Consider the following 57671-nt stretch of genomic DNA (forward strand, 5'->3'; position numbering starts at 1 on the left):
GGGAACAGTAGTGAAGCCCTTTAGGGTTCCCCTGAGGTGCAGTATAGTTTGGAACAATACTAATAAGTCTAATAGCAATTTTGCATAAGGCTTTACCAACCTCGAAGAAAAGAAAGCTCTTCATAACCTATTGAAAATTTAAGGTTTATGAAGAGTTTTTTATCGGTTTTTTTAAAAATGCAAAACGGTTGGGAAAATTTCAAGAAAAACCTTTATTTTCAATAGGTTAAAGGCTATAATGGAAACAGAGAATGGCTTAAGCACAGTGATTGAACCTTAACATTAGATGTATTTAAATGGAGTGGTAAGCTCTTAGCCGAGTTAGCAGCTCTTAATTGAACCTTAACATTAGATGTATTTAAATGCAGCGAAGCTCCGTATGGGAGAACGTTCAACGACTATTGAACCTTAACATTAGATGTATTTAAATTAGGCCTGTTCTTCGGTAGGAGCGACTACTACCGCATTGAACCTTAATATTAGATGTATTTAAATGAGATTCTTAAAGATGAATAACATAAGCATTATGCATTGAACCTTAACATTAGATGTATTTAAATTGATCTAATTATAAGAAGGAGGAGGATTAGATGGAAATTGAACCTTAACATTAGATGTATTTAAATAGTGATCTACCTATAGATTGCATTTTTTGTTGGTCATTGAACCTTAACATTAGATGTATTTAAATCCTAGTATGTTGAATTTAATAGATTCCTTTTAAAAAATTGAACCTTAACATAAGATGTATTTAAATNNGTTGAACCTTAACATAGTATGTATTTAAATATGCTTTTAAAATAGGTTCTGTAGCAAAATTATACGTTGAACCTTAACATAAGATATATTTAACACCCTTGCTAGAAATATTTCCTCTAGCAGCAGTAATTTAATTAACATAACTTTAAATTTTCAGTTTTTTATTTATGATATAGTTTTAAGAAAGTTAAAAATTGCATATGCTATTAAAGAAAATAAAGGGATATCTTATACATTTGTAGAATATATCAAAAAAATTATTGAAACTATTTTATTTAAGCATAAAATATAATAGAAAAAGCCTATATTAATATTAAAAAACTTTGGAGGATAATTTATGATAGTTACGACAACAAATGCAATTGAAGGGAAAAGAATATTAGAGTACAAAGGAATAGTTTTTGGTGAGGTAATCTCAGGGGTTAACTTTATTAAAGATTTCAAAGCAGGGTTAACTAACTTCTTTGGAGGACGTTCAGGATCTTATGAAGGTGAGTTAATTGAAGCAAGGGAAGCTGCATTAAAACAATTAGAAGAAAGAGCTATGGCAATAGGCGGCAATGCAGTTATTGGAGTAGGTGTAGATTATGAAGTGCTAGGTCAAGGTGGCACCATGCTTATGGTAACAGTTTCAGGCACTGCAGTTTTAGTTGATTAAAAATAATTTTTATATAATAAATGACATTAGGATTTTGCATTGCAAAGTCCTTTTATATTAGGGGGGATATACTATGACATGGCCAACACATATAGTATCTGTTGGAGCTATGGTGCAAGATGGAAAGGGAAATGTTTTACTGGTTAAATCAAACCATAGGAAAATTTGGGAGTTTCCAGGCGGCCAAGTAGAATTAGGGGAAAATCTTGAAGAAGCAGTAATAAGAGAAATTAAAGAAGAAAGTGGAGCAGATGTTACAGTAAAATCTTTAGCAGCATTATATTCAAGTGTTAAGCAAACCATTTGGTATGATGGTGTTACTAAAGTGCCGCCTAAATTAAATCTTGACTTTATTTGCGACTATATAGGTGGAGAACTAACAACATCAGATGAAACAAGTGAAGTAATTTGGTGCCCTCGTGAAAAAGCTTTAGATATGATAACTCATCCTATATTTAAAATGAGGATGGAAAATTTACTTAATTTTTCAGGCGAAATATACTATAGTGCTTATTCATCAAAACCATATCAACAACACTATAATAGATACTTATAAAATATAAATCTATCCACTTACAAACGGAAGTTATCAATTGGTAAATGGATAGATTATATAAAGAATGTCTACAGAATTTATATGTAGACATTTTTTATTTTTCTTTAATATTGAGTAGATAAGAATAAAGAAGCTTGATATAATATATTTTTTAGAATATTTATGAAGGAGTTATTAGATGAAATATTATTTAGCACCAATGGAAGGAATTACAGGGTACATATATAGAAATTCTTATGAGAAGTTTTTTCATAATATTGATAAGTATTTTACACCTTTTATTGTTCCAAATAGAAAAGCAAGTCTTAAAACTAAAGAACTAAGAGATGTTTTACCGGAAAATAATAAAGGAATGAACATAGTTCCACAAATACTTACTAACGATTCAAAAGGTTTTATTAACACTGCTAGAAAGTTACAACAATTAGGTTATAATGAGATTAATTTGAATTTAGGCTGCCCTTCTGGAACTGTTGTTTCAAAAAATAGGGGGTCAGGATTTTTAGCCAAAAGAGAAGAACTTGATATATTTTTAGATGACATATTTAAAATAAATGATATGAAAATTTCCATAAAAACTAGAATAGGAAAGGACAGCCCAGAAGAATTTTATGAGTTAATAAAAATTTATAATAAATATCCTATAGAAGAGTTAATTATACATCCTAGAACACAAAAAGATTTTTATGGAAATAAACCTAATTTAGAGGCATTTAAGGATGCTCTATCCTTAAGTGTTAATCCTATATGTTATAATGGTGATATTTTTACTAATAGTGATTATAGTAGGTTAATAAAAGCTTTTCCAGAAATAAAAACCGTAATGATAGGAAGAGGAATACTAGCCAATCCAGGATTAATTGGCGAGATAAAAAATGATACTAATATAGATAAAGAAGTATTAAAAGAATTTCATGATGAAATCCTAAATAAATATATAGAATTATTTAATGAAGATAGAAATGCACTATTTAGAATGAAAGAACTTTGGGGATATATGATCTGCGTATTTTCAGATAATAAAAAATATGTTAAGAAAATAAAGAAGGCCCAAGAGGTAAACAATTATAATGAAGCTGTTTTAAGTTTATTTAGAGAGCAGGAAATTATAAAAGGGAGTGGACTATTTAGTAACTAATATTAAAATTTAAGAAGGCACAATTTAAGGTTTTGCTATCAGAGTTATGCCCTAGTATAGCATAATATCTCATTGGCATTTTGCTATATATTATATAATATTAATATAACATATATCGAGGAGGTTTAATTGTACATGAAAAATATATTAACGCAAGAAAATATGGATAAATTAAAAGAAGAATTAGAATATAGAATGACTAAAAAAAGAGCTGAAATAGCAAAGGAAAAATTAGAAGCAGCTGCTCATGGTGATAGGTCAGAAAACGCAGAATACAAAGAAGCCTGCGCAAACTATAGAGAAAATGATAATAGAATTCAATATTTGTTAACTATGATTTCAACTGCAAGTGTAATAGATGACCAAAATCAAGATAAGTCAGTATTAGGGATCAATAGTAAAGCTAAAATTAAGTTTATAGAAGACGAATTTGAAACAGATATATCACTAGTAACTACTATGGATGCAGACCCAGAAAAGATGCTTATAAGCGTAGAATCAGATTTAGGAAAAGCATTAATGGACAAAAAAGTTGGAGATGTAGCTGAAATTGATGCTCCAGGTGAGAAATATACAGTAGAAGTATTAGAAATTGTATAGTAGGAAATAAGAGCTTTGTCAAAAATCATGGAAAACATAAAAAAATAAGGTTATAAAATAATTGCATTGGGATAAACTAATGCAATTATTTTTTTGCATATAAATAAGAAAAAATTATTAAAATAAAAACGAGATTATATTATAAGAATATAACTAAAATTGGAAGCAATATAATGAGCTGAACCTGAGCATAGGATGTATTTAAATTATGTAAAGCTTTCACTATATCCTAGATACTTTCGTTGAGCCATAACATATAATATATTTTTATATCAATATTCATATCAATATAAAATCACATCTAAATCTAACGTTAAATTTCCATTTTCAAAATTAATTATTATCTTTTCATTGAAATATAATATTTTTTTCTAATAATTTACATATATGGCACTTGTCTTTGTTAAGTATTTTTTACAAGCTAACTATAATAAGGGCGAGTCTATTTTTTTATGAATAGTTAGTTTTAGAATATTAAAAAGACATATTGTAATAATTGTTATTTTTTTACTATTAAAAAAAGGTATAGTTGTAGACAGTGTTATTTAAAAAACAAAACTTTAAATTATGTATAAAGCATTAACAAAAGTATATAAAATGCTATAATAAAACATGGAACGACACCAAAATAATGCAAAAAATTACATATAATCCTAGGAGGGCTTTTTATGAAAAAAACTTTATGTAAGATTTTAGCTATACTAATCACAGGATCTGTAATGATCACTGGTTGTAGTAGCAAAAATCAAGAGGGTGTAAAGGAAGATCAAAAACAGGAGGTTAAAAAAGGAGGAGTTGTTAAACAAGCTCTTTCAGTAGCACCAGAAGGTGTGTTTATGCCAGCGTTTTTTACTTTTAATTATGATGGAACTATTAATACTATGATCTACGAAGGATTACTTTCTTTAAATGAGAACTTAGATATTGAACCATCACTTGCTGAATCTTATGAACTATCAGAGGATAAAAAAACTATAACTTTTAAAATAAGAGAAGGAGTAAAATGGCATGATGGAACGGCTTTTACAGCTGATGATGTAAAATTTACTTTTGATTTAGCTTGTAATCCTAAGTATAATGGGCCTTATACAATGTATGTTGAGAATATAAAAGGCTATGATGACTTTAAATCAGGTAAAACTCAAGAGCTTGAAGGTGTTAAAAAAATAGATGATAAAACTGTGGAAATAACAACTAATGAAGTATATTCTTCAGGTTTAATTAATTTTGGTTATATGATAAAAATAGTGCCAAAACATATCTGGGATAAGGGAGACGTAGAAGCTATACAAAAAGATACTAATTTAATAAGAAATCCAATAGGAACAGGAGCCTTTAAGCTAGAAAACTTTACACCAGATCAAAGTGTTGAGCTTGCTGCTAATGATGGTTATTGGGATGGAAGACCTAATATAGATAAATATATATTTAAATTAGTTAGTGCAGAAACTGTTGATGCCCAATTAGCTAACAATGAAATCGATATTACTGGTCTGGGAGACCTTGATGAGGAAGAAGCAGAAAATTATAAAAAGCAAGGATTTACTTTAGAAGAGATAACAAATAATGCATATCAATATATTGGATTAAACTTAAGTAAGCCTGAGTTTAGTGATAAAAAAGTAAGACAAGCATTTGCCTATGCTATAAATCGTGAATCTATTGTAAAAGATGTTTTAAATGGTCATGGAGAAGTTGCAAACAATCCATTTCCACCAAATAACTGGGCTCATCCAAGTGGATTAAAAGAGTATAAGTATGATTCTAAGAAGGCTATAGAGCTTTTAGAAGAGTGTGGATGGGAATATAAAGAAGAAGAAAAGAAAATGTATTATGATGGTAAACCATTTAAATTTACTTTAAAGTATACTTCTGGAGATGAATCAAAAAATAAGTACGCACTAATATTACAGCAAAACTTTAAAGATATTGGTATAGAATTAGAACTTAAGCCTATGGAGTTTGCAACAATGACTTCTGATGTTAAAAAAGGAGATTTTGATGCATTCGTAATGGGAACAGCTAACTTTTATGATGGAGATTTATCAGCAAATTATCTTTCAACATCAACTCCACCAAATGGTTATAACTATTCAGGATTTAAAAGTGAAAAAGTTGATGAACTTATAAAGGAATCTTCAAAACATATGACTAAGGATGAGAGAAAACCTATACTCAATGAAATAGCTTTAGAGTTAAATGAGGAATTACCAGTTATATATGTTTATCATTGGAACAGTTTAATGGTTATAAATCCTAAGATTAAAAACTTTAAAAATGCACAACCAACATATTATCAATTTGTGAAGGATTGGTATATAGAGGATGAAGATACAAAATAGTATTTTAAAATAAAAACTAAGTTGCCTTGCTAAGAGAAACTTTTCTATTAGGAAGGCAATTGTGTTTTACGATGAGAGTAAATTAAGAATTCAGAGGTTGTTTAAAGATGAAAAAATATTTTTTAAAAAGGATTCTAACAATGATTCCAGTGTTTATTGGATTGTCTATAATTATATTTGTCTTAATAAATACTGCGCCTGGAGATCCTTATATGAATATAGTGGAGGGACAAATCAGTATTTCAGCTTCAGATACAGAAACTGCCCTAAATGCCATAGGATACTATGATCCTGTACATTTAAAGTATATAAAGTGGATGGGGAAAATATTAAAAGGGGATATGGGTACTTCTATAAGATATAATGAACCAGTTGTAGACATAATAGAAAGAAGAATATCAAACACATTTTTATTGTCTATTGTAACATTAATCTTAACTACATTAATAGCTATACCTTTGGGGATAGCATCTGCAATAAAACCGCATTCATTCAAAGACAAAGTTTTTACTATACTTGCTCTTATAGGTATATCAATACCGGGATTTTTTATAGCTCTTGTAATAATAAAGATTTTTGCTATTAATTTAGGATGGTTTCCAATATCAGGACTATCAACTGTTGGGGAAAAGTTAACAGGATTAAATAAATTTATTGATGTGGTAAGGCATATGATTTTACCGGTTATATCAATGACTGTATTAGAGGTTGCATCCCTTATGAGATATACTAGATCATCTATGCTAGATGTTTTTAATCAAAATTATATTAGAACAGCCAGAGCAAAAGGACTTAATGAAAAAATTATTATATATAAACATGCATTTAGAAATGCGCTAATACCAATAGTTACTTTATTAAGTATGTCTCTTGGCTATATAGTAGCTGGAACAATATTAATTGAAACTATATTTGTTTGGCCAGGGATGGGAACTTTATTTTATCAATCCATAGCTAATAGAGATTATCCCTTAGTAATGGGATGTGCAATGATATTATCATTTTGTATACTGTTAGCTAATTTAATTTCAGATATTGTTTACTGCCTTGTAGATCCAAGAATAAGATTTAAATAAATATTAAATAAGGTTAAGGCATCTTCAAAAAATAAATAAGTCAGAATGCTCGTCTATTTTGAGTCATACTGCGTTAACAGGACCCTTAGATAGTTCTACTATCTGTGGAAGCCGTTTCCTTGTCTAACTCAAAATATACTTCCCATCTTTGACTTATTATTTATTTTCAGATGCCTAAATATCTGTAAGAAAGAGAAGAAATGTTCATAGATTTTTATACATAAAATTAACAAAATACCCATCACTTAAAAAATACCCTAGTAATTTTAGGTAATTTAGGCTTAAATAAATATATAGAGAAAATATATATTAGGAGAGTATTATGGTAAAGAGTAAAGAGTTATTGTTAATGAGATATATATCATTTTGTATATTAACCTTTCAGTTGTTTGTGGAAGTTGGAAATAAGAGTATAATAAGTCTAGTTTTCCTTCTATTATTTATTATAAATAATCATTTGAGAATATTTTATTTAGAAAAAGAGAGAAATGTTATTTTATCGATAATAATAGAGTTAGCAGTTATACCATTGGCACAATTAAACTTTGGAGGAACTATTATTTTTTACTTAATAGGGGTATCCATAGATTTGTTTGCTTTGAAAAATAATATAGTTAAGTATGGAATAGGTCTTATAATTTTATTTATGGGGATTTATCCGAAGTTTAGTGGGCCTATTGAAGATGGTATTATTAATTTCGTTTTGCTTGGATTATTTTTTATTCTTTTAAGCTATATATCTAGACTTTATAGTACTAAGGTAGAAGCTCAGCAGCTTTATGATAAGCTTAGGGTTTCAGATGAAAAGCTTATAGAAGCTAATAAAGAACTTGAAGGATATGTAGAATCCATTGAGGAATTAACCTTATTAAAGGAAAGAAATAGAATATCAAGGGAGATTCATGATAGTGTTGGACATACTTTATCTACTGCTCTGATTCAGTTATCTGCTATAGAAGCTATTGCTGAGAAAGAAGATAGTTCTATGAAGGACATGGTGGGAAATTTAAGAGCTTTTATTAGTGAAAGTTTTCAGGATGTGAAGAGAGCTGTAAGGGAGTTAAAGCCTGATGAATATGATAATTATCAAGGGATTTTAAGGATTCAGGAGGCATGTAAAAACTTTGGGAGAATGTCTGGAGTTCAGGTTAAAGTCATTATATCAAAGAATGATTGGAATTTATCAACTAAGCAAATTAATCATTTATATAGAATGACCCAAGAGGTTTTATCAAATTCTTTAAAGCATGGTAAGGCAACTATGGTTAAGGTTATTATGAATTTTGCAGAGGATGAGTTTGTAGTATCCTTTAATGACAATGGTGTGGGAACAGATAAAATTGTGGAAAGTGGACTTGGGCTTAGGAGTATAAGAGAAAGAGCAGAGGAAATAGATGGTTTAGTGGATATGAAATCTAGTGAGGGTAATGGATTTTTTGTTAAGGTTATAGTACCAAGGGAAGTGGAGGTGTAGACATGGAGAAGATTAAACTTTTAAATGTAGATGATGAGAAATTAATAAGAGAAGGCTTGAAAGTAATGCTTTCAGTTTTTGATGATATTGAAGTTATTGGAATAGCTGAAAATGGATATAAGGCTTTGGAAGTCTGCAAAGCCTCTGATGTGGATGTTGTTCTTATGGATATAAGAATGAAAGTTTGTGATGGTGTTATGGGGACAAGACTTATTAAGGAGCAGTTTACAAAGATAAAGGTCATAATTCTTACCACCTTTAAGGACAAAGAGTATATACAAGAAGCTATGAGGTATGGGGCTTTTGGCTATATGCTTAAGGATAGTTCCCATGATGTAATCTATGAAGGGATAAAGACGGCTTATAAAGGTAATATGGTAGTTCATCCTGATGTGGCTTTAGAAATGATGGGAAGTAACGGAGCAATTAAAAGTGATATAGATAAGTATGGACTTTTGGAGAAAGAGATTAAGATAATAGAAGAAATAGCTAAAGGATTAACCAATAAAGAGATTTCAGAAGAATTATTTTTATCAGAAGGAACAATTAAAAATAATATTACCAATATACTATCAAAGCTGAAACTTAGAGATAGGACACAGATTGCAATTTTTGCTTTTAAAAATGGAATAGTGACTTAAGTCATTTATATAGTGACCTTAAGTTATGGATATCCCCCTGGGAATATTTTATTATAATAGTAAGATAATCCTAGGGGGTAATTTTATGAGTATTATAGAAGTAAAAAATATAAGTAAAAGATTTAATGATAAGTTAGTTTTAGATAATATTAGCTATGAAGTAAAAGAGGGTGAGATATTTGGATTCATTGGACCTAACGGAGCAGGTAAATCAACTTTAATAAATATTATGACAAGCCTTTTAACACCAGATAATGGGACTATTGAAATATGTGGATATGATATTTTAAGAGAGCCAATTAAGGCAAAGGAATGTATGGGCTATGTTCCACAGGAGTTAGCTTTAATGGAGGATCTTAATGCTTATGATAATTTAGAGTTCTTTGGAGCTTTATATGGACTAAAAGGGAAACTTTTGAAGGAAAGAATAGTAGAGGCACTTAAGGTAACTGGGTTAGAGGAAACTAGAAAGCAAAAGGTTAAAAAGTTTTCAGGGGGAATGAAGAGAAGATTAAATATTGCAGTATCAATTTTGCATCATCCAAAGGTTTTAATACTAGATGAACCTACCGTTGGCGTAGATCCACAATCAAGAAATCATATATTTTCTTTTATAAAAAATATATGTAAGGAGTGGGGTACTACAGTAATTTATACTTCTCATTATATGGAGGAAATTGAAGAGCTTTGTAAGAGAGTATTTATAATAGATTTAGGGAAAGAAGTATCCTATGGAGATAGAGAAGAGATTAAGGCTTCAGCTTTCTCAAATAATAAGGTAATTATTGAAACTCAAGAGATAAGTGGAGAAACAATAATGAAGTTAAAGGATGTAGAAGGAATCGATAAGGTATCAGATAAGGATAATGTACTTACTTTAACTATTGATTCAAAGTTTAAGGTGGCTAGTGTACTTTCTTTATTAGAGAAAGAAAGCGTTAATATAAAGAAGATTAGCTATGAAGAAGCAAAACTTGAAGATGTATTTTTATCATTAACAGGAAAAACTTTAAGAGATTAGGGGGAAGATAATATGAAGGCATTATATTATGTAAAAACTACCCTTAAGGGTATGTTTGCAAATGGAGTAGTTACCATAGCATCTTTTATCTTATTTCCTATTTTACTTGCTTGCTTTATGGCGTTTGTTGGAAGTATGAATGATGAAAACCCTCTAAAGCTTAAAGCATTAAATATTCAAATTATTGATAAGGACAATACTGAAACATCAAAAAGATTAGTGGAGTTACTAGAAAGTGATGATTTGAAAGAGGTTGTAAGTATAGTAGATAAAAAGCCAGATGTGGAATTAGTAATAAAAGAAGGATATGAGGAAAATATTTTATCTTTAAATAAGGGAGATATAATTATTAATAAAAAGGTAGAAGGCATGGTAATGTCTACTGATACTTTAAAGGTAATTTTAGATAGATACCATCAGAGCTTATATGTATCTATAGCTGGTGGAAATATGGAGAGTTTAAATAAAATTATGGAGTCATCTGTAATTGAAGATATCACAATAGATACCTTAAAGACTAATAATCCCTATGAAAAAATATCAGCATCTATGATTGGATTTGTAGTTACTATGCTTATATTTACTATGATTCAAAGTGGATATGCAGATATTAGTATAAATTTAGATAAAAGAATTAATGCAACTCCTATAACAAAATTACAATGTCTTTTTTATGATACTATAGCTTTGACAGTATATGTGTTTATAATAATCAGTGCATATGTAATTTTCTTTAGAGTAGCTGGATTAAGTTTTAAGGGAAATATTTTAGATTTAATGCTGTTAATATTAATGGCAACTATGTTGGTAGTATCCATGTCTAAAAGTATATCCACTATATTTGGTCCTAAGTATGGAAAAATAATAGGATCCATAATATTTACATTGCCATTAATAAGTGGGGAAATATTTACGGGTAAAGGAAACAAGATTACATTACTAACACCAACACATTATTTAAATAATGCATTTAATTTATATAATTTAAATGGAAATTTAGAAGGCTGTGGTAAATGGGTATTAATAATATTTACAATATCAATTATTATATACTCTGCAGCAGTAATTAAAGCAGTAATTCAGGGGAGGAAAAAGGTATGCGCTTAATAAGATTAGTATTAATTAATATAAAAAGACAATTAAAAAGTCCATTTATGTTACTAATGACCTTGATATTTCCTGTTGTCATGATTTTAGTTATGAATGGTGGAGGTTTAAGTAATGGATCAGAAAGTATAGGAATTATAGATGAAAGTAATTCAAATCACTCTACTGAGGTTATTGAAAGGTTAAGTGAAGAATACTCCATAAGTACACTAGAGGGGCAGATAGAAGATAACTTTAATTTGCTTAGAGAAAATAAATTAGGTGCAATTTATGTTATAGATGATAATTTTCAAGATTTATTAGATAATGGAGAGCTTCCTAGAATTAAGTGTTATAGAACTGAGGCTGCTAGTGGCTCAATAATGGCAGAAGATATTATAACAAACTATGTATCTGGAGTTGTTGAGGAAGAGGCAAGTGAGGGGCTAAGCACAAATTCTACCATTGCAGTTATTGTAGATGAAGAAGTAGACAGTAAAGATGACTATAGAATGACTGTATTAATGCTATGTTATTTTATGATTATGGGTGGTTCTGTAATTGCCGGAGAAATAATTAAACTTAGAGAGCAAAAAGTATTAAAAAGAACAATAGCAACTAGTAATTCAGATGTAACTATTTTAGGTAGTTTATTTATTTCATCCTTTATAATTCAAGGAGTCTTAAGTTGCTTAGCTTTTATAATTTTAACTATCCTATTAAAGCTTCCTAACAACAATATTCCTCAAGGAATACTGATTATATTCCTAGGTAGTCTAGTTACAACATCTATTATTGTGGCAGTAACAAGATGGATTAAAAATGTAACTTTAGCAAGTCTATCTACAGTTGTTTTTGGACTGGCTACCTTTGGTTTGGGGATTTTTGGATCAGAGTTAGATTCATTTGAAAATATTCCAGAAGTAATAACTAGAATTAGTGTAATATCACCATTTACATGGTTATTAAAAATAATAGATACAGGCAAAATTATTATTCCTATTTTGATTATATCTCTAATGGCTATTATGTTCTTTACAGCAGGGAGCTTTAGGTTGAGGGAGTTTGTTAAGGAATAGGCATATTTGATGAGATGAATCTTGTATTATAGAAGTGAGTAATAACAACTAAGAATGAAACTTTAAGCTATGGTTATCCATAGCTTTTTACTTTTTGAAAAGTTGAGATTATTAAGAATATATTATAATTAATTAGTACACTTGTCAGAGTAAAAGAAATGGGATATGGCACATCGTTACTTGAGATATAGTCAGATGGACGTATATGACCCTTCGCCTCAACCATGAAACCCACGAAAATCTAAAATTTGGATTTTCGTGGGTTATTTTAGTTTGTAAGTATTTGATAGAAATAGCCTGCTTTTGGTGGTACCATGTCACAGAGTGATTGGAGCCAATGGACCATTAGTAGGATATGCAGGTCGATTAGAGATAAATTATGAAAACAACATTATTAGAACTAGAAAGAAAGTATAAAGATGAATTATAAACCAAGTAATTTAGATGAGATTAAGAAATAGTTTTCTTTTTAGGTTGAGAATTTTGAGAAGGGAAACCCATGAAAACACATTGATAATTTTGTCAATGTGTTTTTTTATATAAAAAATATAATTAATATATATTAATAATTTTTACATAAAAACAAGGGCAAAATTTATTGATAGAATAAGTATTAGTAAATTTGGAAAAGATATTTTAGAAAATTAAATTTAAGGGAGATAATATAAATGATAACTAAAGATATGACAATGGCAGAAATATTAAATAATAAAAAATACCGCATTTTAGATAATTTATCTAAAATGGTTGATAAAAGTCAAAAAGGTAATTTAAACATACAAAAAATGATCTAAATAAAAGTATATTTATATTGAAATATAAAAAAAGTATTAAAAAATATATATTTATGATAACGAAAAAAATATTAAATTGAAGGTCAAAATCTTATGCGAGGAACGGTAGATGAAATGAAAGAAAAAGATAAGCAAAGATCTGGTTCTTCTTTATTTTGGGCATCAGCAAGTTTTACGGCTATATTCTCAGTATGGGGAGTAATAGATCCAGAAGGTTTAACAACAACATTATATAGTTGGACATCAGCATTTAATAATAATTTTAACTGGTTTGTAATATTAATGCCATTATTAATATTAGCATTATGTGCATATTTAGCATTTGGTAAGTATGGACATATAAAATTAGGTGGAGAGGACACAAAGCCAGAGTTCTCAACTTTTTCATGGATGTCCATGTTATTTACAGCAGGTATAGGTGTAGGGCTTGTTAATTTTGGAGTTGCAGAACCATTAATACATTATATGCAATCACCAATGGGATTAGCTGGAGGATTTTCAGAAACTCAAGCAGCTCAAAATGCATTAAAATTAACTTTATTTGACTGGGGATTACCAGCTTGGGCAATATATACTATATCAGGGCTTGTAATAGGTTACTTTACCTATAATAGAGGTGGAAAGTTCTTGCCGGGAACACCAATAGAAGAAGGATTTAGAGATAGAAAATGGGGTAAACCTCTTGCTTACGCAGCTAACTTAATGGGTGCAGCAGCAGCAGCGCTTACTATGGCAGCATCTGTTGGTTTAGGAGTATTCCAAGTTAGAAATGGAGTTCAAAGTGTATTTGGAATAAATCTTCAAGGAATAACTCCATTAATAGTTATATTAGCAATATTATTCGCAGTTTATACATTAGCAGCTATACTACCAGTACAAAAGGGTATGAAAGTTCTTGGAGACATAAATGTAATAATAGCAATAGCTTTACTGTTATATGTATTCTTTGTTGGTAGAACAGGCTATTTTATGGGTACTATATTAACAACATTAAAGAGTACATTTACTGATATAATATCAATAAGTTTTGAAAACTACGCATTATTAGATAAAACTTGGTTTAATGATTGGCCTATAACTATACTTATGTGGTGGGTATCGTGGACTCCATTTATAGGAATATTTATAGCAAGAATATCAAAAGGAAGAACTATAAAGCAAATAGTTACAGCATCAATACTCGTTCCAACAATATTCTTAGTACTTTGGTTTAGTGTATTTGGAGGATATGGTTTATTAGATGCAATAGCAGGTGATGCAGAAATAGCAAACTATATATTACAAAATCCAGATGATGTTTACTTATCATTTATAATGGTTTTACAAAAATTCCCGTTGTTTGGGATAACAGGATTATTATTTGTTGCATTAATAATAGTATTCTTATCAACATCAGCAACTAGTTCAGTTATATCTTTAAGTATGATGACTAGTGATGGTGCAGAAGATGCTCCTAAATACAGATCAATAGTATGGTCAATAATAATAGTTTTAATATCATCAGCTAACTTAATAGCAGGATCATTTAATGGAGTAAGAGCGGTAGCTATAGTACTTTCAATACCATATTTATTCCTGTTTATTTTATCTATGTCAGGATTTATGAGACAGATAAGAAAAGACCATGGAGGTGTAGAGTAATATGAACATAAATGGAATAGAACAAATAATGCCAGAAGTAGCGTTATCAAGTGCACAAGGCAATGTAGAAAATTTAGTTCAAACTGTATGTATATTAGCTTTTATTGCATTTTTAGCATGGTCAGTTAAATTAGTATTTGAATAAAATATTAGTATTTTATCTAGAGTATGGCAAAAAACGTCTAGTAGACGTATTTTGCCATACTTTCATTTTTACAAATAATAAAAAACTGATATTTCTAATATAGAGTATATAAATTAAGAAAAGCAGTTAAAATATATATAATTTATATATTTAATAAGGTTTTAATAATAATTTTATCGCTGAATCAGTTGAAAATATGCTTTTAAAAATATTTCTTATATTCAATTATTTTTATGTATTTGTTCATACTCGGAAAATAGAAAGGAGATGTATAAATGCTAAGGTATGAAGAAACTTTAGATGAATTACCTATACCAAATCTTAATGAAACATTAGAAAAATATCTATCATGGGTTAAGCCAATATTATCAAATAATGATTTTGAAAAAACTAAATTGGTAGTAGAAGAGTTTGGTAAAAAAGGCGGAGAAGGCGAAAAACTCCAAAAAAAACTTTTGCAATATAAAGAGAATATAGAAGGTAATAAAAGCTGGTTATTCCCAATGTGGGATGAGATGTATCTAGGAGTTAGATATTCAATAATTCCAAGAGTAAGCTTTTGTGCATTATTAAATAATGATAAATATAAAGATAAATATACATTAGAAGAGATTTTAAGTAATATTGCATTTGTAGCAACAGGAATATACCATCAAATAGTAGATGAGAAATTTCCTATTGATATGATAAAAGGAAATCCTTTATGTATGGAACTCTATTTAAGAGTATTTAAGAGTATGAGGATAGCTGATAGTAATATAGATAAATATTATGTAGGCGACTTTTCTAAAGAAGATAATTATTGTATTATATTTAGTAAAAATAATATATATAAAGTAATGTTAAGTGATAAAAATGGATTAAGAATACATCCACAAAATATAAATAAGGCTATAGAGCTTATAACAAAAGATGATGAAGAAAAAGCTTATAATCCATTTATCTATACTTGTTCAGAAAGGGAAGATGCTAAAAAAATATTAGATAAAATTTTAGTATCAGAAGAAAATTTAAGGAGCTTTGAAGAAGTAAGAGATGCACTATTTGTTATGTGTATAGATGATTCTAATAAAGATCAAAAAGAAACAGTATATGATTTATTATTATCTAATGGGGATAATAGATGCTTTGATAAGTCATTACAGTTTATAATAAATAGAAATAAAGAAATAGGTGCAAGTATAGAACATACAGGTTTTGATGGGTCAATAATGTTTGGATTGTTAGAGATTATAAACAATGAATTAGAAAGTGAACTTAATATTATTGATATTAGCAGTCAATATATATTATCTAAAAAAATAGAGTTTACATTAACAGATGAGACTAAAGAGCTTTTAGATGGTGCAAAAAAAGAGCAGACTAAAAGATCACAAGAATACTATTTAAATTTACAGTATTTTAATGACTTTGGAAGTGACAAGATAAAAGAACTTAAAATAAGCCCAGATGCATATTTTCATATAGCTGTTCAAGTAGCACAGTATAAAACTTTTGGTAAAATAAGAAGTACATATGAGCCGGTTTCAGTAAGAAACTTTAGACAAGGAAGAACTGAATGTGCAAGATCATCAAGCCTTGAGAAATTAGAGTTTGCTAAAGCATTTAATGAGAATAAGTTGGAAAAAGAAGCTATATATGAACTATTAGAAAAAGCTTCTAATGCTCATGTATCTAGAATCAAAGAATGTCAAGCTGGTCACGGAGTAGAAAGACATTTATTTGGATTAGCACAAATGCAAAGTAAGTTTGCACAGGAATTAAATATGCAGGAATTGCCAGATATATTTAAGGATAAAGGATATATAGAGCTAAAAACAGACTTTATTTCTACTAGTGGAGTTGGTGGAAAGGCTATAAGATATTGTGCTTTTGGTCCACAAGTAGAAGAAGGATTGGGAATGTTTTATACGATGAATAAAGATAATATAGTAATAAATTTATCATCAAAAGTATCGGAGAAAGAGAAAGCTGATGAATTTGTTGATAATTTAATACTAGCGTTTAGAGAAATTAGAAAATTTGTAGAAGAGTTAAAAAGATAAAAGTATGAGCTTACAATTACTAGCCGCAATTGATTGGCATCAGCTTATATTTATAAATTATATGCCATGTATTCAAACTGAGTGTAGACTATCTACGCTCTATTTTTAGTATAATATGAAAAAGAAATGACTTGGAGATAAAGCTTATGTTATATATTACAATTAGGATCTATTATATTATTTTAAATTATGATTAAAGTGTAAATATCTGCTATTGAAATACACAAAACCCATATTAATTATTTTATCAATATGGGCTTTGCTTCATGATAATATATATTTTTATTTTTTTACCATATTCATAATTAATTTTTTTCAGTTTTAATATATGTTATGTTTTTATCATCAATTTTTTCTAAAGAAAGAGATTTTAGTGTATCTTCATTAACTATTATTTGAGTATCATCTAACATAGTTACAGGGATATTAGATATTTCCTCACCATTTAGAACCTTAACAGCAAGTTCTCCAGTTTTATAACCTAATTTTTCATAGTCTATACCTTGACATGCAAGTGCACCAGATTTGACAGAACCATCTTCAGAAGATATTACTGGCACTTTATTATTAGTAGCAATTTTAGAAACTATTGGCATAGATGAAACAATTAAGTTATCTGTTGGAACATATAAAACATCTATTTTACCTACTAAACTAGACATAGCTTGACTAATTTCCATTGAAGAGGAGACACCTTTTTCTACAACTTTATAATTGTTTTTAGATGCATACTCTTTTAGAGTATCAACTTGTATCTTTGAATTTACTTCACTGGTATTATATAAAACACCTATAGTTTTAGCATCTGGGATAAACATTTTAATTAACTCTAAATTTTTATCTATAGATATGTAATCTGATGTACCTGATACATTTCCTTCAGGTTTATCTATAGATTTTACTAAGCCAGCAGCAACTGGATCAGTAACAGCAGTTATTAATATCGGTATATCTTTAGTTGCATTGTAAGCTGATTGAGCTGATGGCGTTGATATAGCATATATTAAATCCTTTTTGCCAGATACAAATTTATTTGCAATCATTTGAGTTGTAGGCATATCATTTTGAGCATTTTGGTAATCAATTTTTATATTTTCTCCATCTTTATACCCGTTATCTTCTAGTGCTTTTATGAAGCCATCTCTTGCTTTATCTAAAGATGGGTGTTCTACTAGCTGAGTAATGCCTATTGTTTCGATATCCTTATTTGAATCAGATAATTTATCATTATTATCCTTAGAACAACCTGTAAGTAAGGAAACTCCAATTGTTCCTACTAAAATTAAACTCATTAACTTATTTTTTATTTTCATAATATAATCCTCCTAAATTTTATTTTTATATATGTAGTTAAATCTACATATTAACTAATTAAGCTTTATATTTTAAACTGCATATTCAAATTTATTTAGTATTTCTTCTATACTTATATTTGATTTTTCCTCACCACTTATATCTAAAATCACTTCTCCTTTATGAAGCATTATAAGTCTATTACCATAACTAATAGCATGCTTTAGATTATGAGTTACCATTAGTGTGGTTATATTTTTTTCCCTAACAATTTTATTAGTTAAATCTATAATTTCATCTGAAGTCTTAGGGTCTAAAGCAGCAGTATGTTCATCTAATAATAAAACCTTTGGATTTGTGATAGTGGACATAATTAGAGAAAGCGCTTGTCTTTGACCACCTGATAGATATTTTACTTGAACATCTAAATATTTTTTTAAATCAAGTGATATGTTTTCTAATAAATCTTCCATAACTTCAGTTTTATGGCGGAGACATTTTTTAAGGTTTAGTAAACTTCCTTTGTTTAAAGCTAAGGATAGATTTTCTTTAACTGTCATAGAAGGACAAGTACCTAAACTTGGATCTTGGAACACTCTGCTTATTAGCTGAGTTTTTTTGTGTTCAGCTAGCTTTGTTAAATTATTACCCTCTAATAAAATATCTCCTTTGCTTTCCTTTAGAAAACCTGAAATTATATTAAGTAAAGTAGATTTACCTGTACCATTACTTCCGATAATACTAACAAATTCGCCTTTATTTATAGTTAAGGAAAGATCTTTGAAAATTATATTAGGATCTCCATATGGATTAGGGAATGTTTTTGAAATATTTTTAATCTGTAACATCTAAAGCACCTCTTCTCTTTAAATTTTTATAATTACTATTGCTATTGGCAAAAACATTTAAGTTACCAACACTTAAGAATAAAATTATTACTATAGAAGTCATTAATTTTAAGTTGTTAGGAGGTACTATACCTAGATCTATTGCAAAATAAATTGTAAATTGGTAGATTAAAGTCCCTAATAATATAGATGTTGTGGGTTTAATGAATGTAAATCTCTTAAATATGGAGATGCCAATTATAATTGACGCTATTCCAAGTATTAAAGTACCAATCCCTAAATTAACATCAGAGAACCCTTGAAATTGAGCAAACAAGCTACCAGATAAAGCAACAAGAGCATTAGATAGCATTAATCCTAATATTTTTATAATACTAATATCAATTCCTAATGATTTAACCATTTGAGGATTATCACCAACAGCTTTTAATGTGTATCCAAGACCAGTAGTTAAGAATAAATCTAAAATAAGTTTGCAAAACAATACAATTATTGCAACTAATACTAGTGGAGAAATGCCTATATTAAATAGATGATTGAGGTCAAATAGTGGAATATTTGACTTCCCCATTATGCCTAGATTAATAGAGTAAAGCATACCCATAACTAAAATACCTGAAAGTAAGTTAGAAATTTTAAATTTGATATGTAAAACACCAGTAACAAGACCAGAAATTAAACCACATATCATAGCTAACAAAGTTCCCATTATTGGAGAGATATTGTTAGTTAAAGAGAAAGCAATGATGGCTCCTCCTAATGAGAAACTTCCATCAACAGATAAGTCTGGGAAATCTAAAATTTTATAGCTGATATAAATACCTAATACCATAATTGATAAAATTAAACTTTGTATTACTACAGATATAATTCCTGTCATAAAAAACACTCCTTTTAAAATTTATTTTGTATAAAAAAACCACATGGTATAATCCATGTGGCCTATTTTTGAATATAAAAAAGCCACATAGAATAACCCAGGTGGCTTATTTTTGAATATAGAAAAGCCACACAGTATAATCTGCGTGACTTTATAAATGTAGTAATAATGAATAACATTATAAACAATATAGCCAACACAGATACAATCCCTAATTATCGGTAAGTCTTAAGGGGCTTGTATCCATGTTAAAATTTAATAAAATTTATAACTTGATACAAACCCTATATAAATTGGCTATAAAAACTAAATCGTGCTTGTTTGTTTATTAAAGTATTCATAATTACCTCCAGTTTTATTTCATAATTAATAATATTTCTCGTAGAAAAACAAAAACAAGTTTTAATATCTGTTTTCATTTTAATTTATTAAGAGTATATTCTATTTAATATAGTAAGTCAACAAAAAAATATAAAATTAACTAAATTTTTTATAAATTAATTAGAGTTTATAAGGAGGTATATGAGAATATATATGTAGGGGAGAAAGTTTTAAAAAGATTATAAAATAAATAAAGTATAATATAGATCAATTGAGTAAACATAGTATAAATCAAAGGTTTTGTCATTGATAAGACCCGCATAAGTAAAAATCCTATAATTTGATTTTGGCAATTCATATGATATAGTATCTTGTATGTTTAGTACAATAATTGGAAATTTATTTATGGTAGTATCTATATTTTCATAGACAAGTATTAGCAAAAAACATAAAATAATTCAATATGGGAATGTTGAGGTTATAGATTCAAGAAGTAACTTTAAAAGATAAGGGGGAAAGAGTATGAGTCCATTAGAAAGAAAACAAAAATCTATAGAAATATTAAAAGATAATAAGGTTCCATATATGGAAGGACTTCCAGTTATTGAGGGTGTAAATGAAATAGAGGTGCGAAGTGCAGAAGAAATAGCTAAACGTGCTATTGCTTGTTTAATTTCTATTCAAGTAGCTTGTGATATTAATAGTGGAGAGAATATTGAAGAAGCTAGAGAGTTTTTTAAGGGCCTTTTAGATAAGTATAAAGTAAAAGAAGAGTTAACTGATAATGAGAAGAAAATTATTTTTGGAAGTTCAAATAAACAAGAGGTAATTAATATGGCATGGAAGTACGAAGCATATTGGACGCTTATTTGGGCATTAGGTATTGTAGATAAGCTAGAATACCCTTCACAAATATGTGACTGCAATTTTGCAATTCGTGCAGTGGCAGATTATGAAGATTTTAATGATTTTATGAAAACAGTTAAACTGAGAAGCATAGAGGAAATATTAGATGAAGCAGATTTAATTTATCGTTATAACTGGGCTTGTGTAGATGCTAGTATACATGGAGAAAATCCACCAGCAGGAATAGATCCAGGTGTAGTATTTGAACGTCATTGGGGATTAAATTGGCTTATTGGAAAAGGCGCATATAATAATAATTGGGATAGTGTTTCAACAGATACTTAATAAAATATATAGATTTATTTTAACTATAAAATTGATACTGTAAAAAAAGTATATCGTCTTATGGGTTCTTAGTACATAAATAGTAAATTCAATAGCGATTAAGTCACAGTAATTCTATATATTAAAATAAGCAGCATAATAATATATCATTATGTACATAAATATAATAACTTACTTACTTTTTTTAAGTATGCATGATAAAATGTATGGAGGTGGTGATTGGATATGGAAAAATATCATATGTGTCCAAAGTTTGAAAATGCTTTTGGATTATTAGGGAAAAGATGGAATGGATTGATTATAAGAACATTGCTAGGAGGACAAAAGCGCTTTTCTGATATAGCAGATGCAATTCCTAATATGAGTGCTCGTATGCTCACAGAAAGATTTAAAGAATTAGAAAGCGAAGGAATTGTTATTAGAAAAGTTTATCCAGAAACACCTGTACGTATAGAATATGAACTTACAGAAAAGGGACATGACCTTAAAAATGCTATGGATGAAATTCAAAAATGGGCAGAAAAATGGAATTAATTTAAATAATAAAAGAATCTCTTAAAATTAATAAGAGATTCTTTTTATTTTAAAAAAATATCTTGACTAATTGTAATTAGAGTGTAATAATAAAATTAAAGTAAGTTACTAAATGTAACTAAGTAAATTATTTAATCTAAATAATTATATGTAAGGAGATAAAATATTTTTATTGAGCATATATGAATATTGAAGAGTAGAGTTAGTAAGAATATAAAAGAGGAGTGATATGAGATGTTAAGAAAAGTAGAAAATAAAAATATGGGGAGTAGTAATCTTGGATGGTTAAAGAGCAAATTTCACTTTTCATTTGCTGAGTATTATAATCCTGATAATATAAATTTTGGAGTTTTAAGAGTTATAAATGATGATTTGGTCCAATCTAATACAGGGTTTGACACTCATCCTCATAGAGATATGGAAATAATATCATATGTTGTTAATGGTGAACTTACTCATAGAGATAGCATGGGTAATAAAAACACTATAACTCGTGGTCATGTTCAATACATGAGTGCAGGAACAGGAGTTTATCATAGTGAGCATAATCTTGGGAAAGATACATTAAGACTTTTACAAATATGGATTTTCCCTGATAAAAAAGGATACGAACCTAACTATGGGGATTATAGATTTAATTGGAATGACAGGCAAAATAAATGGCTTCATATAGCTTCAAGCAAAGACGGTGATGCCCCAATAAAAATAAATCAAGATATTAATGTTTATTCCTTAGAACTTGAAAAAGGAAAAGAGATTAGTTTTTCAGTAAAGGAAGGAAGACAGGCATATTTAGTTCAAATAGAAGGAGTTTTATTAGTTAACGAAGTTGAATTAAATGAAAGAGATGGAATGGAAATAGTTGAGGAAGATATTCTAGTTAAAGCAAAAGAAACTTCTCATATTATAGTTTTAGAAATGAAAAAACAAGATTAATATTAAATTTATTTATAAATAACAAAAAAATTATATATTTGGAGGTATGTTAAATGTCAAAAGAATTTTTAACTGCTATTGAAGATAGACGCACATTTTATGGAATTAGCAAGGAAGCTGTAGTTTCTGATGATAGAATAAAAGAGGTTATAGAACATGCGGTGAAACACACACCATCAGCATTTAACTCTCAAAGTGCAAGGGTAGTTCTATTGTTAGGAGAACATCATGATAAATTATGGGATATTACAAAGGAAGCATTGAGAAAGATTGTACCAGCAGATAAATTTGGCACTACTGAAGAAAAAATAAATTCATTTAAAAGTGGATATGGTACAGTTTTATTCTTTGAAGATAATAGTGTAGTAGAATCTCTTCAACAACAATTTGCTGCTTATAAAGATAATTTCCCAATTTGGTCTCAACAATCAAGTGGAATGCACCAATTTGCTATTTGGACTGCATTAGAAATTGAAGGATTTGGAGCATCACTTCAACATTATACTGAGCTTATTGAAAATGATGTAAAGAAAGAATGGAATATACCAGAAAGCTGGAAGCAAATTGCACAAATGCCATTTGGTAAGCCAACAGCAGAACCAAGTGAAAAAGAGTTCCAACCACTAGAAGAACGTATTAAGATATTTAAATAGATTTTATTTTGATAAATTATAAAATAGATAGATTATAAAAAAAGTTCCTTTAGAAAAAGGAACTTTTTTTATATAGTTTTTAAGTAGCTGCCACTTGATGGAAACGAATTTTTAATCATTAGTCTATTCATAGATCTTTAAATTTTTGAAAAAATTTAAAAAAGTTATATTATGGATATATTGCTCTAAAATAGTAATAATATGTAAAAAAAACTGCCTTAAAATATCTATAGAAATTTATATAATGAAATGATTATTTTGAAATATAATCTTGCACTAGCGGATGCTGATGCTGATAGGACAAGGCTTTACAAACTTTTATTGAATTTAAAATGTTATATTTATTAAAATTATGTAAATTGTAGTATTTTTTCATTTATTTGTTTAAATTGAAGGAAATTAAAACTATTTTCAAAAATTAGGATTATTTAGCATTTTTAAAAATTTTACCATTTATGTATAATTGTATTATTAAATAATATATTTTCTAGAAATGTATTAAAAAAGTTATAGGGGGAAGTGATTATATTACATAAAAAGTAGAATTATATTTATTGCATTTATCTTATTTTCATAATTCTTATCTCTACTCTACCATGAGTTTTAAGTCAGGGGTACGTCTCAGAGAAGAAAAGGGTTCTCGTAATCCTTAGAACAACTTTATGGTTATTTAATTTATGTATCAAATTATTAAAAATAACCTGCCCTATCTTAGTAAAAAATTAACAAACATAAGGAGTAAAAGTATGATAAAGAAGTTACATTTTAAATCTAATTTAACTGAAGGAAACTTCAAAAAACCAACTTTATCCAAAGCATTGAGCACATTGGTCATAACTACATTAATTGTGACGAATTCCCAAGGCCTAATTTATGCATTACCTAATGAAAACTCTGAAGCTATCCCTAATCCTACTATGGAACAAATGCTTAATTGTGAAGAGGTTCCTCATGATAATTGTCTTGATAATATAAAAAGGGTTAAAGATGAAAGTTCTATTTTGTCAGATAGCCCTTCTGATATACCAGGGGAAATTAGTGGACAGGCAATAGAGAAATCAAATATAAGAGCATTTGGAGCAGAAAAATTAAGTGCAGAAAAATATTCTATGTCTGATTTAAACCGTATGGATTATACAAGCCTTATTAATCTTCTCGTTACTATTGAATGGAGTGATATTACAGATCTTTTTCAATATAACACTGATGCACAGGAGTTTTACAGTAATACAAATCGTATGCAAGCACTTATTGATGCTATTGAAGAAAGAGGAAGTCAATTTACATCTTATGATACAAAGGGGCTCACTACTCTTATTGAGGTAGTTAGAGCAGGAAACTATTTAGGTTTTTATAACAAAGAACTTGAATCAATTAATACTAAAGCTAATCGCGATAAATGTATACCTGCTATATTGGCAATTGAAAAAAATCCAAACTTTAAATTGGGTACAAAAGAACAAGATGAGATAATTGCTTCTACAGGTCTACTAATTAATGCTACGTCAGTCGATTTAGAAGTAGTTAATTATGCTGTTCCAATTTTGAAGCAGTACAACGAAAATTTTGATGATTACACACAGCAATACTCAAAGGGGACTGCTTTATTCAATATGCTTAAAGGTATTAGCTATACAATGGACAAATACCTTTGGGAGGGTACACCTATTGAAAAGACTCCATATTATAAAAATATTGATTCTTATATTAGTGAGTTAAGCAAAATTGCTATAAAAGGAAATGTTAATAGTGATAATGAATGGGTAATAGATAGTGGTATTTATTATATTGGAGAATTATCAAAATATGCAAGCAATCCAAATGATTGTAATAAAATGCTTACAGATGCTTTAAAAATTTATCCTTATTTAAGTTCATCTTATTTTAAAGCTGCTGATCAGATATATAGGAATTTTAATGGTGAAGACTATTATGGAAATATAATTGATATAGGCAAATTAAAAGAAGAAGGAAAACAACATTATTTACCTAAAACATATATATTTGATGATGGAAAATTTGTATTTAAAGCAGGAGATAAAATATCCATTGATAAAGTTCAACGACTTTACTGGGCTACAAAAGAAGTAAACTCTCAGTTTTATAGAATTTTTGGAGATGATACGCCTATAGACAAAGGGCCTAGTGCAGATGATGTGTTAACAGTTGTTGTTTATAACACACCAGATGAATACAAAATGAATTCAACTTTATACGGCTATAGTACTGATAATGGAGGTATATATATTGAAGGTAAGGGTACATTCTTTACCTATGAAAGAACTCCAGAACAGAGCATATATTCACTTGAAGAATTATTCCGTCATGAGTTTACTCATTACCTTCAGGGAAGATACCTTGTACCTGGTATGTGGGGAGAAACTGAACTTTATAAAAATGAGAGACTTTGTTGGTATGAAGAAGGTAGTGCTGAATTTTTTGCAGGATCTACTCGTACCCAAGATATATTACCAAGATACTCTATTGTAGGCTCAATATCTAATAATCCTTCAGAAAGATACACTGTAGATCAATTGGTTCATTCAGGCTATAGTAGTGGCTGGAGCTTTTATCATTATGGATTTGCATTTAATAACTACTTGTATAATAACAATTTAGATTTATACAATAAATTAGCAGATTCTATAAAATCAGATGATGTAAAGCAATATGATAATTACATTAAAACAATGAGTAATGATAAGGCCCTTAACACTGAATATCAAAATCATATGCAGTATTTAGTAGACAATGTGGACACATTAACAGTTCCATTAGTTTCTGATGATTACTTAGTTAAACATGCAGATAAAAATGAATTAGAGATTTTTTCAGATATTACATCTGTTGCAAAGCTAAAAAACGTTTCTACTGAAAAGCAGCAATCTCCTTTCTTTAATACATTTACTCTTCGTGGAACGTATACGCTAGGAACTTCAGAAGGGAAATTAAATGATTGGAAGTTAATGAACAGTACTGCAAATAATTTTTTAAACACATTAAATAGTTATCCTTGGAGTGGATATAAAACTCTTAGTTGTTATTTTGTTAACTACAAAGTGGATTCATCAAATAATGCTGAATTTGAAGTGGTATTTCAAGGAATACTTGCTAATACCGCAGATTTTAATAGCACTCCTGTAGCTAAGATAAATGGACCTTACACAGGAACTATAAATAATCCTATAAATTTCAGTAGTAATGGCTCTACTGATTCTGATGGTAAAATAGTTTCATATCTATGGGATTTTGGTGATGGAACTACTAGCAATGACCCTAATCCTACTCATTTATATACAAGGGATGGTAATTATAATGTTAAACTTACTGTAACTGATGATAAAGGAGCTTATAATTCTGAGAGTACGTCAGTTAACGTAATTGATGATTCTCCCAAAGATATTTTAATCTCTCAAGAACCAAATGATACCTTTGAAACTGCAAATGGACCTATATTTTCTAATACAATTGCTAAAGGAACACTTGATGAAGACAATGGAAAAGATATTTTCTACTTTGATGTTACTTCAGCAGGAAAAATTGATATTGTAGTAAACGATGAAAATGCCATAGGAATGAATTGGGTGCTTTATAGCGAAGCTGATTATGATAAGTATATAGCTTATGCTACTAATAGAGACAATGGAAAATTAACAGGATCATATGATGCTCCTTCAGCTGGAAGATATTATCTGGTTGTGTACAATCACCATGGGACAAGTGGATCCTATACTATTGATGTTAAAGGGGCTCTAGCTTCTAAGGATAATTCTTCAACAGATATTTTAATTTCTCAAGAACCAAATGATACATTTGAAACTGCAAATGGACCTATACGTTCTAATACGATTGCTAAAGGAACCCTTGATGAAAGTAATGAAAAAGATATTTTCTACTTTGATGTCACTTCAGCAGGAGAAATTGATATTGCAGTAAATAATGAAAGTGACATAGGAATGGGTTGGTTGCTTTATAGTGAATCCGATCATGATAATTATGTAGCCTATCCTACTAATAGAGATAACGGAAAATTAACAGGATCATATGATGCTCCCTCAGCTGGAAGATATTATCTAGTTGTGTACAAGTACTCTGAAGAAAGTGGATCCTACACTATTGATCTTAAAGGAGCTCTATCTTCTGAGGATAAATCTCCGGCAGATACAGATGATACCTTTGAAGATGTAAATGGATCTATACTTCCTAATACAATTACTAAAGGAATCCTTGATGAAAACAATGGAAAAGATATTTTCTACTTTGATGTTACTTCAGCAGGAGAAATTGATATTGCAGTAAATAATGAAGATGCTATAGGAATGAATTGGATGCTTTATAGTGAATCCGATCATGACAATTGTGTAGCATATGCTACTGATAGTGACAACGGAAAATTAGCAGGATCATATGATGCTCCTTCAGCTGGAAGATATTATTTACTTGTATACAAGTTCTCTGGAACAAATGGATCCTATACTATTGATATTAAAGGACCTCTATCTTCTAAGGATAAATAATTTTATATAATGAACAAGAGAAATTTAAATTCTCTAAATTAAGTTAGACTTACATTTTGTAAATCCAGAGAGAGAGAAGGGGTTATCGCACTAGCAGTTTTTAACTGCTAATGCGACAGCTCCAATATTAGCAAAATGTCCTTATAGGACGATATAAATACCACCAGTTAAGCTGGTGGATTCTTATTTTTTTGTATTAATAAATCCTTCAAAAGAGTGTTTTTTATAAACCTTGATCTTCTTATTATATCTACCATTTATAACGATTACTTTTTATAATTAGCCTTATTATAATTTTTCTTTGATTTTATAACTCCTATTTTGGGTTTTGCTTTTAGCTATTTCAACAGTTCAATAGCAGTAAAACTTATGCATTTGCTTTAAACATATATTTTATACATTTAAACTGATTTGATAGTTGAAGCAATAATGTTATATATAAAAAATATGGAGGTATCTATATAAAGAGGAGTTTATAATTTATCGTGGAATATATGAACATATTGGTAAAAAAGGATATAAAAGTATTTGATTTTACAAAGATATTGTAAATATAAAATAATAAATAATTACAATTTATATGATTTGATTAAGTTAAATTTATAATTATTAGATAGGAGAATGAGATGGATATTAGAAAAAATTTATCAAAAACGACAAGGAAGAAGATAGTTTCGTTAGCAATGCCAGGGGGATTGGCTCTTTCTATATTAATAGGAAGCACTGTTCCTGTAAATGCTACTGTAGTTAATCAGGGGAGTATAGTAAACTCTGCTATGATTCAATCAACATCAGTAGGAATAGGCAAGGTTTCAGACAGAATAAATATAGGGCGAACAGAGACTTTAGTAGTAGAAAATCAGCTTATAGATGACAAGATATTAGATGATGATATAAACAAAGCTATAGATATAAACTTTACCCCAAATATTTCAGCAAATGATTTAAGAATAGAAAGTTGGAAGATGTATAATAACGGAAGTGAAGTAGAATTTTTTATAACATATGAAAGCGATATAGATAGATATGTAAGCTTTTTTAACTCACCGAACGGTAATATATTCATGAAAAATAGTGGTGCAAAGTTGAGTGCTGGCAAGAATAACTTAAAAATTAAGATACCTGTAAGCCAATATAATAATGTAAAAGACTCAATTACCATGAAGTTCTGGGAAACAGAGAGTGATAGAAACTTTATTTGGTTTAATTCAAATCAGCTTATAGATGACAGTATATTAGATAGTGATATAAACAAAGCTGTAGATATAACTTTTACTCCAAACATTTCAGCGAATAATTTAAAGGTAGAAAGTTGTAAGATGTATAACAACGGAAGTGAAGTAGAATTTTTTGTAACATATGAAAGTGGTATAGATAGATATGTTAGCTTCTTTAACCCACCAAATGGTGATATATTTATGAAGACTAGCGGTATGAAATTGAGTGCCGGTAAGAATAACTTAAAATTTAAGATACCTGTAGAACAATATAATAGTTCAAAAGGTAGAATTACTATGAAATTTTGGGAATCAGAGGATGATAGGAATTTTATTTGGTTTAATCTAGATCAGAAAATAGTAACAAATCAGCTTATAGACGACAGTATATTAGATAGTGATATGAATAAAGCAGTAGATGTGACTTTTGCTTCAGATATTTTAGCAAATGATTTAAAAATAGAAAGTTGGAAGATGTATAACAACGGAAATGAAGTAGAATTTTTCGTAACATATGAAAGTGGCATAGATAGATATGTTAGCTTTTTTAATCCGCCAAATGGTGATGTATTTATGAAGACTAGCGGTACAAGATTGAGTGCAGGCAAGAATCACTTAAAATTTAAGATACCTGTAGAACAATATAATAGTGTAGAAGATGGGATTACTATGAAATTCTGGGAAGCAGAGAGCGATAGAAATTTTATTTGGTTCGATAAATAATAAAGTAAATGAGCCGAAATAGAGAGAAAAGTCTATCTCGAGCATATATTAAATAAAAAGCTCTTAAAATGACATATGTCATTTTAAGAGCTTTTTAATATATATTTTGCATTATTATTAGTGTAATAAAGGTATTCTATTTGTCTTATAAATAATGAATTGATAAATAGTAGTAATAACTATAAAACTAAAGAATTTATTATGTGAATAAATTTAAAAGTAATATAAAAATATCTGTTAACACTATGATTTAAAAGCATGTTATTAGATATAATAATACTGTGTATATATTTCTCAGTGGAAACTGAGAAATTTAGAATTGATTAACTGTAGCGGCGAACAGTGTTCGCCCCTACAATTGTGAATTCTTAACTATACATTGATTTAATTTGTGAATTATTTTAACTTGGTTAAAATTACAAATCAAAATATTTAAAAGCATATACATGTAGTATTAATAAACTTATGTTTTTATGATAATATTATTATTAGTTTAACTAACGAATAAAACTATTGAAAGGAACTAAGGCATTTTTAAAAATAACTAGTCATTAACTAGCATTTTGTATTATAATCCTTCAAAATTTACTATCAGTGTATTTTTCATCAATAAGAAATAGACGGTAAATCTTTGGCTAATTATTTTATTTTAATGCCTAAAAGGGAAGAGAAATGAAATATCGTGAAAGTATTAAAGAATCAAAAAGAATAATTATAAAAATTGGTACATCAACTTTAACTTACAGCAATGGAAACATAAATTTAGGAAGAATTGAAAAAATAGCTATGTCAATATCTGACTTAATAAATAGCGGGAAAGAAGTAATCCTTGTAACATCTGGAGCTATAGGTGTTGGAGTAAGTAAAATGCATTTAAAGAAAAAGCCAAAAACTATTAGAGAAAAACAAGCAGCAGCATCTGTAGGTCAAGTAGCACTTATGAATATTTATAGCAAATTATTTGGAGAGTATGGCTACTCAGTAGGTCAAATACTTCTAACAAGAGATAATATAGAAAGTGAAAGAAGTAGAAATAATGTTGTAAACACTTTTGAAACTTTGTTAGAAAGTAGAATAATTCCAATAGTAAATGAAAATGATAGTGTATCTATAGATGAAATTGAAAATGTATCTAGGTTTGGAGATAATGACAATTTAGCAGCAGTAGTTTCTACTATTGTGAATGCAGATCTTTTAGTAATATTATCAGATATCGATGGATTTTATGATTCTAATCCAAGAACAAACAAGGATGCAAAGCTTATAAAAGAGGTAAAATCTATAACTGATGAAATAGAAAGCTTTGCAGAAGGTGCAGGAAGTACATTAGGTACAGGTGGCATGGAAACTAAAATACATGCAGCAAAATGTGTAACTGATAATGGTACAAATATGATATTAGCAAATGGAGAAGATCCAAGCATACTTGTTGATATATTAAATGGAGAAGAGGTAGGAACTTTATTTCTTGGAAAAGAAATTTAAGCAAAACATAAAGGGGATAAGTTTAGATGAAAGAGTTGATTTTAAAAGGTAAAAAAGCAAAAGAAGCTTCGTACATATTATCAAACATTTCAACAAATGAAAAAAATAAAGCTTTAAATGAAATGGCAAAAGCTTTATTAGCAAATTCTAAGTACATAATAGAAGCAAATAAAATTGATATAGAAAATGCAAGAAATAAAGGAATATCAGAATCAATGGTAGATAGATTGCTTCTAAATGAAGATAGAATCAAAGGAATGAGCGGTGGCTTAATACAAGTAGCAGGATTAGAAGACCCTATAGGTGAAGTAAGTTCAATAGTAATTAGACCAAATGGATTACAAATAGGGAAAAAAAGAGTGCCTCTAGGAGTAATAGGAATAATATACGAGGCAAGACCAAATGTTACTTGTGATGCAGTGGGATTATGTTTAAAATCAGGTAATACAACAATATTAAGAGGTGGAAGTGAAGCTATAAACTCCAACAAAAAAATAGTAGAAGTATTAAAGGGAGCACTTGAAAACACTCAATTACCAGTAGATTGTATCCAGTTAATAGAAGATACAAGTAGAGAAACTGTTAAAGAAATGATGAAGTTAAATGAATATATAGACGTGCTAATACCAAGAGGAGGAGCAGGACTCATAAAATCAGTAGTAGAAAATGCTACAGTGCCAGTGATAGAAACAGGAACAGGAAACTGCCACGTTTACGTTGATAAAAACTGCGACCTAGAAATGGCAAAAGAAATAGTTATTAATGCAAAAACTAGTAGACCAGCAGTTTGTAATGCTGAGGAAAAATTACTTGTTCATGAAGATGTAGCAAAAGAATTTATTCCAGTAATAGTGGATGAATTAAGGAAAAGAAAAGTAGAAGTTAGAGGCGATAAAAGCTCTATAGAAATAGTAAATGCTATAATACTAGCAGATGAAGAGGACTATTATAAGGAATATCTAGATTACATAATTTGCATAAAAGTAGTAAAGGATGTAGATGAAGCTATAGCACATATAAATAAATACGGCTCAGGACATTCTGAAGTTATAGTGACAAAGGACTATAATAATTCTCAAAAGTTCCATCAACGTGTAGATGCAGCGGCAGTTTATGTAAATGCTTCCACTAGATTTACTGATGGAGAGGAATTTGGATTTGGAGCAGAAATAGGTATAAGTACTCAAAAACTACATGCAAGAGGTCCAATGGGCCTTAAAGAACTTACTAGTAACAAGTATATAATATTTGGAAATGGTCAAATAAGATAAAGTATTTGAAAGAAAATGCCTAAACTCGTGGTGAAGTAAAATAATTAATATTATTTTACTTCACTACTTTTATTTTTTTGGTATTTCCTGATTTATATAAGTGTATTATTATTTATATTTTATAATAAATATAAACTTTATCTTATTGGTACATCTTTTCAATTAATTCTGATAATTTAATTAAGCCTTTTACTAATTCGTCAGGTGCAGCATAGGAATAAGAAATACGTATATGCTGGTTTTTTGAAAAATCATATATGCTTCCAGGAGTTATTAGAAGTTTTTCCTTTAAAGCTAAGTCAAATAATCTATCCGTTGAAATATTTTTGTTAAGCTTTAACCAAATATAAAATCCTCCAGCAGGAACATTCCAAGTAGCGATATCTTTAAAATGAGATTCTAGTGTATGTAAAACTAAATCACGACGCTCTTTTAAATTTTTTCTTAGACTGAGTAAATGCTGATCGTAAAGTCCGCTTTCCAGCAATTCTGCCAATGCCCATTGTGAAAGGGAACTTGATCCATAATCTGTTTGCATTTTTACATCTCCTAGACGCTCTACAATAGATTCAGGTCCAGCTAACCAACCTATACGAAGGCCTGGTGCTAGGGATTTTGATATACTTCCCATATATAGAACTATACCGTTTTTATCATGAGCTTTTAATGGGTGAGGAGGAAGTTCATCTATCCATAGATCTCTATATGCATCATCTTCTATGATTGGTAAACGGTTATTTTTACACCAATCTAAAAGTTCCATACGCCTTGCTTCTGTCATAACTATACCAGTTGGATTATGAAAAGTGGGTATGGTATATAGCAAAGGTGTTTCTTTTAGATAGCGATTTCTATCTAGAGCCCAAGGAGTAATACCGCTACTATCCATAGGAAGTCCACTAAGCTTCATTCCTGCAGATTGAAAAATATGTAGTGAGTTTAAGTAAGATGGAGATTCAACAAATACAGTTGAACCAGGTCGTAGCATACATACTGAAATTAATTGTAAAGCCTGCAATGAACCAGAAACAATCAGTATGCAAGATGGTGGTACATATATCCCATACTTTGTTAAGTATTGACTCAAAACTTTTCGCAGCTCAAGAAGACCAAGAGGGGCTAAATAGTTTAAGTCATATGCTCTTTCAGGTAATTTTCGTAAGACCTTATCCATCATACCACGAGGGAATAAATTAGGTGACAGTTCACAAGTACCAAGTCGTGTGATACCATCAACAAATTCCATCTTGTTTATAGTTTGAATAGTAACAGAGTTGGATTTATGTATGCTGGAATCAATATAGTGCTGCCAGTTTGGCGGAGAAGTAGACAGTAGCAAAGACCAAGTGTTATTAACAATTGTAGTGCCATGTCCAGATTTACCTTCTAGGATTCCAAGAGAGGTTAGTTCTTCTAAAGCCGCAACTATGGTACTTCTATTAACATCAAACATTTTTGCAAGTTCACGTTGAGAGGGAAGTTTATTACCAATAAGCCAGTCGCCTTTAGAGATTTTATTACTAATATAGTTAACAATTTGTTTGAAAATTGGAATATTACTGGCTTTATCAGGTGTCCATTCTATATTTACTATATTAGATGTTCTATTTTCCATGAAATCGCCTCCTTATATGTTCAAATATATATGGGGATATACTGTGAAAACTTAATACATACTCTAGAAAATAAATTTTCTATAAAAATAGCTTAAATTCTTAAAAATTAAGGATTAATANNATCTTTCATTCTTAATTTTTCATTCGTAGAAAAAAAATTTTATTATGGAAATTAAAATCATGCATAAATTAAATCTTCATTGTGAAATCATATAGATTCTTTTTAATCACTCCCATTGTAACACTTGGTTGGTTTAACATTCAACAAATGGATGGATACAGCGTTAAAATATTTAAGTATAATAAAAGAAAGATAAGAAAAGGTTAGGTGGTAATTATGCATATAAATGATTTTAAGCTTGAAGTATTCTTCGGGAAGCATGAATTCTCAGCTCCTTATTTATTGACTCAATCAGATTGCGAGTCAATGTCTGTAAAAGAACTATTAGCTCTTGAGCCTGGAGCAGAAGAAGGATTGTTAAATGGATGGTTAGGATATACTGAAGTTCCTGGAAGTCCAGAACTACGAAAAGAAATTTCTAAGCTTTATAAAAATATTAATTCAGAAGAGGTCATTGTTCATGCTGGTGCGCAAGAACCAATATTTAATTTCTTGAATGTGTGTTTAGAAGCTGGAGATCATATGATATGTCAGTTTCCAATATATCAATCTCTATATGAGGTAGGTAATGCTATTGGATGTGAAGTGTCCAAGTGGTCACTTAAACAAGTAGAAAATGGTTGGTCTATAGATTATGACGAATTAGAAAAAATGATTAAGCCAAATACAAAACTAATTTGTGTTAATAGTCCAAACAATCCTACAGGATATATATTTACAGAAGAAGAAATGAGAAAGATTGCCGACATTGCTCGTAAGCATGAGATATATGTATTCTGTGATGAAGTATATAAAGGCATTGAGCTAGATGGGGTTAAACGACCATGGTTTGCAGATATTTATGAAAAAGCTATATCTCTTGGGGTAATGTCTAAAGCGTATGGTTTAGCTGGACTTAGAATTGGTTGGATTGCTACAAAAGATAAAGAAATTCTTGAAAAGATGATAAAGATGAAGCACTATACCAGCATTTGTTGTAGTAGTACTGCTGAATATCTTGCAACTGTTGCTTTAAAGCATAGTGATGAGATTTTAGAGCGAAATCGTAAAATCATTGAAGGAAACCTTGAAATAGCAGATAAATTTTTTGAAAAGTATGCTAATTTATTTAAATATAACAGACCAGGTGCAGGACCTATAGCTTTTCACAAAATGAATATTGATATGCCAATAGGAGAATTCTGCGATAAATTGGTTGCGGAAAAAGGAGTATTACTTCTACCAGCAGATATATATGCCTTTAAAGATAATTATTTTAGAATGGGATATGGTCGAAAGGATTTTGAAACTAATTTAAAAGTTTTTGAAAATTACTTAATTGAAAAGAAACTTGTGTAGGCAATTAGTATGAAAACATTGCTACTTAATCAAAAAGAAGTAAAGCAAATATTAAATATGACAGATACTATTGCGGCAGTAGAAGAAGCATATAAGGACTTTAATAGAAAATTGGTGGTTCAGCCACCGATTCTTTCTATTGAGGTACCAGATTATAATGGAGAAATGGATCTAAAGGCTGGGTATTCAAAGTCTACAAAGATGATTGCTGTTAAAACTGCAGTTGGTTATTGGGATAATCCAAAGCATTATAATTTACCTACACTTTTAGCAACCATAACTTTATATGATGGAAAAAATGGTTATCCAGTATGTATAATGGATGGCAGCTTGATTACAGGATATCGAACAGGTGCGGCTGGTGGTGTTTCTGCTAAGGTACTAGCGAGAAAAAATTCAGAGGTTGTAGGTGTGATTGGTGCTGGAAATCAAGCTAGAATGCAGGTGTCAGCACTTAAAGAGGTCTTACCTATAGAAACAGTAAAAGTTTGGAGTCCTATAGGTGAGGATATGTTGAAGTATAAGCAAGATATAGAAGCAATGCTTGGTATTCAGGTTATCCTATGTGACGAGCCAAAGGAAGCTGTAAAATCTTCAGATATTATTGTCACTGCAACATCTAGTAAAAATTCTATTATACAAGATGAATGGATTAGCCCTGGCACCCATATAATAGCAATTGGTGCAGATATGGAAGGTAAGCAGGAGCTTGATTCAAAAATTTTCTCACATGCTAAAATAGTTGTAGATAATATACAGCAGTGTGTGCATCGCGGTGAGACACAAAACCCAATAAGAGAAGGTATCATTACTGAGAAAGATTTGCATGGAGAAATTGGTGAAATCTTATTAGGTACTAAGTTGGGACGTGAAAGTAACGAAGAGATTACTATATTTGACTCTACAGGAATGTCTATTCAAGACAATATAACTGCTTGCATGATATTTAAAAATGCAATTCGATTAGGTATTGGACAAAATATTGAATTGATATAATTTAGTTAAGACCAATATCACTAAAGCGTTCAAGCATTTCATCATAAATAGGACAAAATATATCGTATCAATCCTAATAATATAATTTTATATCACTATATATTAAGAAATAAAAGTAAATATTTCTTGAATAACTTAGGAGGAATTTAAATATGGGAATATCAGTTTATATAGTAAATGCTTTTACTAAAGATAATAAAGGGGGTAATGGTGCAGGTGTAGTTGTAGATGCTTCTATGATTAACAACTCAGAAATGCAAATTATTGCAAAAGAGATAGGACTATCTGAAACAGCTTTTATAATTCCTAATGCTAGTAAAAAAGAGCATAATAATTCTAAGAATCTAGAAGATTATGATTATGAAGTTAGATTCTTTACACCAACTCAGGAAGTTGAGCTTTGTGGTCACGCTACCATCGCTAGTTTCTATACTTTAGCAAAGCTAGGAATGATAACTTGCGATGGTGGAAAGAATCAAAAAATTATAAGACAAAAAACTAAAGCAGGTATATTAGATGTAGAGCTTAATTTTAATGATGGTAACATATCTAATGTTCTAATGACTCAAGCAGAACCTAAATTTTTATTTGAAATAGATGATAGTAAGGAACTTTGTGATATTCTAGGCATTTCAAGCAAAGATATTTTTATAGAATCTTTTAAGATAAAACCTCAAGCAGTATCTACTGGACTTGCAGATATAATGCTTCCTGTTAAAAATCTTAAAGTGCTAAAATCAATCAATCCTGATTTTAAGAAATTAGCAGACTATAGTAACTCTTTAGGTGTGATTGGAGTTCATGCATTTACTGTAGAAACAGAAAATGATACTTCCACTGTTTCTACAAGGAACTTTGGTCCTGCAGCAGGAATTGATGAAGAAAGTGCAACAGGTACTTCGAATGGAGCGTTAGGAGCTTATCTTATAAAGAATGAAATTATAAAAGTTAATGAAGATGAAAACACAACTATTTATTGTGAACAAGGATACTATATGGATAATCCTAGCGAGATAATAGTTAAAGTAGAAAAAAGTTTTGGAAGAATTATTATTAAAGTAGGTGGAGAAGCTTCAATAGTGAACAAAACTGGAATATAGAAAAGGGCCTTTGCCCTTTTTTTATTTATATTATCATATAAACCTGACTTTGTGTTAGTAGTTTTTGCTTTTGTCTATTTATAATAAATTAAATACATTGCAAAAACAAGAGAAACAAACTTGAAATTCATATAGCGGTTATGATAAGCTATATTAAGAAAATACGTGATAAACACTAGAATTTTATAGTATTGTTAGGTGATTAATTATGAATAATAACATTAATATATTAGTGGTAGAAGACGATAATGATATAAATAAAATGTTAGCAAAGCTTGTAGAAAGAAATGGATACAATGTAAGACAAGCTTATTCTGGAACAGAAGCTATGTTGCATATTGATAATACAGATTTTCATTTAGTTTTGTTAGATTTAATGTTGCCTGGAATTACAGGTGAAGAATTACTAAAAAATATAAGGAAAACTAAAAAAATGCCTGTAATTGTGATTTTAGCAAAATTGGAAAAACAAGTTAAGCTAGATTTATTTAAATTAGGTGCTGATGATTACATTACTAAACCTTTTGATATTGAAGAACTGTCTGCAAGAATTAATGCTAATCTTAGAAGATATATAGATTTTAATAATAGTTCGCCAGATAAAAACAGATCAGGAAAAGGTACAGGACTTGGCCTATCAATAGTAAAAAGTTTAATAGAAAAAATCAATGGAACTATAGAAGCAGATAAGTGCGGAGATATGCTAAATATTTATTGTAGATTTAAAGTTCATAAATTATGTTGAATATAAAACAAAAATTCACCACATTCCTGTGGTGAATTTTTTATTACATTTAAATACTTATCCTATACTATTATTGTACCATAAAATGGATAATATTATAAGTCTGCTATTGCTAAATAGGTATTGGTATAATTTAGGGACAATGGTAAAAGGGGGGAAGTTAAATGAGCAATGAAGTAATCACATCATTAAAAAATCATAGGTCAATAAGAAGTTTTGAAAAGAAAAAAATTGAGAAAGAGATTTTAGATGAAATACTAGAAGCTGGGATTAGGGCTGCTAATGGAGGAAACTTGCAGGGATATTCATTAGTTGTAGTCGACGACTTAGAAAAGCTAGAAGAGCTTGGAATATATAATACACCACTTGTAATAATAGCATTAGCAGATGCCTATAGAACTAAAAAGTGGTTTACTACTTTTGGTGAGGATAAAACACCTGTAAATACAACTCATACATTCTTCATAAATAACTGGGATGCACTAATTTGCCTTCATAATATTCAAATAGCAGCAGAAAGCCTAGGGCTTGGCACATATTATAACGGAGATGTAACCTCTAAGGATTTAAGAAAGATCATAAATAATCCGATGTATACTTTCCCAGCAGGAATGCTATGTTTAGGATATCCAAAGAATGAAGGTAGGCTTTTAGATAGATTGCCACTGGAGGCAGTTGTACATTATAACTCCTACAAAATACCTACAGAAGAAGAAATAAGGGAATGGTATGGCGAAAAGGAAAATTTATTTCAAACTAGAAACAGTAAGGAAAGACTTGAGGAGCTAAAAAATAAAGGCATTTCTAATATGGCACAAGCTTATTCTAAAAATAAATTTAAAAAAGACGAGCTAGACATAGTAAGTAAAGGAATAAAAAGAAACCTTAAAGAGTCTGGATATGATATAGGGATATAATGCGAAAATTTAATGCTACTCTGGAAAATAAATTTTCTACAAAAACAGATTAACCCCTTAGAAATTAAGGATTAATAATTAAAAATGAAAAATTTAGGATGAAATTCACTAAAAGTGAATTTCTAAAATCAAGTTTATTTTAAAAAACTCCAAAGGCTTTGACGGTGGAGCTTTAACCATAATTTTTCATTCTTCATTCTTAATTTTTAATTCATTAGTAAAAAAGCAAAGAAGGGGGTTCCTCCACCTTCACCAATAAAATTCACCAATGCTTATAGCTGGCTTAAAAGTCAGCGTAATTAAATTATATAACATTTGAGATTAAGAATAGAAATTTAATCACTCGATACATATAATATATTGAAGAATTGATATAGATAGCATATTTAAATTTGAATATAGTAAAGTTCTAATTAAATAGTAGGAGTGATTAAGGTGGAAGAAAGGCAAGATAAAAAGAGAGAAACGAATCAAAGTGAAGATAAAGTTTGTATTACTAAGTCCGTATGTCCTAAATATAATGTAATAAAAGATCAGTGCGGGATCGGACCTTTGACGCCTGAGCAGAGGCGCATTGAGGCCTTTGAAAAACGAATTCAGTCTGCTTTATTTCAGAAAAATTTGATCCTTCAGGGTCAAAGATGCAATGACGATGAAGTTTTATATGCAAATAAAATTGGAAGTTATACAAAGGCTTTACCTCATAATTTGTTAGGAGAAGTAAATCTAGATGCCTACAATATTTGGATAAACACATTAGCCACTGGAAATCCAGAAAAATTTGAGTTGTTACCACTAGGAGGGACTACAAAATTCTCTAACCCTCAGGCTTCCTATGCCTATGAGATGGTTGGACCTGATTCTCATCATCTCACTATTGTACCAGCTCCGAGCTTTTCCAGTGCCATAGAAGCAAGTGAAATGGCTGAGGATTATTGGATGGCTTTAACTCGTGATGTCCCTTTTGTAGATTATAACACTAACCGTGAAACTAGGGCTGCAGCTGAGGATTTATCAAGGTTTTCGAAGTTTGATGGTCCTAAGTGCAAATGTAAAGTCACCACGGAAACACTTTTCCGTGGTAATGTACCTGGTGCTTTGGAAGGACCATATGTTTCACAGTTCCTCTTGAAGGATATTCCCTTTGGGGCAAAAACTGTAACACAAAACTATATTGCACCTGTGGGAAAAATCGATTATATGACTTCATATAATGAATGGCTTAATATACAGAATGGACAGGCGCCATCTTCAACATTAAAACTTGATCCAACACCTCGATATATTAGTAATGGCAGAGTTCTTGGTGAATATGTTCATAAAGATAGCAGCATTCAGGCTGCAGTAATGGCCTGTTCCATACTACTAGGATTTGGGCAGGACGCTTTGTCTTTGAGTAATCCTTATTTGTTCTCAAAAACTCAGCAGGGATTTGCTACCTTTGGTGCTCCACATGTTTTGGATTTTGTGGCTCGTGCATCAAGGATGGCACTTGAAGCAGCCTGGTTCCAAAAGTTTTTAGTGCATCGAAGATTAAGACCCGAAGAGTTTGGGGGATGCGTACAAAACCTTAAGACAGGTGCTGCAAGGTATCCGATTAATCCAGAATTATTAAATTCAAGGGTATTAGAGATAGTATTTGAAAAATATGGAACCTACCTTCTACCTATGGCTTATCCTGAAGGATGTCCAACTCATCCAGCATATCCTGCAGGCCATGCAGCTCACATTGGAGCGGAGGTAACTATTTTAAAAGCGTTTTTCAATGAGGATTATATTATCCCTAATCCAGTAGTAGCTAGCGCTGACGGACTTAAGTTGCAACCATATCTTGGGGGTGATTTAAAAGTAGGGGGAGAATTAAATAAGCTTGCTACCAATATTTCCCTTGCGCGAGATTTTGCAGGTGTTCACTGGCGCTCAGACGGTTTAGAGGGTATGAAACTTGGAGAAGCTGTAGCAATAGGGTTACTTCAGGACTATAGAGACACCTATAATGAAGAATTTCATGGTTTTTCCTTCACAAAATTTGATGGTACAAGAGTAATAATTTAAAAAATATATCTGTAAAATATGAAATGGTAAATATTAAGTATTTCTAAAAATTATCATTCTACAACTTTTAGATTTCTGAACAAACTTGTAATAAATTTATGATTAAATAAGAGGTCTGCTTGAAAGTGAATTTTAAATCAGTTTCAAGCAGACCTTTTTATAGTTTGAAAAAAGATTTCCTTATCATCATGGATTTTAATAATATCATTTAAAATATGCACAAAAAACAAAGTAATATCTGTACTAACAAAAGATGTTCCACTATACCATATTGCTGGAGGCAATTCATATAAAATTAGATTAATTTAATCAGTAATGTATTAAGAATATGAATGATGTTGGATATATGATAAAATAAAATTTTTATTACTATGATTATTATATCTTACCCCAATATATAATTTTTGTATTGATATGAAAGTTCTTGGATAGTAAACTATTGATGTATTAGAAAAGAGGGGAACAGTATGGAGAAAATTTTAATCGTCGAAGATGATGAGGACATAAGAAATATATTAAAGCTTTACTTGGAAGGTCAATCCTATGAGATATTGAAGGCTGAAAATGGGGCTGAAGCAATGAAGCAATTAGTTAAACAGCCAGATCTTGTTATTTTAGATTTGATGCTTCCAGATATTGATGGGCTAAGTATTTGTAAAAGTATTCGTAAAAAATATTATTACCCTATTATCATGATTACAGCTAAAAATGCAGATCAGGACAAAATATTAGGTCTAAGCTATGGTGCTGATGATTATATTAGCAAGCCTTTTAATCCATTAGAAGTAGTTGCTAGAGTAAAGGCACAATTAAGACGTTATAAACAATATGGTGAAAGCATAACTGATACGGAAAGTATTTATTATAAAGCGCTTACTTTAAATCAAAAGAGTAAACAAGTAAGTATTAATGAAAAAGAGATTAAGCTTACACCTACGGAGTTTAAAATATTAGAAGCACTATTAAAGAGAAAAGGAGAAGTTTTAAGTGGAGAGGAATTGTTTAATTTGATTTGGGAAGACCAATATTATTCAAAACCAACCAATACTATTACTGTTCATGTTAGAAACTTAAGAGAAAAAATGGGAGATTCTTATGAAAAACCAGAATATATTAAAACGGTATGGGGGGTAGGCTATATCATTGAAGCATAAAAAATGGAAATGGAATTATTATATTATCTCGTTCATAGCTTTTATACTCATATTGTTTTTTATTGATATATACTTAGAAGGCAGTGTTGCTGAATATTTTGTACGGCAATTACTTGAGGACAGAGAAGAAGTAACATTAAGTTATAGTAGATATCATGCAATAAGGGGAACTTTTAGATGGGATAGATTGAGAGACATATTAATATTTATAGCTGTTACAGGTTTCTTAATAGTAGAAATTAGTATTTATTTTGTCTCTAAAGTATCGCAAAATCGTGAGAAGGAGAAAGTAGTAGCTCAAGTGGAGGAGAGACTACGTCAGTTTCGAGATGATGAAAATCCTACTGAAGTTCAAGAATTAAGACTTATTGATGTGGAGATTAAATCAATTTTGAATGAAAAGGCAAGAATAGAGCAAGAAAAAGAAATGGAAATTCAAAAGAAAAATGATTTGGTAACTTATTTGGCACATGATTTAAAAACACCTTTAACAGCTATTATTGGTTATTTGAGTATTTTGGAAGAATCTGAAGTTCCAGAAAAAATTCAGAAAGATTATTTAAAAAAAGTTTTAGATAGAGCCTACCATTTAGAGGAATTAACCAATCAGTTTTTTGATATTACTAGGTTTAATCTTCAAGAGATTCCAATAAATAAAACAGAATTTGATGGAGAATTTTTTTTGCAACAGATAACAGATGAGTTTTATCCATTATGTATACCTAAAAAATTACAGATTGATTTAAATATATCACCAAATTTTAAAATATATGGCGATGGTAGCCTTTTGGCAAGAGTTTTAAATAATATTCTAAAAAATGCTATCAGCTATAGTAATAAGAATTCTGTTATTAAAATTACAGGTAAAGAAGAGGGAGAAATGACTAGCATAACTGCGGAAAATGATGGAGATGTTATATCAGATCAAGAACTTGAACTAATATTTCAAAAATTTTACCGCAGAGATAAAGCAAGAAGTCAATCATCAGGGTCAGGACTGGGACTTGCTATTGCTAAAGAAATAGTAGAGCGTCATGGTGGAATGTTAAAGGCAAAAAGTGTAAATGGTCATACAACCTTTAGTATTTATTTACCAAAATCTTTATAAAATCTTTATAAATCATATATAAATTATGAATAAACTTTTGTCTAATAATTGATAGAGTAATGGTTAGACAAAAGTTTTTTATTTTTTGGAGGGTCTAAAATGGAATTAAAGATTAATAAAGTAACAAAAGAATTTAAAGGTTTAAAGGCTGTAAAAGATGTTGATTTAAATTTTACACCAGGTATATGGGGACTTTTAGGACCAAATGGGGCTGGAAAAACAACGTTAATGAGAATGATGGTAGGAAATTTAAAACCTAGTCAAGGAAAAATTTATTTTGATAATAATAGCATCTCTAGTTTGGGAGGGGAATATCTAGGCAGGATAGGATATTTACCTCAGCATTTTGGATATGACAAGAATCAAAGTGTAGAAGACTTTCTAAACTATATAGGTTCTCTAAAGTGTATTGACAAAGTTACAAGAAATAAACGTATTACAGATTTATTAGAACAATTTAATTTATCTGATGTAAAGCATAAAAAAGTAGATAAACTTTCTGGTGGAATGAAAAGAAGAGTAGGAATTTGTCAGGCGATGCTGAACAATCCAGATATATTAATTGTTGATGAACCTACAGCAGGTTTGGATATAGAAGAAAGAAGAAATTTTCGCCACTATCTAACAACAATTAGCAAGGAAAAAATTATTATTCTTTCTACGCATATTGTATCTGATATAGAATTTATTGCAAACTATCTTATATTGATGGAAAAGGGAGTAATTATTGAATCAGGAGAAAGTCATACATTAATTAATTCTATTGATGGTATGGTTTTTGAAGCAGTTGTGCAATACGAAGAGATGAACATGCTAGAAAAGCAATATAGAATCATGAATTTTCGTAATGAAGGTGATGGAGCAGTAACCATTCGATATATTGCAAAGTCGCCATTAAAAGGTAGTAAGCTAGTTAAACCTAATTTAAATGACTTCTATCTTTCAAAGATAAAGGAGGTTAAATAATGGATATATTTATTTCTGAGTTGAAACGTCAAATGGGGGGGAAGAGGTTTGTATATTACCTTTTAACTTCTATTATTCTTGGGATACTATGGGCATGGTTTATTATAGGTGGAAGAACAGAAGGCTTTATGATGACCGGATGTTATAAAGGACTTAAAGGAATGAAAGCTATAGAAATTGCGGCTAAGGATAGAAATGTATATTCTGGAAAAATGACTTTGGATAATTTTCAAAAAAGCGGTGAAGTTTTTTTAAAGTCTAAGGATAAAGAAGACAACATCATTATGAATGATGATTTATTAAAATTGGCAGTTTATGCAGATACACTAGTTATGCAAAATTATAGACTTAAACTAATATCAGGAGGTGACATTTACCAAGTTGAAAAGTTTCCTTTAGATTTTGGTTCTCATTTTTATGAAAATGAAAACTTATATTATGAAAATCTCATTGCTACAAGAACAAAAAACCAAGTAGAAAAGGACTTAGCTCACAAAATGTGGAGCAAAGTAGAAAAACCATATACTTATTATGGTGGTTATGAAACATGGAGAGATGGTATTGAACATATTCAATTATTTACTTTTGTACTTTTAATAATTATAGGTTTCTTTTCAAGTGGAATTATTGCACAGGATAAAGAATGCGGCTTAGATGAAATTATATCTTCAACAAAAGGTGGAAGAGGGAAGTTATTATTTGCTAAGCTTTTTATACCAATTATTATGGGATGTCTTATGTATGTATTTGGAATGGGAACGTATATAGGAATTTTGAATCATTATCTTCCAGCAACTGCTCTTAAAACATCAGCTCAACTATTCACAACTGTTCTACCTTATAATTTAGGTGATGTAATGAAAAAGATGATTGTGGTAGGAGTTATTGGGACACTTACATTTTGTTCATTTACAATTTTTATTTCATCTAAAGTTAAGAAAAAATCAACAGCAATGAGTATTAGTGTATTAGTTATTGTAAGTGGATTTTTATTATGTGTTGGCATGAATTTAAATAATCCAATATTGGAGGCAATAAAAATAGTTTTACCAGGTAGCGCAGTTTTTTCATTTTTTGAATTTAAGGTACCTGTAGCTTCTATATTTGGCAAAGCATTTTTGTATTTCGAATTTTGTTCAGTTATCAGTTTATTGGTGCTTTTTATCAGTCTGATAATTGGTTCATGGAATTACGTTAGGAGGTAATAAATTAATGATTTTATTAGAAATGAAACGTCGCTTATATACAAAAAACGTATTACTTTCCATATTGTGCATTCTAATTATAACTATAGGTTTGAATTTTATAGTAGTAAATGATCAAAAAGATTTTATTTATAATTCAAAACAAGAGGTCTCCTATGAGGGAGATATTACAGAGGAAAACCTTTCTTTAGCCTTAAAGAAAGTGCGAGATGAAAAATCTGAAGATTACTATTACGAATCACAAATTTGGGTAATTAAGGGCCTTGTCAAGAATTATCAAGGAATTCTTTATAATGAAAATAAAATTGAAGACTATCCTGATAAATATGCTACAGAATTTTATGATTGTTGGAAAAATAAATTTAAGGCATTAATTGAAAGGCTTCCAGCATCACAGCAGCAAGCTGCAATGAACAAGTTAAGCAAAGTGAAGACCCCGTTTGAACAATATCCTGGCCATTATTTTTACAATGATGTCTTTTCAAATATGAAGTTAGTTTTTATAATAATTATATTTTTAGTGACATTTTTTGCTTCAGGAACCTATTCTGATAGCTTTGAAGATGAAAGCATAGAAATTATTAGAACTACTAAAAGCTATAAAAAGAATATGATGATTAGAACTTTACCAGTAATTTTTTATGGAATTTTCCTGACACTAATTGCTACTTTAGGAACGGTAGGAATAATGGGTTCTGCGGTAGGATTTAAAACATTAAAAAGTAGTTTTAAGATGATTTCACTATTCTCTTTTGGCAACTTTTCTATAGGACAAGCCATCATGATAGTGACGGTAGCAGAAATCCTTGGAATCTTTGCGTTATCAACTTTGATGGGATATATCTCTTTTAAAACAAAGAAAACCACTATAGCTATAGCTTCAGGTGTCAGTTTAAGTATATTTTATATTATAGGAAGCAAAATTGAGTTAATTTCAACAAGCTTTATGAAGCACTTATTAAATGCAATTCCTATGGCGAGCTCTCAAATGTCGGATAATCTATCTGGGATTTCCTTCAATTTTGGAATATGGGAACCATATGTAATCATGCTAGAAATTTCAATGGTGTTTATATTATCTATGGTAGCACTAGCTGTTTCTATTAATCATAGCTAATCATCTGAATTATTGTGGCACAAGCCTTATCTTATTTAAAGAGATTCCGGCTCCAAATTTTTAGCTAGTACATTTTGAAGTGCACCTCAAAGTTTAGATAAAAATCTAAATTTTTGGAGGTGCATTTTTTGGTAAAAAGAATATATTAAACTGCGTTAAAAATGTAGCTTTAATTAAAACTGAACTTTACTTTTGTTATTAATTATCATGGTAAAAAGCTAATTAAATCAACCTTTGTTAGGACCGCCCGATTTCTACTTCCAGGGGCATTAAGCATATGCCATGCAGTGTATTGTTCGGCATAAGGATTATTAGCAGACATGCAGTCAACGGGAATAATAACATTGTAACCTCGGAAAGCAGCGCTAGTTCCTGTATGAAGAACCGCACCATTAGCGGCATAACCAGTAACTATAACAGTTTTAATGCCTTTTTTCCGTAATATTTCTTCTAAATTGGTTTCATAGAACTTATCTACGTTTGATTTTACAATAGGATCACCTGGCAGAGGGGTTAATTGATTGACAATATCTTCAGGATTTCCCGCAGGTATAAGGCTATACACAACTAGCATGCCATTTTTACGGGCTTTCATCAATAAATTATGAATATTAGGGATAGAGGCTATACAGCGAGGACTATTGCATATAGAGTTCTCCATATCTAATATTAATAATGCACTATTTTTTGGATTAACTGCTACTGGCTTTAGTTCAGGTGCAGGATGGGGAGAGACTGTATTCCATTTATCGATGATTGTTTGATTTGTTACTCCAGCCCTTATGTTCCTAGGAGGCCAGCATCCGCTATAGTTAGGATTATCATCGCTAGAGTGTTCAACCCACTTACCATAAATAGGACAAAAATATATCATATTGATCCTCCTAATATGATTTTATATCATTACATATTATGTAATATATAATGGAAAGTTACTGTAGATGTAAAGTTATATATATCTAAAAAGAATCAAGTATAAATTTCTCAGTTACTACTGAGAAATATCCACAATTGTGAATTGTGAATTGTGCATTGTGAATTGTGAATTAGAAAAATGGTTGAGTTTATATATTTAATGCAGTTATTTCCCTGGAAAGATAACTCATATTCATAATAATTAATTATGATAAATATATTATAAAAGAAAATGATGTTATTTCGTGGAGTAGCTAATGTATGATTTTAATGTGATAGGTAAAAATGTACCAAGAAAAGAATCTTTAGACAAAGTAACAGGTGCGGCAAAATATACAGATGATTATGAAGCTGCTGGGCTTTTACATGCAAGAATGGTAACAAGTCCTTATGCTCATGCAAAAATAAAATCTATTAAATATGAAGATTCACTAAAAGCCCCTGGAGTTAGAGCCGTGTTAACAGGGGAATATTTTCCCCATCTTGTTGGAACTACTATTGTTGATAGACCTCCCATTGCAATAGATAAAGTGAGATACAATGGCGAACCGATAGCAGTGGTGGTAGCTGATAGTGAGGTTGAAGCTGAAAAAGCTGCCCAGATGATAAAGGTAGAATATGAACCTCTACCAGCAGTAAATTCCCCAAGTGAAGCGATAAAAAAAGACTCACCGCTAGTTCATGAAAAACTTGGTGATTATGAGATTATTGATGAAGCTTTTCCTGAACCTAATACAAATATCGCTAACAGAACTAAGATTAGGAAAGGTGATATAAAAAAAGGATGGGATGAAAGTGAGGTAACTATGGAGGCAAGCTTTTCATTTCCACCTTCTGACCATGCTGCTATGGAAACAAGGTCTGTGACAGCAAGGATATTACCAGATGGAAGGGTTATTATATACTCTTGTTCTCAAGCTCCATTTGCCATAAAAGGACTTATAAGTCATTTCTTTAATATCGATCCTGGCAAGGTTATTGTTCATGTACCTCTTGTAGGTGGCGCCTATGGAGGTAAAACAGCTGTGCAGCTAGAGTTTATTGCTTATTTATGTTCAAAAGCTGTTGGGGGAAGACCGGTTAAACTTACTAATACAAGAAAAGACGATTTTATTACATCTCCAGTTCATATAGGTCTTGATGCGAAGATTAAACTTGGATCTACAAAAGCTGGGAGACTTACTGCTGCTGAGATAACCTATTTATTTGATGGTGGCTCATACTCTGATAGAGCTGTAATTATAAGCAGAGCAGCAGGAGTAGATTGTACAGGACCCTACAATATTGAAAATGTATGGTGTGACTCATTGTGCATGTATACTAATCATCCTTATGCTGCAGCCTTTAGAGGATTTGGTCATCCTGAACTTACCTTTGCAATAGAAAGATCAATGGACATTTTAGCAGATAAGCTAGGGATGGATCCCTTAGAATTAAGATTAAGAAATGCAATTTTACCAGGAGATACTAGTGCTACACAGACCTTGCTTAATAAAAGTAACTTAGGTAATTTACCAAAATGTATACAAAAGCTAATTGAGCTAATACATTGGGGGGAAGTAGATAAATCTAAAACTGCGGATGGCAAAGTTAGAGCTAAAGGTGTAAGCTGTTTCTGGAAAAACTCAAATACAGCTTTAAATGCAGGAGGAGGAGCCGTTCTTACCTTTAATTCAGATGGAAGTATTAATCTTATTTGTGCTGCAGTTGAAATAGGGCAGGGAATTAAAACAGCTTTAGCACAAATATTAGCAGAAAAAATGAAGATGGATGTAGATCAAGTTCATGTAGTAATGGAAGTTAATACTGAAACAAATCCTTATCACTGGAAAACAGCTGCAAGTAGAACTACTTTATTAATTGGAAAATCAGTTTTAAGAGCAGCAGAGGATGTCATTAAGCAACTATGTGACATTGCGGCTATTGTTCTAGGGGTTTCACCAGGTGAACTGGATGTTGGTGGAGGAAAAGTATTTTTAAAAGATAATCCTGAAATAGGAATAGAAATTAATAAAATTGCATTTGGATATACCTTTCCTAATGGAAGTTCAATTGGGGCACAGATTATTGGAAGAGGAAGCTATGCTTTGAATAATATAACAAATTTAAATCCTGAAACCGGTAAGGGTAATACAGGTCCTGAATGGACGGTTGGAGCAGCAGCTGTAGAGGTAGAGCTTGATAAAAAAGAATATACCTACAAAATTATAAAGGCTGCTTGTGTTATAGATGCAGGTAAAGTTATTAATGCTGGAGCAGCAAGAGGTCAGATATCTGGTGGCATGAACCTAGGTTTAAGCTTTGCTAGTCGTGAAGCATTTTTGTTTACAGATAAAGGCATTATTCAAAATAAGCAGCTAAGAACATATAACATTATGAGACTAGGAGAAAATCCAGAGTATCTTGTAGATTTTGTAGAGACTCCAAATTTCGATGGTCCATATGGTGCAAGAGGAATTGGGGAATATGGTGTAATTGGGATGCCTGCAGCACTTGCAAATAGTTTATCCCGCGCAGTAGAAGCACCTCTTAATCAATTGCCATTAATCCCTGAATTCATATGGAAAGTAAAAGAGGGGGTTAAATAACTGTTAAGGTAAAGTTATAAAACTATATAAAGGCTTACTATATTTTAGTATATTTAAAGTTATTTATTAGGGGTTTATTTTACGTTTTTATTGGCTATCTTATCACCTTAAATCTATTATATGAAGATAATCTTTGGATATAATAGATATTAAAAGTGAGGTGATAAACACAATGATTAAAGCATTAAATATAAGATTATATCCAAGAAAAGATCAAGTACAGTTAATGTATAAACATATTGATTGTATGAGATTTGTTTATAATTGGGCATTAGCAAGACAAATAGAAAATTATAAAGTTAAGAATAAGAAACTATCAGTTTCAGAATTAGGTAAGGAATTAACTGTTTTAAAGAATAGTGAAGGTTATGAATGGCTTTATGAAGTATCTAATGCAACTTTAAAAGAAAGCATTAGAGATTTAGATAAAGCATATAAAAATTTCTTTAATGGGAGTGGTTTCCCTAAATTTAAAAGTAAGAAAAAATCAAAACCTAAATTTTATAGTAGGTATGAGAAAGTTTATTTCAAAGAACATTTCGTAAATCTTGAAAAGATAGGCAAAGTTAAATGTAGAGTAGATTATGATTTGGATTTAACTACTATAAAAAAATTTAGTAACCCTAGAATACATTTTAATGGCAGAGTGTGGGTACTTTCAGTTGGAATTGAAACACCAGTAGAAAAAACTAAATTAAATAATTTTAGTTTAGGAATAGATTTAGGAATAACACAATTAGCAGTAACTAATATAGATAATTTATATGCCAAAAATATTAATAAAACTTATACGGTTAAAAATTTAAATAAAAGATTAAAAAGATTAGAAAGACAATGTTCAAGAAAATATGAAAAAAATAGAAAAGGAGGGAGTTACCAGCAAACTAAGAACATTGCAAAACTTGAAAAGAAGATTAAAAAACTTCATAGTAAAATTAAAAATATTAGATTAAATCATATACATCAAAGCACTTCTAAAATGGTGAAAGCCAAGCCTTTTAGAGTAGTAATGGAAGATTTAAAAGTATCTAATATGATGAAAAACAGGCACTTATCAAAGGCAATAGCAGAGCAAGGATTTGATATATTTATAAATAAAATGAAATATAAATGTGAGCAGTATGGTATTGAATTTATTCAAGTACCTACATTTTATCCATCAAGTAAAACTTGTAGCCATTGCGGTTCTATCAAGAAAGATTTAAAACTTTCAGATAGAGTTTATAAATGTTCTTGTGGTTTTATATGTGATAGGGATAAAAATGCTAGTTATAATCTTGCAAACTATGGTTTAGTATAATCAACTAAAAGATTAACTAAATTGGGTAATCGTTACAACCCACTACCTTAATAGGTAGCAAAGCCTATGGAGTGTTATATCAAACGAAAGTAGCTTAGGCAAAATCGAACATTATGAAGTAGGAAATAAACAAAACTATAAACTTATATAATTTTCTTATAGAGTTTTATAAAGTTTTGGTAACGGGACATTAATGATTGCATTTAATTTTGAATACTATAAACCTGATTCATTGGATGAGGCAGTAAAGCTATATAAAGAGCTTAGTGATAGTGGAAAGGAACCTTTATATTATTCTGGTGGTACAGAAATAATTACTATGGCAAGAAGAAATGATTTAGTTACAAAGGCAGTAATAGATATTAAAGGAATTCCTGAGTGTAATGTATTTGAAATAAAAGGCAATCAGCTGATAATAGGGGCTGCAGTTACACTCACTCATATTGCTGAGAATAAATCAATTCCATTTCTAAGCAAGACAGCAAGTTTTCCTGCAGATCATACATCCCGTAATAAGATAACAGTTGGAGGAAATATTTGCGGTAAAATTGTATATAAAGAGGCGATTTTAGGCCATTTAATTGGAGACAGCAGCGTAAGCATATACGGAGAAAAAGGTAAAAGGAATGCTCCAATAATTCAGGCTTTTAATCAAAAACTTCAACTAGAAAAAGGGGAGTTCCTTTTTCAATTGGCAACAGAAATGAGTTACTCTAATTTGCCTTATATAAGTGTGAAGAAAACTAAACAAGGAAAGATGGAGTACCCTTTAATTAGTATGGCTGCAATTAAAAAGAATAATAATATTCAAATGGCATTTAGTGGAGTTTGCCCATTTCCATTTAGGTCTATGGAAATGGAAGGGTATATAAATAATAAAGCTATTACAAAGGAACAAAGAATAGAAGGGGCAATAAACCATTTGCCTGCTCCTATATTTGGCAACATTCAAGGTTCTTCTGAATATAAGAAGTTTGTATTAAAAAATTTCNNAATTTACTGGAGTATACTTTGGAAACACTGGATGGTGAAGGAAGATGATATCATATATTGAAGAGACAAGAATAGAACTAGACATAAATGGTGAAAAGAGAAGTTTGATTGTAAGGCCTGCAGACACACTCCTTAGAGTACTTAGAGAAAGTTTGGGATTAACTGGAGCAAAACCAGGTTGTGAAAATGGAGATTGCGGCACATGTACTGTACTTTTAGATGGAATACCAATCAAAGCATGTATTATATTAGCGGTTGAAGCTGTTGGACATAAATTAATTACTATTGAGGGACTTAAGGAAGAACCTATTCAAAAAGCTTTTATTGAAAAAATGGGTTTTCAATGTGGATATTGTACTCCTGGTTTCATAATGAACTGCTATGGACTTATAAAAAGCAATCCACATGCAGATGATGAAACTATTGAGGAATGGCTACAATCTAATATTTGTAGGTGTACTGGATATGAAGAAATTAGAGAAGCTGTAAAATCAGTATTATTTTTAAATNNNNAAGAAAACTCCAAAGGCTTTAGCCTCGGAGTTTTAACCATAATTATTCATCCTTAATTCTTAATTTTTAATTCATTAGTTGTGAACTGTGAATTGTGAATTTAACATTTCTAGTGGTGACTATTACAAAAAATACCTCCTCTTGTAAAAATAGAAAAGAAGGATTATTTTAGTTGTGAGTTGAAAATATTAGTTTATAAAATAATTAATGAATGTCAGTTATTTTTTGAAGGATCCAGCAAAGATGTTTTAAAAAGAGAAGAAAATCATAAGGGAGAATTATTTGTTATGTCAAAATTAAAAATTGAGCCTATGAAAGAGCCAGATAAGATTATTAATTATTGGAAAAAAGAAAAATTAGTTGTTGCTTGTATTGCTATATTTGGATTAGCTTTTAACACAGTAATTGTTTTAGGTCCTATATTTCAAGGAAAGCTTATAGATTCAATTGTTAATGGTAATGAGCTATCTGAAACAGTAAAGCTTGCACTTATGTTTATTGGGATTATAGGAATTATTCAGCTTTTAAGATATTTTAAACGGTTTTATATAAGAAGATTTGCAAATAGCACAAGTGCTACAATGCGTCTAATGATTTACAATAATATAATGCATAAAGACATTGAAGAACTTGATAATGAAAATATGGGTAACTTAATGACAAGGGTTATTTCAGATGTTGATATATGTGTAGAAGGTATGAGAAAGTTTACTACTGAAGTTTTTGATACAGGTGTTGTAATGGCATCTTATTTAGTATCTATGTTTATTTATGATGTAAAAATAACACTTTTATCTGCTATTTTTATACCAATTGCGATGCTACTAGCTGAGAAGCTAAAAGGTGTTATTTACAAATATTCAATGGATTATCGTAAAAAAAGTAGTGAGGTTAGTAGCAGCACATATGACGCAGTTGAAAATGCTATGCTTTATCGTATAAGTGGTATGGAAGCTAAAAATAGGGAGAAGTACACAAAAGAGTTAGAGGATCTTCAAAGTAAAGCGATAAAAGCTAGTTTATTAGAAAATTCAATGCAACCTATATATCATGTTATAGCCATGCTTGGAGTAATGGTTGTAATTTATCAAGGGGGCATAAAAATAATTAATGGAGTATGGACAGTTGGAGAGTTTTCTACCTATATTGCAATGTTTACAGCACTTGCAATTAAGGCAAGTAAAGCAGCTAAATTATTTAATTCGGTACAAAAATCACAAGTATCATGGAAACGGATTAAGCCTTATCTTGTGGAATATAAAAGCAAAGATACTACAACTAGCATAAATAATGACAGGACAAGCTTATCAGTAGAAAATCTTAGTTTTAAATATAAAAGTGGAGACAAAAACATTTTTGATGATATAAGCTTTAAAGGTGCTCAAGGCGAAATAATTGGAATAACAGGTCCAATAGCTTCAGGTAAATCAACTTTAGCTTTATCATTGCTTGGGTTATATACATATGAAGGAAGCATAAAAATAGATGGTAAGGAGCTTTGTGATTACTCAGAATATGAACGAAGCAACATGATTGCTTATTTAGGTCACAGACCACAACTTCTATCAGATACTATATATAAGAATATAACTTTAGGAGACAATGAGGATATTTCCTCAGTTTTAAAAGATGTTTGTTTTGATACTGATCTGAAAATGATGCCTCAGGGCGAAAATACTTTAGTTGGTAATAGTGGTGTAAAGTTAAGTGGTGGCCAACAGGCAAGAATAGCACTTGCTAGAACACTGCTAAATAAAAATAAAATAATAATCTTAGATGATCCATTTTCTGCTATTGATATGAAAACAGAAGAAAAAATAATCCAAAATTTAAAAGAAAATTATAAAGATAGTCTAATCATTTTAGTTTCACATCGTCTAGCTATTTTTAACAACATCGATAAAATAATATTGATGAATAATGATAAAACAGTTGAGCATGGTACACATGATGAATTAATGAAAGAATCTGAAGTATATAGAACTATATATGATTTACAATGTTCAGAAGGAGGCAATGATGGAAAATAGTTTAATAAAAAAGGCTATGATGAAGGTAGTCAAAAATAATATTAAAGTAGTTATTTTATTAGTTTTTACTATTTGCAGTGTTGTTATTACAAGCCTAATTCCTCCACAATTACTGAAATATATTATAGATAATAATCTTATACCAAAGAATAATGATAAATTGCTTATTTTAGCTATTACTTACATAGTAGTCATTATGTTTATAGGTATATTTGATTTTGTCAAAGAAGCGGCTATTACTATATTAGGACAGAAAATTACAAAAGAAATAAGAATGGAAATGATGGAAAAGCTTGAAAGAATAAATGCAGCATTCTTTTCATCAAATGGTTCAGGGGCTATTGTTTCAAGATTTACTAATGACGTTGATGCAATAAATTCATTATTTACAAATGGGATTATTGGAATGGTAGTTGACTGTTTTAAGGTTATAGGTATTATAATATCAATTTGGATTTTTAGTGAAAAGCTTGGGATAATAGCATTAATCTTATTGCCTATTATATTTTGCATTACAAGACTTTTTCAAAAAAGGATGCTTAAAGCACAGATTGACAATAGGATATTAGTGGGTAAGGTGAATAATCATATTTCTGAAAGCTTAAAAAATGTGCAAATGATCAAAGCTTACAGTAAGGAAGCTTATATGGAAAAAAATTATACTGAATGTTTATTAAATAATTTCGAAACCGTTGAAAAAGTTAATTTTTATGATTCAGTTTTTCCGCCAATAATTCAAATAATACGTGCTATTGTAATTGGAACAATAGTGATATTATCATCAAAGCAGTTGAATTATTTAGGCATGTCCATAGGAATGGTTGCAGCATCAATTGAATTAATATCAAATTTATTTACTCCGATAGAGAATTTAGGAATGGAGTTTCAAAATATTCAGCAAGCAATCTCAGGAATAAGCAGAGTAGATGATTTTTACAATGAGATTGAGGATTCTTCCAAAGATAATAAAATTAAATCCGAAGATATTATCTCAGATACAGGTGATATAAGTATAGCATTTAATGATATTACATTTGAATATGAGGGGGGAGTACCTATTCTTAAAAGCATAAATCTTAAATTAGGACAAAATGAAAAAGCTACTTTTGTAGGAAGAACCGGAGTTGGAAAAACCACCTTATTCAAATTAATTATGGGACTTCTAAAGCCATCAAAGGGAAGCATAACAATTAACGGAGTTGACGTTTATGATATACCAAACTCAGAAAAACGTAGAATATTTGGATATGTAGATCAAAGCTTTCACTTTATAAAGGGAACAATAGCTGAGCAAATAAGTATGCAAGATGAAAGAATAACAAGAGAAGAAATTGAAAAAGCACTGAAGTTTGTAGGGCTTATAGAATATATATCATCTTTTGAAAAGGGCATAGATACAGAAGTTATAAATGATTCTATGTTTTCACAAGGACAAAAACAACTTTTAGCAATAGCAAGAGCAATTGTAACAAATCCACCTATACTATTATTTGATGAAATAACTGCTAATCTAGACTCAATAACAGAAGAAAGAATAGTAACGGTACTTCAAAAAGTACGTAATAACAAAACAATATTGTCAATATCACACCGTTTATCATCTATGATAGCTAGTGATACAATAGTAATCTTAGAGAATGGTAGGGTTAAGAGTGTAGGAAGCCCTGAGGAGCTCTTACAAAATGATAAATGGTATAGAAATAATATTAATATGGAAAAGCTTACTTGGAGTTAGATGGAGATTATAGAATTCTTATATGAAAAATATAAGAATTCTATAATGTAGATTTTATTTTTTATAATTCTTTATCTAATATAAGGAATATGTTTTACCTAGTTAATTTCTTTATTATATCTTCGAAATTTGGATACATATTTAAAAGTTCTGCTCTCTCAAACAGCTCAAAATCATCAAAAGTAAATGCAGGGGCTACCATACATCCAACTAAAGCAAATCCATCATTGTTCAT

General features: G+C 29.9%; 46 protein-coding genes, 1 pseudogene and 1 CRISPR repeat array (1 of these 48 running past the window's edge). Of the genes and pseudogenes, 41 read left to right on the plus strand and 6 right to left on the minus strand.

Annotated features, from left to right (window positions below; translation table 11 throughout):
- The first annotated feature begins 268 nt into the window (after positions 1 to 268).
- A CRISPR array of direct repeats spans positions 269 to 854; the repeat unit is 30 nt; unit sequence ATTGAACCTTAACATTAGATGTATTTAAAT.
- 242 nt (positions 855 to 1096) lie between these two features.
- From B2W91_RS00005 to B2W91_RS00080, 16 genes are all read left to right on the plus strand, one after another.
- Positions 1097 to 1417 (plus strand): heavy metal-binding domain-containing protein, encoded by a 321-nt coding sequence (locus tag B2W91_RS00005; RefSeq protein WP_291578187.1) that lies wholly within the window; start codon positions 1097 to 1099, stop codon positions 1415 to 1417.
- 73 nt (positions 1418 to 1490) lie between these two features.
- Positions 1491 to 1973 (plus strand): NUDIX hydrolase, encoded by a 483-nt coding sequence (locus B2W91_RS00010; protein ID WP_291578188.1) that lies wholly within the window; start codon positions 1491 to 1493, stop codon positions 1971 to 1973.
- A gap of 178 nt (positions 1974 to 2151) precedes the next feature.
- Positions 2152 to 3111, plus strand: a complete 960-nt coding sequence (locus tag B2W91_RS00015) for a tRNA dihydrouridine synthase (RefSeq protein ID WP_291578189.1) — start codon at positions 2152 to 2154, stop codon at positions 3109 to 3111.
- 135 nt (positions 3112 to 3246) lie between these two features.
- Positions 3247 to 3711, plus strand: coding sequence for a GreA/GreB family elongation factor (locus B2W91_RS00020; RefSeq protein WP_291578190.1), 465 nt, complete (start codon positions 3247 to 3249; stop codon positions 3709 to 3711).
- 668 nt (positions 3712 to 4379) lie between these two features.
- Entirely contained in the window at positions 4380 to 6053 is a 1674-nt protein-coding gene (locus B2W91_RS00025; RefSeq protein WP_291578191.1) for an ABC transporter substrate-binding protein, read from the plus strand.
- A gap of 107 nt (positions 6054 to 6160) precedes the next feature.
- The gene (locus B2W91_RS00030) at positions 6161 to 7129 is read left to right on the plus strand and encodes an ABC transporter permease (protein WP_291578192.1); all 969 of its coding nucleotides are present in this window, start codon (positions 6161 to 6163) and stop codon (positions 7127 to 7129) included.
- Between the two features lie 322 nt (positions 7130 to 7451).
- Positions 7452 to 8603, plus strand: coding sequence for a sensor histidine kinase (locus B2W91_RS00035; protein WP_291578193.1), 1152 nt, complete (start codon positions 7452 to 7454; stop codon positions 8601 to 8603).
- 2 nt (positions 8604 to 8605) lie between these two features.
- Positions 8606 to 9244 (plus strand): response regulator transcription factor, encoded by a 639-nt coding sequence (locus tag B2W91_RS00040; protein WP_291578194.1) that lies wholly within the window; start codon positions 8606 to 8608, stop codon positions 9242 to 9244.
- Positions 9245 to 9329: 85 nt separating this feature from the next.
- Entirely contained in the window at positions 9330 to 10265 is a 936-nt protein-coding gene (locus tag B2W91_RS00045) for an ABC transporter ATP-binding protein (protein WP_291578195.1), read from the plus strand.
- Between the two features lie 12 nt (positions 10266 to 10277).
- On the plus strand, positions 10278 to 11372 hold the full coding sequence (locus B2W91_RS00050; RefSeq protein ID WP_291578196.1) for an ABC transporter permease: 1095 nt from the start codon (positions 10278 to 10280) through the stop codon (positions 11370 to 11372).
- Entirely contained in the window at positions 11363 to 12430 is a 1068-nt protein-coding gene (locus B2W91_RS00055) for an ABC transporter permease (RefSeq protein WP_291578197.1), read from the plus strand. The genes B2W91_RS00050 and B2W91_RS00055 overlap by 10 nt, the downstream gene beginning before the upstream one ends.
- Positions 12431 to 12754: 324 nt before the next feature.
- Positions 12755 to 12847: a hypothetical protein gene (locus B2W91_RS00060; protein ID WP_291578198.1), complete on the plus strand. Its 93-nt coding sequence runs from the start codon at positions 12755 to 12757 to the stop codon at positions 12845 to 12847.
- Between the two features lie 251 nt (positions 12848 to 13098).
- Positions 13099 to 13224 carry a hypothetical protein gene (locus B2W91_RS00065; RefSeq protein ID WP_291578199.1) on the plus strand — a complete coding sequence of 42 codons (126 nt, stop codon included), beginning with the start codon at positions 13099 to 13101 and terminating at the stop codon, positions 13222 to 13224.
- A gap of 93 nt (positions 13225 to 13317) precedes the next feature.
- On the plus strand, positions 13318 to 14865 hold the full coding sequence (locus B2W91_RS00070) for a BCCT family transporter (protein WP_291578200.1): 1548 nt from the start codon (positions 13318 to 13320) through the stop codon (positions 14863 to 14865).
- A 1-nt stretch (position 14866) separates the two neighbouring features.
- The gene (locus B2W91_RS00075) at positions 14867 to 15010 is read left to right on the plus strand and encodes a hypothetical protein (protein WP_291578201.1); all 144 of its coding nucleotides are present in this window, start codon (positions 14867 to 14869) and stop codon (positions 15008 to 15010) included.
- 275 nt (positions 15011 to 15285) lie between these two features.
- Positions 15286 to 17055, plus strand: coding sequence for a choline/carnitine O-acyltransferase (locus B2W91_RS00080; RefSeq protein ID WP_291578202.1), 1770 nt, complete (start codon positions 15286 to 15288; stop codon positions 17053 to 17055).
- A gap of 305 nt (positions 17056 to 17360) precedes the next feature.
- On the opposite strand, the gene B2W91_RS00085 is transcribed toward B2W91_RS00080, so the two are convergent.
- The 3 genes from B2W91_RS00085 to B2W91_RS00095 form a co-directional block, all read right to left on the minus strand.
- Entirely contained in the window at positions 17361 to 18368 is a 1008-nt protein-coding gene (locus tag B2W91_RS00085) for an ABC transporter substrate-binding protein (RefSeq protein WP_291578203.1), read from the minus strand.
- 72 nt (positions 18369 to 18440) lie between these two features.
- Positions 18441 to 19196 carry an ABC transporter ATP-binding protein gene (locus B2W91_RS00090; RefSeq protein WP_291578204.1) on the minus strand — a complete coding sequence of 252 codons (756 nt, stop codon included), beginning with the start codon at positions 19194 to 19196 and terminating at the stop codon, positions 18441 to 18443.
- Positions 19183 to 20076 carry an ABC transporter permease gene (locus tag B2W91_RS00095; RefSeq protein ID WP_291578205.1) on the minus strand — a complete coding sequence of 298 codons (894 nt, stop codon included), beginning with the start codon at positions 20074 to 20076 and terminating at the stop codon, positions 19183 to 19185. Before B2W91_RS00095 ends, B2W91_RS00090 begins: the two co-directional genes overlap by 14 nt.
- Before the next feature lie 843 nt (positions 20077 to 20919).
- Here B2W91_RS00095 and B2W91_RS00100 point away from each other — a divergent pair.
- The 8 genes from B2W91_RS00100 (at position 20920) to B2W91_RS00135 (ending at position 32924) form a co-directional block, all read left to right on the plus strand.
- Positions 20920 to 21588 carry a DUF4272 domain-containing protein gene (locus B2W91_RS00100; RefSeq protein ID WP_291578206.1) on the plus strand — a complete coding sequence of 223 codons (669 nt, stop codon included), beginning with the start codon at positions 20920 to 20922 and terminating at the stop codon, positions 21586 to 21588.
- Positions 21589 to 21813: 225 nt separating this feature from the next.
- Positions 21814 to 22122 (plus strand): winged helix-turn-helix transcriptional regulator, encoded by a 309-nt coding sequence (locus B2W91_RS00105; RefSeq protein WP_039632978.1) that lies wholly within the window; start codon positions 21814 to 21816, stop codon positions 22120 to 22122.
- Positions 22123 to 22356: 234 nt separating this feature from the next.
- A complete protein-coding gene (locus tag B2W91_RS00110; RefSeq protein WP_291578207.1) occupies positions 22357 to 23058 on the plus strand; it encodes a pirin family protein in 702 nt (233 codons plus the stop codon).
- A 53-nt stretch (positions 23059 to 23111) separates the two neighbouring features.
- Entirely contained in the window at positions 23112 to 23711 is a 600-nt protein-coding gene (locus tag B2W91_RS00115) for a nitroreductase family protein (RefSeq protein ID WP_291578208.1), read from the plus strand.
- A 746-nt stretch (positions 23712 to 24457) separates the two neighbouring features.
- Entirely contained in the window at positions 24458 to 28228 is a 3771-nt protein-coding gene (locus tag B2W91_RS00120) for a collagenase (protein ID WP_291578209.1), read from the plus strand.
- Positions 28229 to 28854: 626 nt separating this feature from the next.
- Complete coding sequence (locus tag B2W91_RS00125; RefSeq protein WP_291578210.1) at positions 28855 to 30168, plus strand: hypothetical protein; 1314 nt, start codon at positions 28855 to 28857, stop codon at positions 30166 to 30168.
- A 672-nt stretch (positions 30169 to 30840) separates the two neighbouring features.
- Complete coding sequence (proB, locus tag B2W91_RS00130; RefSeq protein WP_291578211.1) at positions 30841 to 31653, plus strand: glutamate 5-kinase; 813 nt, start codon at positions 30841 to 30843, stop codon at positions 31651 to 31653.
- A gap of 26 nt (positions 31654 to 31679) precedes the next feature.
- The gene (locus tag B2W91_RS00135) at positions 31680 to 32924 is read left to right on the plus strand and encodes a glutamate-5-semialdehyde dehydrogenase (RefSeq protein ID WP_291578212.1); all 1245 of its coding nucleotides are present in this window, start codon (positions 31680 to 31682) and stop codon (positions 32922 to 32924) included.
- A 142-nt stretch (positions 32925 to 33066) separates the two neighbouring features.
- Here the strand turns inward: B2W91_RS00135 and B2W91_RS00140 are convergent, their stop codons facing one another.
- Positions 33067 to 34539, minus strand: coding sequence for a PLP-dependent aminotransferase family protein (locus tag B2W91_RS00140; protein WP_349680765.1), 1473 nt, complete (start codon positions 34537 to 34539; stop codon positions 33067 to 33069).
- A 338-nt stretch (positions 34540 to 34877) separates the two neighbouring features.
- On the opposite strand from B2W91_RS00140, the gene B2W91_RS00145 reads away from it, so the two are divergent.
- The 11 genes and pseudogenes from B2W91_RS00145 to B2W91_RS00195 all read left to right on the plus strand — a co-directional run bounded on the left by B2W91_RS00145 (position 34878) and on the right by B2W91_RS00195 (position 47362).
- On the plus strand, positions 34878 to 35999 hold the full coding sequence (locus B2W91_RS00145) for an aminotransferase class I/II-fold pyridoxal phosphate-dependent enzyme (RefSeq protein ID WP_291578213.1): 1122 nt from the start codon (positions 34878 to 34880) through the stop codon (positions 35997 to 35999).
- Between the two features lie 9 nt (positions 36000 to 36008).
- Positions 36009 to 36995 (plus strand): ornithine cyclodeaminase family protein, encoded by a 987-nt coding sequence (locus tag B2W91_RS00150; protein WP_291578214.1) that lies wholly within the window; start codon positions 36009 to 36011, stop codon positions 36993 to 36995.
- Positions 36996 to 37147: 152 nt separating this feature from the next.
- Positions 37148 to 38095, plus strand: coding sequence for a PhzF family phenazine biosynthesis protein (locus B2W91_RS00155; RefSeq protein WP_291578215.1), 948 nt, complete (start codon positions 37148 to 37150; stop codon positions 38093 to 38095).
- 208 nt (positions 38096 to 38303) lie between these two features.
- Positions 38304 to 38690: pseudogene (locus B2W91_RS00160) on the plus strand (response regulator transcription factor); the annotation flags it as partial.
- Positions 38691 to 39004: 314 nt separating this feature from the next.
- Positions 39005 to 39757, plus strand: a complete 753-nt coding sequence (locus B2W91_RS00165; protein ID WP_291578217.1) for a nitroreductase family protein — start codon at positions 39005 to 39007, stop codon at positions 39755 to 39757.
- A 435-nt stretch (positions 39758 to 40192) separates the two neighbouring features.
- Positions 40193 to 41812, plus strand: a complete 1620-nt coding sequence (locus B2W91_RS00170) for a vanadium-dependent haloperoxidase (RefSeq protein ID WP_291578218.1) — start codon at positions 40193 to 40195, stop codon at positions 41810 to 41812.
- Between the two features lie 467 nt (positions 41813 to 42279).
- The gene (locus tag B2W91_RS00175) at positions 42280 to 42966 is read left to right on the plus strand and encodes a response regulator transcription factor (RefSeq protein ID WP_291578219.1); all 687 of its coding nucleotides are present in this window, start codon (positions 42280 to 42282) and stop codon (positions 42964 to 42966) included.
- The gene (locus B2W91_RS00180; protein ID WP_291578220.1) at positions 42956 to 44074 is read left to right on the plus strand and encodes a sensor histidine kinase; all 1119 of its coding nucleotides are present in this window, start codon (positions 42956 to 42958) and stop codon (positions 44072 to 44074) included. The genes B2W91_RS00175 and B2W91_RS00180 overlap by 11 nt, the downstream gene beginning before the upstream one ends.
- A 99-nt stretch (positions 44075 to 44173) precedes the next feature.
- Positions 44174 to 45040, plus strand: coding sequence for an ATP-binding cassette domain-containing protein (locus tag B2W91_RS00185; protein ID WP_291578221.1), 867 nt, complete (start codon positions 44174 to 44176; stop codon positions 45038 to 45040).
- Positions 45040 to 46245, plus strand: coding sequence for an ABC transporter permease subunit (locus B2W91_RS00190; protein ID WP_291578222.1), 1206 nt, complete (start codon positions 45040 to 45042; stop codon positions 46243 to 46245). Before B2W91_RS00185 ends, B2W91_RS00190 begins: the two co-directional genes overlap by 1 nt.
- A 7-nt stretch (positions 46246 to 46252) precedes the next feature.
- Positions 46253 to 47362, plus strand: coding sequence for a hypothetical protein (locus B2W91_RS00195; protein ID WP_291578223.1), 1110 nt, complete (start codon positions 46253 to 46255; stop codon positions 47360 to 47362).
- 205 nt (positions 47363 to 47567) lie between these two features.
- Here B2W91_RS00195 and B2W91_RS00200 read toward each other — a convergent pair whose 3' ends face one another.
- A complete protein-coding gene (locus B2W91_RS00200; protein ID WP_291578224.1) occupies positions 47568 to 48236 on the minus strand; it encodes a cysteine hydrolase in 669 nt (222 codons plus the stop codon).
- Positions 48237 to 48534: 298 nt separating this feature from the next.
- On the opposite strand from B2W91_RS00200, the gene B2W91_RS00205 reads away from it, so the two are divergent.
- From B2W91_RS00205 to B2W91_RS00230, 6 genes are all read left to right on the plus strand, one after another.
- Positions 48535 to 50865 (plus strand): xanthine dehydrogenase family protein molybdopterin-binding subunit, encoded by a 2331-nt coding sequence (locus B2W91_RS00205; RefSeq protein ID WP_291578225.1) that lies wholly within the window; start codon positions 48535 to 48537, stop codon positions 50863 to 50865.
- 172 nt (positions 50866 to 51037) lie between these two features.
- On the plus strand, positions 51038 to 52165 hold the full coding sequence (locus B2W91_RS00210) for an RNA-guided endonuclease InsQ/TnpB family protein (protein WP_291578226.1): 1128 nt from the start codon (positions 51038 to 51040) through the stop codon (positions 52163 to 52165).
- 193 nt (positions 52166 to 52358) lie between these two features.
- Positions 52359 to 53219, plus strand: coding sequence for an FAD binding domain-containing protein (locus tag B2W91_RS00215; protein ID WP_291578227.1), 861 nt, complete (start codon positions 52359 to 52361; stop codon positions 53217 to 53219).
- Positions 53203 to 53727 carry a (2Fe-2S)-binding protein gene (locus B2W91_RS00220; RefSeq protein ID WP_291578228.1) on the plus strand — a complete coding sequence of 175 codons (525 nt, stop codon included), beginning with the start codon at positions 53203 to 53205 and terminating at the stop codon, positions 53725 to 53727. The genes B2W91_RS00215 and B2W91_RS00220 overlap by 17 nt, the downstream gene beginning before the upstream one ends.
- Positions 53728 to 53958: 231 nt before the next feature.
- Entirely contained in the window at positions 53959 to 55701 is a 1743-nt protein-coding gene (locus tag B2W91_RS00225) for an ABC transporter ATP-binding protein (protein WP_291578229.1), read from the plus strand.
- Positions 55691 to 57436: an ABC transporter ATP-binding protein gene (locus tag B2W91_RS00230; protein ID WP_291578230.1), complete on the plus strand. Its 1746-nt coding sequence runs from the start codon at positions 55691 to 55693 to the stop codon at positions 57434 to 57436. Before B2W91_RS00225 ends, B2W91_RS00230 begins: the two co-directional genes overlap by 11 nt.
- A 94-nt stretch (positions 57437 to 57530) precedes the next feature.
- On the opposite strand, the gene B2W91_RS00235 is transcribed toward B2W91_RS00230, so the two are convergent.
- Positions 57531 to 57671, minus strand: the final stretch of a protein-coding gene (locus B2W91_RS00235) for a cupin domain-containing protein (protein WP_291578231.1). It continues 330 nt past the right edge of the window; the window shows 141 of its 471 coding nt (coding positions 331-471); the start codon falls outside the window, past its right edge; its stop codon occupies positions 57531 to 57533.

The sequence above is a fragment of the Clostridium sp. UBA6640 genome (genome assembly GCF_002455975.1).
Lineage (GTDB): Bacteria > Bacillota > Clostridia > Clostridiales > Clostridiaceae > Clostridium_J.

Excerpts from the sequence above, each read along its gene's own strand:
- B2W91_RS00020 (WP_291578190.1), top strand. The coding sequence starts at position 3,247 with ATGAAAAATATATTAACGCAAGAAAATATGGATAAATTAAAAGAAGAA.
- B2W91_RS00225 (WP_291578229.1), top strand. The coding sequence starts at position 53,959 with ATGTCAAAATTAAAAATTGAGCCTATGAAAGAGCCAGATAAGATTATT.
- B2W91_RS00190 (WP_291578222.1), top strand. The coding sequence starts at position 45,040 with ATGGATATATTTATTTCTGAGTTGAAACGTCAAATGGGGGGGAAGAGG.
- B2W91_RS00175 (WP_291578219.1), top strand. The coding sequence starts at position 42,280 with ATGGAGAAAATTTTAATCGTCGAAGATGATGAGGACATAAGAAATATA.
- B2W91_RS00075 (WP_291578201.1), top strand. The coding sequence starts at position 14,867 with ATGAACATAAATGGAATAGAACAAATAATGCCAGAAGTAGCGTTATCA.
- B2W91_RS00195 (WP_291578223.1), top strand. The coding sequence starts at position 46,253 with ATGATTTTATTAGAAATGAAACGTCGCTTATATACAAAAAACGTATTA.
- B2W91_RS00035 (WP_291578193.1), top strand. The coding sequence starts at position 7,452 with ATGGTAAAGAGTAAAGAGTTATTGTTAATGAGATATATATCATTTTGT.
- B2W91_RS00110 (WP_291578207.1), top strand. The coding sequence starts at position 22,357 with ATGTTAAGAAAAGTAGAAAATAAAAATATGGGGAGTAGTAATCTTGGA.
- B2W91_RS00050 (WP_291578196.1), top strand. The coding sequence starts at position 10,278 with ATGAAGGCATTATATTATGTAAAAACTACCCTTAAGGGTATGTTTGCA.
- B2W91_RS00140 (WP_349680765.1), bottom strand. The coding sequence starts at position 34,539 with ATGGAAAATAGAACATCTAATATAGTAAATATAGAATGGACACCTGAT.
- B2W91_RS00115 (WP_291578208.1), top strand. The coding sequence starts at position 23,112 with ATGTCAAAAGAATTTTTAACTGCTATTGAAGATAGACGCACATTTTAT.
- B2W91_RS00080 (WP_291578202.1), top strand. The coding sequence starts at position 15,286 with ATGCTAAGGTATGAAGAAACTTTAGATGAATTACCTATACCAAATCTT.
- B2W91_RS00015 (WP_291578189.1), top strand. The coding sequence starts at position 2,152 with ATGAAATATTATTTAGCACCAATGGAAGGAATTACAGGGTACATATAT.
- B2W91_RS00200 (WP_291578224.1), bottom strand. The coding sequence starts at position 48,236 with ATGATATATTTTTGTCCTATTTATGGTAAGTGGGTTGAACACTCTAGC.
- B2W91_RS00105 (WP_039632978.1), top strand. The coding sequence starts at position 21,814 with ATGGAAAAATATCATATGTGTCCAAAGTTTGAAAATGCTTTTGGATTA.
- proB (WP_291578211.1), top strand. The coding sequence starts at position 30,841 with ATGAAATATCGTGAAAGTATTAAAGAATCAAAAAGAATAATTATAAAA.
- B2W91_RS00185 (WP_291578221.1), top strand. The coding sequence starts at position 44,174 with ATGGAATTAAAGATTAATAAAGTAACAAAAGAATTTAAAGGTTTAAAG.
- B2W91_RS00005 (WP_291578187.1), top strand. The coding sequence starts at position 1,097 with ATGATAGTTACGACAACAAATGCAATTGAAGGGAAAAGAATATTAGAG.
- B2W91_RS00205 (WP_291578225.1), top strand. The coding sequence starts at position 48,535 with ATGTATGATTTTAATGTGATAGGTAAAAATGTACCAAGAAAAGAATCT.
- B2W91_RS00085 (WP_291578203.1), bottom strand. The coding sequence starts at position 18,368 with ATGAAAATAAAAAATAAGTTAATGAGTTTAATTTTAGTAGGAACAATT.
- B2W91_RS00030 (WP_291578192.1), top strand. The coding sequence starts at position 6,161 with ATGAAAAAATATTTTTTAAAAAGGATTCTAACAATGATTCCAGTGTTT.
- B2W91_RS00090 (WP_291578204.1), bottom strand. The coding sequence starts at position 19,196 with ATGTTACAGATTAAAAATATTTCAAAAACATTCCCTAATCCATATGGA.
- B2W91_RS00025 (WP_291578191.1), top strand. The coding sequence starts at position 4,380 with ATGAAAAAAACTTTATGTAAGATTTTAGCTATACTAATCACAGGATCT.
- B2W91_RS00120 (WP_291578209.1), top strand. The coding sequence starts at position 24,458 with ATGATAAAGAAGTTACATTTTAAATCTAATTTAACTGAAGGAAACTTC.
- B2W91_RS00040 (WP_291578194.1), top strand. The coding sequence starts at position 8,606 with ATGGAGAAGATTAAACTTTTAAATGTAGATGATGAGAAATTAATAAGA.
- B2W91_RS00210 (WP_291578226.1), top strand. The coding sequence starts at position 51,038 with ATGATTAAAGCATTAAATATAAGATTATATCCAAGAAAAGATCAAGTA.
- B2W91_RS00010 (WP_291578188.1), top strand. The coding sequence starts at position 1,491 with ATGACATGGCCAACACATATAGTATCTGTTGGAGCTATGGTGCAAGAT.
- B2W91_RS00045 (WP_291578195.1), top strand. The coding sequence starts at position 9,330 with ATGAGTATTATAGAAGTAAAAAATATAAGTAAAAGATTTAATGATAAG.
- B2W91_RS00055 (WP_291578197.1), top strand. The coding sequence starts at position 11,363 with ATGCGCTTAATAAGATTAGTATTAATTAATATAAAAAGACAATTAAAA.
- B2W91_RS00155 (WP_291578215.1), top strand. The coding sequence starts at position 37,148 with ATGGGAATATCAGTTTATATAGTAAATGCTTTTACTAAAGATAATAAA.
- B2W91_RS00165 (WP_291578217.1), top strand. The coding sequence starts at position 39,005 with ATGAGCAATGAAGTAATCACATCATTAAAAAATCATAGGTCAATAAGA.
- B2W91_RS00100 (WP_291578206.1), top strand. The coding sequence starts at position 20,920 with ATGAGTCCATTAGAAAGAAAACAAAAATCTATAGAAATATTAAAAGAT.
- B2W91_RS00135 (WP_291578212.1), top strand. The coding sequence starts at position 31,680 with ATGAAAGAGTTGATTTTAAAAGGTAAAAAAGCAAAAGAAGCTTCGTAC.
- B2W91_RS00145 (WP_291578213.1), top strand. The coding sequence starts at position 34,878 with ATGCATATAAATGATTTTAAGCTTGAAGTATTCTTCGGGAAGCATGAA.
- B2W91_RS00150 (WP_291578214.1), top strand. The coding sequence starts at position 36,009 with ATGAAAACATTGCTACTTAATCAAAAAGAAGTAAAGCAAATATTAAAT.
- B2W91_RS00070 (WP_291578200.1), top strand. The coding sequence starts at position 13,318 with ATGCGAGGAACGGTAGATGAAATGAAAGAAAAAGATAAGCAAAGATCT.
- B2W91_RS00125 (WP_291578210.1), top strand. The coding sequence starts at position 28,855 with ATGGATATTAGAAAAAATTTATCAAAAACGACAAGGAAGAAGATAGTT.
- B2W91_RS00095 (WP_291578205.1), bottom strand. The coding sequence starts at position 20,076 with ATGACAGGAATTATATCTGTAGTAATACAAAGTTTAATTTTATCAATT.
- B2W91_RS00230 (WP_291578230.1), top strand. The coding sequence starts at position 55,691 with ATGGAAAATAGTTTAATAAAAAAGGCTATGATGAAGGTAGTCAAAAAT.
- B2W91_RS00065 (WP_291578199.1), top strand. The coding sequence starts at position 13,099 with ATGATAACTAAAGATATGACAATGGCAGAAATATTAAATAATAAAAAA.